This is a genomic window from Erythrobacter sp. (assembly GCF_035194505.1).
Lineage (GTDB): Bacteria > Pseudomonadota > Alphaproteobacteria > Sphingomonadales > Sphingomonadaceae > Erythrobacter.
In genome coordinates this window covers 1,585,244-1,641,023 of the sequence record NZ_CP136573.1, presented here as the reverse complement: position 1 = coordinate 1,641,023, position 55,780 = coordinate 1,585,244, and the positions used below count along the sequence as shown (strand labels likewise).

The following is a 55,780-nucleotide window of genomic DNA, read 5'->3' as shown; positions in this document are numbered from 1 at the left end:
GACAGCGCCTTGGCCCCGACAATCCCCCAGGTCATGCGGTTCAGCAGGATCGGGCCATAGCCCGCGCCATCCGCGCCCGCCGCGGGGGCATCGGCCACCCCGCGCTCGTTCAGCGAGGCGATCCCGCGCGCCAGCCACATCCACGCGAACAGTGACAGGAACCCGCCGATCCCGCCTGCCACCAGCGCCCCGCGCCAACCCACCGCCAGCGCCAGCGCCGGGATGACAAAGGGCATCGCGATCGTCCCCGCCCCTGCCAGCATCGTCGCAAAACCGAAGGCGAAGCTGCGCTTGTCGGGCGGGAACAGGGTGGCGACGGTCTTGATCGTGAGCGGGGTCTGCACCGCCTCGGTCACGCCAAGGCCCATGCGCGCGCCCACCACCTGCCAGGTCGAATAGGCCCAGCCATGCGCCATCGCCGCCAGCGACCAGGCTGACGCGCCGACCTGCATCGAGCGGTTGACCCCGAGCCGGTCCACCAGCCAGCCGGTGAACAGGAAGGCAAAGGCCGCCGAAAACTGGGTGACCGCAGCCAGATCGCCGAAGTCGCTGTCCGTCCAGTTGAACGCCGCCATCATGTCGGGCTTGAGGATGGCGATGATCGGCCGGTCCATCGCGTTGAACACGCCTGCGATGCACAGCACGGTGAACAGCGACCAGCGCAGCCGGTTCGACAGGGCAGGGTGAGTGGCGGCCATCACGGGTTCCTAGAAGGCATGGACGGGGCAGGGCAAGCTGGCCCCCTTATGGCAGGGGCCGCCGGATTGCTCCGGCGGCCCCCAGTTTGCTTTAGGATCGAGCGCCGCTCATCACATCCGGGTGCGCAGCGAAATCCCGAAGTAGCGATCCGCATCACGCGGGATCTGCAGGCGCTGCCCGGCCGACACGTTCAGCAGCACATAGCTGTTGTCGGTGAGGTTGCGGGCGTGGAAGGTCACGCGGAACTTGTCGTCCGGATCGGAGAAGCCGACCGAGGCGTTCCAGATGCCGAAGGCGTCAATCGGACCCTGTTCGCCGAGATCGGAGAACTGGCGGCTGGTGTGACGGTAATCGGTGTTGAGGTAGAGCTGCAGCCCGCCCAGATCGGCAGTGTAATCGCCGCCGATGGTGTAGACGAACTTGGGCGCGAGCGGGAGCTGCGTGCCGTTGCGTGCGTCCGGAGCGTTGGTGGCCGGGTTGGGGTTGAACTCCTTGACCTGCGCATCGGCATAGGCCGCGCTGGCGCGCAGGTTCAGCCCGTCGACCGGTGCGATCACGAGATCGGCTTCGAAGCCTTCGCTCTTCACGGTGCCGGCATTGGTCAGGTTCGAGACCACCGCGCCGTTGAGCAGCACGAAGTTGTTGGCCTGGAAGCCTTCATATTCGACCATGAAGGCCGACAGGTTGAACTGCACCCGGCGATCCCAGAACTGCGACTTGAGGCCGACTTCGAAGCTGTCCGACAGCTCCTCGTCGATCGGAATCGCGTTGGTGGGGGCGGTGTGGTTGAAGAACACGTTGAACGCCGGGCCCTTGTAGCCGCGGGTGTACGAGCCGTAGAGCATGATGTCTTCGGTCGGCTCGAACTGCAGCACCGCACGGCCCGAAAGGTTGCCGGTGTCGGTTGCGCCGGCCGAAGTGTTGGTGCCGTTGCCGCCGCTGGCGAGCGTGCCGCCGGCCGGGTTGCCCGAAACGCCCGGACCGGTCGCCGGCAGGCCATTGAAGGCATTGACGCCCGGCGCGCGGGTGTGGGTGAATTCGAGATCATCCCAGGTGTAGCGCAGGCCGCCGGTCAGCGAGAGCTGCTCGGTGAAGCGATAGGTCGCCTGGGTGAACAGCGCGAAGTTGGTCGAGGTGACATCGCTGAACGAGGTCGCGGTCGGGAAGATCGTGTTGACCGTATCGGCGATGTTGCACGGACGCGCGCCGGTGCGCGGATCGACCGGCAGGGTCGAGCTGGCGCAGGTGATGTTGCGGCGGGTGAAGACCTGGCTGTTCTCCGACTGCCACGCGAAGGCGCCGACCTGGTAGAAGAACGACTTGGTCTGGTCCGAGGCCAGGCGGACTTCGGCCGAGATCTGCTCGGTGCGAACCACGCCGTTGTCATGCAGCTCGCCGGTGCCGACGATGGCGCGCGGCAGGAAGTCGCCGTCGCGGAATTCCTCGTTGAACCAGTTGCGATAGCCCAGGATGACGTTGAGGGTGTGGGTGTCGCCGATGTCGAAATCGCCCGAGCCGGTGATGCTCCACTGGCGATCCTTGGCGCGGGTGACGAGGTTGTGGTTGACGAAGCGCTGGTCCTCGCCCTGCGCCGAGCCGCCGGGCAGGCCGAGTTCGTCATCGAGCACCGCGCCGCGGCTGACCGCGGTGACGTCGGCGCAGCAATTGTCATCGGATTCGAAATAGTCGGCGATCAGGCGCAGATCGGCGCCGCCCGCGTCGTAATCGAGGATCCCGCGCGCGCCGTAGCGCTTGTAGCCGTTGACGTCGCGGCGGCCGCCCTGATTGACGTTGGTGATGTTGCCATCGAAGGTGCCCCAGAAGCCGGTCACCCGCGCGGTGAGATTGTCGGTCAGCGGACCGGCAATCGCGGCCTTCATGCGGACTTCCTCACCTTCGAAATAGTCGAGGCTGGCTTCGGCTTCGAGGGTGTCGCTGCCACCTTCGGAGACGATGTTGACGAGACCGGCGCTGGCGTTCTTGCCGAACAGCGTGCCCTGCGGGCCGCGCAGCACTTCGAGCCGCTCGATGTCGACGAGATCAAGGAAAGCCTGGCCCGAACGCGACAGCACCACGCCGTCGACAACGGTGGACACACTGGGCTCGGCCGCGATCGAGAAGGTGATCGTGCCGACGCCGCGCATCACGATCGCGCTGTTGGCGTTGGTTGTGCCCTTGCGGAAGGTCACCGAAGGAACGATGGTGGCGATGTTCTCGAGGTTGAACACCACCGCCTGTTCGAGCCGGTCGCCCGAGACCGCGGAGATCGCGATCGGCACATCCTGCACATTTTCCTCGACCTTCTGGGCCGTGACGATGATTTCCTCGACCTGCGCCATGGCGGGCGCGGCGTGGGCGAAGGCCAGAGTGCTGGCGGACAGGGCCAGCGTCTTGAGCGCAATTCGGGTGGTGGTAGCCATCGGTAATCTCTCCCCTGCGTGCTGATCAACTCTTTCGGGCGACAAACAAGACCATCGCCCGTGCGGTCGATCTTTCGGGGCTCGGGTTGCGCTTTCTGTCGCTATCTGTCAAGCGGTGTCACATAAGGCCAAGGGACAGGCCGGGAGAGGATTACGGGGCTGGCATGGTGCAGCTTGAGGCGATGGGGGAGGGTGTGATGCTGCGGCTCGCAGGCCGCACGATCCTCAATCACACCCGTGAAAATCAAGCAATTTCCGTTGCTTCCGGCAATCCGCAGGTCACCATGGTGCGCGGCAATTTCCGCCTGCACGACACAAGTGTGGCAGCAGTGCCACTCACCCTGTGCAATCGCGAATCCGCTGGCGGCGTGGTGCTGGCGAGCGGCGACGGGGCGGCGAAAGCGGCTGTCCGGCTGGAAGGCGCGCGGCTCACCGTCACCGCGCTTTCCGGGCATGACCGGGTGACGATCGACCTTGCCCTTGCGCCGGGCGACATCCTGTGGGGCGGGGGCGAGCAGATGAGCTACCTCGCGCTCAACGGTCGCAAGTTTCCGCTGTGGACCAGCGAGCCGGGGGTGGGGCGCGAACCCGGCACCCCGCTGACCGATCAGGCCAGCGCCGACGGGAGCTTCGCGGGCGGGGACTACTGGACCACCAACTACCCCGAACCCACCGTGCTGTGCTCGGGCGGCTGGGCCATCAGCCTTGCCAATGCCGAATATGCGGAAGCTGACGCCTCGGAAGTCGGGCGGCTGCGCATTCACGTCTGGTCGGGCGAAGTCGTCATCGACCTGTTCGAAGGCGCCCCCGCAGACCTCACCCGCCAACTGGGCGAACGCTTCGGCCCGCGCCATGCGCTCCCCGACTGGGCGCTGGGCGGGGCGATTGTCGGGCTCAAGCAGGGCGAGACGAGCTTCGAGCGGCTCGAAGCCCTGATCGACGCGGGTGCGGCGGTGAGCGGCCTGTGGTGCGAGGACTGGGTCGGCATCCGCGAGACCAGCTTCGGCCGCCGCCTGTTCTGGGACTGGCAGTGGAACCCTGCGCGCTACCCCGATCTGCCCGCACGCATCGCGGCACTCAAGGCCCGCGGCATCCGCTTCCTCGGCTATGTGAACCCCTATCTCGCGGTCGACGGCCCGCTTTACCCCGAGGCCGCGGCGCAAGGCTTCTTCGCCCGCCGCCTCGATAGCGACGCGCCCTACCTCGTCGATTTCGGCGAGTTCGACGCGGGCGTGGTCGATTTCACCAACCCGGCCGCCGCCGCATGGTTTGCCGAAGAGGTGATCGGCAAGCGGATGCTCGATTTTGGCCTTGATGGCTGGATGGCGGATTTCGGCGAATATCTCCCCACCGACCTGCGCCTCTTCGATGGCGACCCGATGTGCGAGCACAACCGGTGGCCGGTGCGCTGGGCCGAGGTCAACGCCCGCGCGGTCGCTTCACGCGGGCGAACCGGCGATGTGCTGTGGTTCATGCGCGCAGGCCACAAGGGCGTGCAGGCCCATTGCCCCTTGCTGTGGGCGGGCGACCAGTCGGTCGATTTCTCCCGCCATGACGGTATCGGCACGGTGATCACCGCCGCGCTCTCCTCCGGCCTGGTTGGCAATGCCTTCAGCCATTCCGATGTCGGCGGCTACACCAGCCTGTTCGGCAATGTCCGGACGGAGGAGCTGATCCTGCGCTGGTATGAACTCGGCGCCTTCAGCCCGGTGATGCGCACGCACGAGGGCAACCGCCCGGACGACAACCTCCAGATCGACAGCACGCCTGCACTGATCGCAGGCTTTGCGCGCTGGAGCCGGGTCCACGCCGCGCTCGCCCCCTATGTGCAGCACCTTGTGGCCGAAGCGCAGGCAACCGGCCTGCCCGCCCAGCGCGCGCTGTTCCTCCACTTCCCGCAAGACCCGCAGACCTTCACCATTCAGGACCAGTTCCTCTATGGTGCAGACCTGATGGTGGCACCCGTGATCGAAGCAGGAGCGGCACAGCGCCGCGTCTATCTGCCGCAAGGCGCATGGCGGCATCTGTGGAGCGGCGCGGATTACGCTCCCGGCTGGTATGATGTGCCCGCCCCGATCGGCGCGCCGCCGGTGTTCTACCGCACCGAAAGCGCCTTTGCGCCGCTGTTCGAGGAGCTCGTCCCATGAGCCGCGCGAACATCCGTGATGTCGCGGCCCGCGCGGGGGTCGCCGTCAAGACGGTGAGCCGCGTCCTCAACGCCCACCCCTATGTAAGTGCCGAACTGCGCGCGCGGGTGGAGCAGGCGATGGCCGATCTCGACTACCGGCCTTCGGTCGCCGCCCGCATCCTCTCGGGCGCGAAGTCGAACCAGATCGCGCTGATCTACGACAATCACAGCCCCTATTACATGTTCCAGATACAGAAGGGCTGCTGGGAGGTGTGCCAGCAAAACGGCATCCGCCTGCTGGCCCAGCCGGTCGACGTGGCCGATCCGCGTGTCGGCGATCAGGTGCGCGGGCTGGTGAGCGAGACCCATGTCGACGGCATCATCCTGTCCTCGCCGGTCACCGATTGCGATCCCGTGCTGCGCGCGCTGGAGGCAATGGACGTGCCCTTCATCCGCATCTCGCCCGGCACCAACCATTCGCTGACCTCATCGGTGTTCATGGACGACGCCCAGGCCGCCGACGACATGACCACCCATCTCATCAACGCAGGCCACCGCCGGATCGGCTTCATCAAGGGCCATTCCAACCACATGGCCTCTGATGATCGCCTGTTCGGCTATCGCCGCGCGCTCGACCGGGTGGGGATTCCGTTCGAGCCGCAATTGGTGGTGGACGGCGAATTCGACTTTGATTCCGGCGTCAGCGGCGGGCGCACCCTGCTCGATCAGCCGAACCGCCCGACCGCGATCTTCGCCTCGAACGACGACATGGCCGCCGGCGTGCTCGCCGTGGCGCATGATCGGGGCATCAATGTTCCGGCCGAGCTTTCGGTCGCCGGGTTCGACGACACCACGCTGGCGCGCACGGTCTGGCCGCCGCTGACGACGATCAGCCAGCCGATGGCCGATCTCGCCCGCACGGCGACGCAAATCCTGATCGCAGGCGGGGATATCACCCACAAACGCCTGCCCCACGAACTTGTCGAGCGCGCCTCGGTCGCTCCGCCAATGAGGAACCTGAAATGAGTGAACTGCCCTTGCCCCCCGCCAGTCGCCAGCTCGGCACCAGCGCGATTGCCGTCTCGCCGATCGCCTGGGGCATGTGGCGCCTGGCCGAGGATGGGCGCACCGTGGCGCAAGCGGCGAAGCTGGTGCACGCGGCGCTCGATGCCGGGATCACCTTCCTCGACACCGCCGATATCTACGGCTTTGACGGAAGCGGCGGCTTTGGCGATGCCGAGGCGCTGCTGGGCGAGGTGCTGGCTGCCGAAACCGGTCTGCGAGAGCGGATGGTGCTGGCGACCAAGGGCGGCATCCTGCCCCCGCTGCCCTATGATCAGAGTGCGGATTACCTCAAGAAGGCGATCGAGGCGTCGCTGCGCCGCCTGAAGGTGGACAGCGTTGACCTGTGGCAGATCCACCGCCCCGATATCCTCGCCCACCCGCAGGAAGTCGCCCGCGTGCTCGATGATGCGGTGGCCAGCGGCAAGATCCGCACGCTGGGCGTGTCGAACTTCACCACGGCGCAGACGGCGGCGCTCAATCACTTCCTCGGCAACAAGCTGGTTTCGACCCAGCCCGAGATCAGCCCGCTCAGGATCACCTGTTTCGAGAATGGCGAGCTTGATCAGGCGATGATGCTCGGCCTCACCCCGCTGGCGTGGTCGCCGCTGGGTGGCGGGCGTCTGGCCGCGCCCGAGACTGCGTGCGACAAGGCGGTCGCCGCCGCGCTCGATAGCGTGGCCGAGGCGCAGGGCGTGTCGCGCACCGTCGCGGCTTACAGCTGGCTGATGGCGCACCCCGCCGGGATCATCCCGATCATCGGCTCGCAGAACGCCGCCCGCATCGCGGAAGGTGCGGCGGCGCTGACAGTGCGGTGGACAAGAACGGATTGGTACGCGGTGCTCGTCGCCGCGCGGGGCGTGCCTTTGCCCTAGCACCACCCCGTTCACCCTGAGCTTGTCGAAGGGCCGCACTTTTCTTCGGGTTCAGCGCGAACCTTCAAGAAAGACAGTGCTTCGACAAGCTCAGCACGAACGGGAAGAGGATCGAAACAGAACAGAAATTGGGATGGGAATGAAACCATGACTGACCAGCAACAATGCGAAATCGCGTGGTTCTCCGCGCTGTGTGACGACGATTACGAGTTCCTCGGCGTCCCCGATCCCTATCTGCAATCGAGCTGGGAGCATTGCCGCAACCTCGTGCTGCGCGCCGAGGAAGGCGGGTTCGACAATATCCTGCTGCCTTCGGGCTATCAGCTGGGCGTTGATACCACGATCTTTGCCGCCGCCGTGGCGACGCAGGTCAAGCGCATCAAGCTGCTCTGGGCGACCCGCATGGGCGAGGACTGGCCGCCGCAGCTGGCGCGCCGCATCGCCACGCTTGATCGCATCCTCGGCCCCAATGCGGCTGGCACCGGCGGGCGCCTCAACGTCAACATCATTTCGTCCGACATGCCGGGCGAGAAGATCGAGAGCGCACCCCGCTACCGCCGCGGCACCGAGATCATGAAGATCGTGCGCACGCTCCTCAACGGCGAGCATCTCGATTTCGACGGCGAGTTCTACCAGATGAAGCTCGATCCGCCGCGCATCACCACGCTTTCGGGCAAGTGTCCGCCGTTCTACTTCGGCGGCCTCAGCCACGAGGCGCGCGAATGTGCGGCCGAGGCGGCGGATGTCTACCTGATGTGGCCCGACACGATGGACAAGGTGCGCGAGAACATCGCCGACCTCAAGTCGCGGGCCGCCAATTACGGGCGCACGCTGAAGTTCGGCTACCGCGTCCACGTGATCGTGCGCGAAACCGAGGACGAGGCGCGCCACTATGCCGATCGCCTGCTCTCGAAGCTGGATGACGAGGCCGGCCGCGCGATCCGCGAAAAGAGCCTCGATGCCAAGAACTACGGGGTGCAGCGCCAGCAGGAACTGCGCGGCGCGGCGGACGGTGACGGCTTTGTCGAGGAGAACCTGTGGACCGGCATCGGCCGCGCGCGCTCGGGCTGCGGGGCGGCAATCGTCGGCACGCCCGATCAGGTGCTGGCCAAGCTGCGCGCCTATCAGGCCGAAGGGATCGAGGCTTTCATCCTGTCGGGCTATCCGCACATGCAGGAAGCCGATCTTTTTGCGCGCCACGTGCTGCCGCACATCCAGCACGGGCCGCTCGAAATCTAGCGTAATTGCGGGCAGGCGGGGCGAATCCGGCGATTCCAGCCCCGTTTTGGGTGCCGGTTAGGTGCCAGTTGAGGCCCTGATGGTAGGCAGATGGCGGATGTTTCACGTGAAACATTCGCCTCTGTGCGCCCCTTTGCCGGGCTCTCAGTTTGGAGAGGCCCGGGATTTGATCCAGGTCAACGCCCGCCTGCACCTGTCTCGTTCACAAGGTTCCCGCGCGGTGCGGGATCGCCAGAATGCTCTCCTGCGCCCTCGACACGGCAGGGAGAGAGATGATGGTCGAAACGCTGACAGGCACCAACCGCTCCAAGGGCATCACCTACGACGAATTGCTCGACATGGACACGCACCGCGTGCCCGAGCGTCTGCGCGAGGACAGCCCCATGCCCCCGGGGCCGACGATCGTCGATCCGAGCATCTATTATTCGCGCGATTTCTTTGATCTGGAGGTCGAGCGGCTGTGGAAGAAGGTGTGGCAGATGGCCTGCCACGAGGACGACATTCCCAATGTCGGCGATAGCCATGTCTATGACATTGCACACCTTTCCTTCATCATCGTGCGCACCGCGCCGGACGAGATCAAGGCCTTCCCCAATGCCTGCCTCCACCGCGGCCGCGCTCTCCTCACAGAGGACGCCAAGGGCTTGCGCGAATTCCGCTGCCCGTTCCACGGCTGGGGCTGGAAGATCGACGGCACCCTGAAGGAGGTTCCGTGCCACTGGGATTTCCCGAGCGTGAGCGAACGCACCCATTCTCTCCCGCCGGTCAAGGTCGGGCGCTGGGGCGGGTTTGTCTTCATCAACCCGGACGACAATGCGGAAGCCTTCGCGGACTTCCTCGGCGATATCGACCGCCATTTCGAGCCGATTCCCTTCGAGCGGCGCTACAAGGCGGTCCATGTCGCCAAGAAGCTGCGGTGCAACTGGAAGGTCGCGCAGGAGGCCTTCATGGAAGCCTATCACGTCGTCGCCACCCACCCGACGCTGCTTGATGTGATGGGCGATGCGAACTCGAAATATGACGTGTTCGGCAATCTCAGCCGAGCGATCTCGCCGAACGGGATGCTGAGCCCGCACGTCAATCCGGCGCTGGTGGCAGAGCCGCTCGAAGGCGCCAAGACCTTCGCCAGAGTGCGCCATGCGCTATCGGGCAATATCTACGAAAGGCTGGCCGAGGACCGGGTGAAGGTGACCGCACGCGACGGGCGCACGGGCATCTTCGACCATCAGGCCCGCCATATCGAAGGCGCGCTTGATCACGCCGATATCCAGCTGTGCGACTGGGTTGGCGGGATGCTGCCGGCCGGGTGGGAAACCCTGCCCGATCACACCTCCAGCGGCCCGATCCCCGAGCGGCGCAATGCGATGGCGCACGAAGCCCGCGAGAAATGGCGCGCCAGCCTTGGCGACGAGGTGGATGCGATCTCCGACGCGGAATTCGTCGATACGATCTATTACAACCTCTTCCCCAACATCAGCCCTTGGGGTTGCTTCAACCCGATCTTCTACCGGTTCCGCCCTTACGGCGACAATCCGGAGGAATGCATCCACGAGATCATGTTCATGCTCCCGGTGGCCCAGGGCAAGCCGCGTCCGGCGCCCGCCAAGGTGCACTGGCTCGAATTCGACGATGACTACTGCGACGCTCCCGAGCTCGGCATGCTGGCCAAGGTCTTCAACCAGGACGTGGTGAACCTGCCGCATGTGCAAAAGGGAATGCGGTCGATCAAATCGAAGGAGATCGTCTTCGCCAACTACGGCGAGACCAAGATCCGGCACTTCCACAAGCTGCTGACCGAGCATCTCGGACGATAGGCCGAACAAGCCGCAGAACCGGCTGGCCAAAAGCTGGCCGGTTCGCGGACGGGTTTGAATGAAATGGTGCCCAGAAGAGGACTCGAACCTCCACGCCCTTGCGAGCGCCGCCACCTGAAGACGGTGCGTCTACCAATTCCGCCATCTGGGCACGGAGCCTGCCGGTCATCGCTGCCGGGAGGCTGGGTAGGCGCGGGCCTTTAGCGAGGGGCGGGGGGCGCTGTCAACGCAAACCTCGCGGGATATTTTTGCAGGTACCCTCACGGGCCGTTCGGCGCGGTAATCTGTCGGCTCAAACCATCGCAGACCTTGCCCGCGCGCGCACATTGACGCATGGCGCAGCGCAGAACACCGGACAGCCAGCAAGAGCAACCGAATCCATGCCTACCTCCTCCCCGCTTTCCGGCCAGCTTGTCACGATCTTCGGTGGCAGCGGCTATTTCGGCAATTATGTCGCCCAGAGCCTGCTCGCGCGCGGCGCGCGGGTGCGTCTCGCCAGTCGCAAGCCCGAGAAGGGCTTTGCCCTGAAGCCGCTCGCCAATCTGGGTCAGCTGCAATGCATCCCCTGCGACATCACCCGCGAAAACCATGTCGAGGCCGCGCTCGAAGGGGCGAGCCATGTGGTCAACCTCGTGGGCGTGTTCGGCGGCGACCTCGATGCGGTGATGGGTGAGGCGCCGGGCACCATTGCCCGTGTCGCAGCGGCCAAGGGCGTGCGCGCGCTGGTCCATGTCAGCGCGATCGGTGCCGATGCCGGGTCGAGCGCGGGCTATGCCCGGGCCAAGGCGGCGGGCGAGGCGCGAGTGCTGGCGGGCTTTCCCACGGCGACGATCCTGCGCCCCTCGATCGTGTTCGGCAAGGATGACAACTTCCTCAACCTGTTCGGCGGGATGATCGAGATGCTGCCCGTGCTGCCGGTGTTCGGCCCGCAGGTGAAGCTGCAACTGGTCTGTGTCGACGATGTTGCCGAAGCCGTGACTGTGGCGCTCGAGCATCCCGAAAGCCACGGCGGCAAGACCTACGAACTCGGCGGGCCTGAGCAGCTGTCGATGATGGAAATCCACGAGCGGATCGCCGCGGCGCAGGGTCGCAAGCGGACTTTCATCGCCATGCCGGATGGCCTCTCGGCCACCTTCGCCGCACTGCCGCTCACCCCGATGAGCCGCGATCAATGGACGCTGCTCAAGGCGGGCAATGTCGTGGCCGATGGTGCGCTGGGGCTGGCCGAGCTCGGCATCACCGCCAAGCCGCTTGGCCTGTTCCTCGACAAGTGGATGCTGCGCTATCGCAAGCACGGCCGCTTTGGTGCTGCGAACGAGCGCGCCAAGGCCCGCTAGAAGGAGCTGGCGGGGCGGGGCGCGTATTCGCCCCCGCCCCATCGTCGTCAGAGCGCGGCCTTGTAGAGCGCGAGCAGATCTGCCTCGCCCTGCCCTGCGGCTGCGGCGTTATAGGCTGGGCTGTCGGACACCATCCAGCCGTGATCTCCGGTATAGACCGTGACCTTGGCATCGACGCTGGCCGCCTTGGCCGCATCGGCAAAGGTCACCTTGTCGGTCGGAGCCTTGGCATCATCGTCCTTGGCCACGGCGATGAGCAAGTGGGCGTCAACCTTGTCCAGCAGCGCGTGCGGGCTCATCGGGTTGCCAGTGCGAACCAGCCCGCCGCCATGGAAGCTCGCGGCAGCCTTGACGCGGGCGGGCACCGCAGCCGCGCTCCAAACTGTGAAGGGTCCGCCCATGCAATAGCCCTGGGTGCCGATGCCGCGCTTGGTATCGATCCCTTTCTGCTGATCGAGCCAGTCGACGATCGCGGTGGCATCGCGCATGATCGTCTCGGCATTGAGCTTCCCGCGCCACGGGCCGACCTTCTGGAAGCCGCCGCCCGCGATGAAGGCTGCGAAATCGGCGAACTGCTCGCCCGCGACGTCGCGGTAATAGGGGTTCACGACCAGCACGGAATAGCCTGCGCTGGCCAGCTTGCGGGCAATCATGCGCTTGGATTCGCGGATCGAGGCGATGTCCGGCCACAGGATCACCGCCGGGTGCTTGCCCTTGGCGGGTTGCACCAGAAACCCGTCCATCGTCCCGTCCGGGGTGGCAAAGCTCACGCCCTTCTCGGTGAGGGCAAGTCCTTCTGCGAGAGCTGGGCTGCCAGCCGGGATCCCTGCTGCCAACGCCGCCGTGCCTGTCAGGGCGCCGAACTGGCGGCGGCTGATGGTCTGCGTCGCCCATTCAGCGAGCTTGCTCTCGTCACACATCTTGATCTCCTGTCGGCCCTGCCCGTCTGCGCCAGATAGGCATGGCAGGCGGGCATGGACAAGCGGTGATTGAAGCGGCAACATGCCGCCAAAGAAAACGGGAGAGCGGGATCAATGAACCTTGTGCGGTGGGCCGGCAGCGCGGCCCTTTTGCTGTCGGCAGGCATGCTGGCCAATTGCAGCCAGATCTTCGGGGGCGCAGAGGGTGAGGGCATCACCACCGCCATGCTGGTGGGTGCGGACAGCGACAGCGCCAACTGGATCAGCCACGGGCGCACCTATTCCGAGCAGCGCTATTCCCCGCTCGACGGCGTGAACCGCGAGAACGTGGGCGATCTCGGGCTCACCTGGTTTGCCGATATGGACACCGCGCGCGGGCAGGAAGCGACCCCGCTGGTGATCGACGGCAAGCTCTACCTCACCACCGCATGGAGCAAGGTGAAGGCATTCGACGCGGCGACCGGCAAGGCGCTGTGGGAATATGATCCCAAGGTGCCGGGCGAAACCGGGGTCAAGGCCTGCTGTGATGTCGTCAACCGCGGGCTGGCCGCATGGGGCGACAAGCTGTTCTTCGGCACACTGGACGGGCGGCTGGTCGCGCTTGATCGCGACACCGGCGCGGTGGCGTGGGAAAAGGTCACGGTCGACCAGTCCAAGAGCTACACCATCACCGGCGCGCCGCGCGTGATCGATGGCAAAGTCATCATCGGCAATGGCGGGGCGGAATTCGGCGTGCGCGGCTTTGTTGCGGCCTATGATGCCGAAGACGGCGAGCAGTTGTGGAAGTTCTACACGGTGCCGGAAGGCGGGCAGGGCGAGGATGCGCCTGCCTATCTCCAGAAGGCTGCCGAAACCTGGAACATGGACGTGCTCGGCGCCAATGACGCGATCGGCGGCGGCGGCACGGTGTGGGATTCGATGGCCTATGATCCCGAGCTCGACCTGCTCTACATCGGCGTCGGCAACGGATCTCCGTGGAACCGCGCCTATCGCTCGCCAGGCAAGGACGGAACGGGCGAAGGTGACAACCTCTACCTATCCAGCATCGTCGCGATCCGGCCCAAGACCGGCGAATATGTCTGGCACTACCAGACCACGCCGGGCGAGACCTGGGATTACACCGCCACCCAGCACATCATGCTGGCGGACATGGAAATCGACGGCAAGGTTCGCAAGGTGCTGATGCAGGCGCCCAAGAACGGCTTCTTCTACGTGATCGACCGTGAGACGGGGAAGTTCATCTCCGCCAAGCCCTATGTCACGGTGAACTGGGCCACCGGCATCGATCCCAAGACCGGCCGTCCGATCGAGAACCCGGCGACGCGGGTTGACAAGACCGGCCAGCCCGCGCTCGTCACCCCCGGCGCGCTGGGCGGGCACAACTGGCACCCGATGGCCTTCAGCCCGCAGGAGAAGCTGGTCTACATCCCCGCTTTCGAGGCCGGGATGATGTATGCGCCCGAAACGAACTGGAAGCCCGACCGGGCACGCGGTTTCAATGTCGGCTTCTCGCTGGCCGGCGATCTGCCGCCCGACGGCGGTTTCCGCAAGCAGGTGGCGGGCGCGCTCAAGGGCAGGCTGGTGGCGTGGGACCCGGTGGCGCAGAAGGCGCGCTGGACGGTGGAGCACCCCGGGCCGTGGAACGGCGGCTTGCTGGCCACTGGCGGGGGCCTCGTGTTCCAGGGCACCACGGGCAGCGAGTTCAACGCCTATGACGCGGGCACCGGCAAGAAGCTGTGGAGCTTTGCCGCCCAAACCGGCGTGGTCGCTCCGCCGATCACCTACACCGTGAACGGCGAGCAATATGTCGCGGTGCTGGCCGGCTGGGGCGGGGCCTACGCGCTGACAGTCGACGGCGATCTCATCGACCGCAAGGCGCCGGTGCGCAACATCAGCCGGCTGCTGGTGTTCAAGCTCGGCGGCAAAGCCCAGCTGCCCGCCGTGCCGCCGCTGGCTGACCTGCCGCTCGACCCTCCGCCGAGCAAGGCCGGGCCGGAGACAATCGCCCTGGGGCAGGCCAAGTACGGCCGCTACTGCGCGGTCTGCCATGGCCCGGGTGCGGTCGGATCCACCGTCCTCCCCGATCTGCGCCGCGCCGGCGCGCTCGAAAGCGCGCAGGCCTGGGGTGCCGTGGTGCATGACGGCATCCTCAAGGACAATGGCATGGCAAGCTTCGCCGGCTCCTTGTCGAAGGAGGAGATCGAGGCGATCCGTGCCTATGTCATCCACCGCGCCAACGCAGACAAGGCACTGGAGGCGGGCAAGAAAATCGCCCGCCGCTAACTGGCGAAGAAGTTCAGTTCCAGCAGCACGTTGTTGGGGTCGGCGGTGAAGATCTGCCTCAGGCCGATGGAGCTGAGGTCGTTGACCCGGTAATCGGCGCCACGCGCGTCGAGCCGGGCCTTGACCTCCTCGAACGCGTCGCAGCGCAGTGCGACGTGGTGGATCGCCCCGGTTTCGCTGCCGGGCGCCACCGCGCGGTCAAAGGCGCGCGGGCAATCGACCGAGTTGAGGTGGAGGATGGCGTTGCCGGCGCCGTCATACATCCAGCGCACCTGATGCGGGGGCAGCGGCGGCGGTCCGTCACGCTCTTCGAGATCGAGCAATTCGGCATAGAACCGCGCGGTCTCGGCGAGCCGGTCGGTGATGATGTTCACATGGTCGAGGCGCTGGACGATCATGGGTGCATGAATGCGCCCTGCGCCCTTGGCTGACCACTGCGAAAAGCGATCAGCCCCTGAATACCACCGTCCGGCCGGCATTCATCAGCACGCGGTCGTCTGCAAACAGGCGCACCGCTTCGGCAAGCACGCGGCGCTCGATGTCGCGGCCCTTGCGGACGAGGTCTTCCGGGCTGTCGGCATGAGTGATGCGCTCGACGTCCTGATGGATGATCGGGCCTTCATCGAGATCGGCGGTGACGAAATGCGCCGTCGCGCCGATGATCTTCACGCCGCGCTCGTGCGCCTGATGGTAAGGCCGCGCGCCCTTGAAGCCGGGCAGGAAGCTGTGGTGGATGTTGATGCAGCGCCCCGCGAAATGCGCTGACTGCTCGTCCGAGAAGACCTGCATATAGCGGGCGAGCACGATCAGCTCGGCGCCGGTTTCTTCGGCCAGCGCCCGGAATTGTGCCTCGGCGGCGGGCTTGGTGTCGGGGGTGACGGGGATATGATGGAAGGGGATGTCTCCGATATCCACCCGGATCGCGGCCTCGCGGGGGTGGTTGGAGACGATCGCCACCGGATCGATCGGCAGCTCGCCGGTGCGCCAGCGGTAGATCAGATCGACAAGACAGTGATCGAACTTGCTGACAAGGATGATGGTGCGGCGCGGGCGATCTTCGGCCGCCATCTTCCACTCCATCGCGAATTCGCTCGCCAGCCCTGTGAAATCGCTGTGCAGTCCCTCGGCGGTGGAGCCATCGGGATCGAACACCACGCGCATGAAGAAGCGGTCGGAGCCGCCGGCTTCCGCCCGATCATTGAACTGCTGCGCGTCCAGGATATTGCACCCGCGCTCGAACAGGAAGCCCGTGACCCGCGCGGTGATGCCGGGCCGGTCGGGGCAGGCGAGGGTGAGGACGAGGGACTCGGCCATTGCTATCGGGCGAGCGCCGCCTCGCACTGGCTCATCAGTTCGGCGATGATGTCGGCGGCGGGTTCTTCCTTCGACACCATGCCGACCGATTGCCCGGCCATCACGCTGCCATTCTCGACATCGCCCTCGATCACCGCGCGGCGCAGGGCACCGGCCCAGAAGTGCTCGATCTGGAGCTGGGCTTCAGCCATGTCGACCTCGCCCGCATCGAGCAATGCGGCGACTTCGCGCTGCTTGGCGGTGAATTCCTCGGTGCCCTTGTTCTTGAGTGCGCGCACGGGGATGACGGGCAAGCGCGGGTCAACCTGCACACTGGCGATTGCCTCGCGGGCGCTGGCGCGGAAGAAGGCCTTCTTGAAATCGGGGTGGGCGATGCTCTCGGTGGCGCAGGCGAAGCGGGTGCCGAGCTGCACGCCGGCTGCGCCCATTTCGAGATAGCTCGCGATCGCCTCGCCCCGGCCGATGCCGCCAGCGACGAAGATCAGGTGATCGGCGCTGAGTTCGGGCAGGATTTCCTGCGCCAGCACCGAAGTCGAGACCGGACCGATATGGCCGCCCGCTTCCATGCCCTCGATCACCAGCGCATCAGCGCCCGAGCGCAGCAGCTTCTTGGCGAGCGCGAGGGTGGGCGCGAAGCAGATCACCTTGATGCCAGAGTTGTCCGCCTTGATGGCTTCCACGCTGCCCTTGGGAGGGATGCCGCCTGCCAGCACCACGTGGGTCACGCCATGCTTGCGGCACACCGCGATCAGATCGAACAGCGCGGGGTGCATGGTGATGAGGTTGACGCCGAAGGGCTTGACGGTGAGCGCCTTGGTCGCGGCGATCTCGGTGTCGAGCAATTCGGGGGTCATCGCCCCGCAGGCGATCACGCCGAAGCCGCCCGCGTTGCTGATCGCGGCCACGAGGTTGCGCTCGGACACCCAGCTCATCGCGCCGCACAGGATTGCGGTCTCGCAGCCGAGGAAGTCGGTGCCGCGCTTCATGAGGGCGGCGGTCTTGGGATAGGTGCTCATGGCGCGCGCCCTAGTCGGCTTCGGGCGAATAGACAATGCGCACGGCGGCGGCGGCCTGTTTCGCGAGATCGACTGCGGCTGGCGCGTCAGCTGCGCGGGCGAGGGCCACGCCCATGCGGCGATAAGGTCGGGTCACGGGCTTGCCGAAGATCCGCACATCGGTCTCGCCGAGCGCCAAGGCATCGCCGAGGCCTTCGAAAGCAAAGCTGTCACTGTCTCGGTCGGCGAGGATAACAGCCGATGCGGCAGGCTGGACGGCGATGGTATCAGGCACCGGCAGGCCCAGGATCGCGCGGGCGTGAAGATCGAATTCGGTGAGCTTCTGGCTGACGAGCGTCACCATTCCGGTGTCGTGCGGGCGAGGTGAAAGCTCGGAGAAGATGACTTCGTCGCCGCGCACAAAAAACTCGACACCGTAGAGCCCCCAGCCGCGCCCACCGCCTTGCAGCGCCATCACGACCTTGGCGGCCATGTCCTGTGCCCGCGCCAGCGCGCCTGCAGACATGGCGGTGGGCTGCCAGCTTTCGCGATAGTCGCCGCGCTCCTGCCGGTGGCCGATCGGCGGGCAGAAGCTGATGCCGCCAGCATGGCGGACGGTCAGCAGGGTGATTTCGTAGTCGAAGGCGATGAACTGCTCGGCGATCACCCGCGCCCGGTCACCGCGCATATTGGCGACAGCATAGTCCCAAGCGGCCTCCAGCGCGTCCGGTCCGTCGACCTTGCTCTGGCCCTTGCCCGAGGAGGACATGACCGGCTTCATCACCAGCGGATAGCCGATGCGCTCTGCCACCGCCTGCGCCTCGGCAAAGCTTTCCGCATAGCCATATTGCGAGGTGGTGAGTCCCAGCTCGCCCGCCGCCAGATCGCGGATCGCATCGCGGTTCATGGTCAGCTGCGCTGCACGGGCGGAAGGAACGATGGTGAAGCCTTCCGCTTCCAGATCGGCGAGCATTTCGGTGCGGATCGCTTCGATCTCCGGGACGATAAGGTCGGGCTTATGCTTCTTTGCCGCCGCCCGCAGCGCTGCGCCATCGAGCATCGAGAACACTTCGCGCGCGTCTGCCACCTGCATCGCGGGGGCCTCGTCATAGGAATCGCAGGCAATCACTCTCGCGCCAAGGCGCTTGGCGGCAATGACGAATTCGCGGCCCAGTTCGCCCGAACCGAGCAGCAGGATGGTGGCAATGTGGCTCATGACCGCGGTTTAGCTGCCTAGCGCGCCAAGTCTAGCGGCGCTTCACGCAACCCCGCGATGCCCGGCCAGGCCGATCTGCTTTCCGCCTCCCGCAAGGTCCAGTCGACTGTGCATTCGACCCGCGCGATTCCGGCGCTGGCTGTCAGCTGCGGAGCCTTTGCTGAAGCAGGAGATGCAAGGGCGGAGAAGGTCTGCACCACATCCTCGGCCCATTCGCGCGCGCTGCGCAGGTTCAACGACGGCAGCAGCACACCGAACCGCTCGCCATCGAGCTGGGCCAGTTCGTGATCCGGCAGGGCCATGGTCTCGAGGAACTTGGCAAAGCCCCACAGCACCTCGTCCGCGGTGCGCTGACCGTACTGCAACAGCAGCGCGCGCATGCCATCGACAGCAAAGACCGCAATCATCTGTCCTCCACCGCTCGCCAGATGGCGGCGCAAGCTGGCGCAGAAGGCCTGGCGATTGGCGAGGCCGGTGAGCGGATCGGTGACAGCGCGGTTGTAGAGCTCGCCCTCCAGCAGCCGCAGCCGCTGCACCGAGCGCATCAGGCACAGCGCTCCGTCAGGCGTATCGGACGGATCGGACGTGTCATGCATCGGGCGCAGGCTGATCGCGAACCAGCGGCGCGGTTGCGGAAGCCCACCGGATGGCTCGATACTTTCGGCCGGCATTGCGGCGGGAAACTCGATCCAGCCCGAGCGCGCCTCGCCCGCAAGAACCGCGCCGACATGATCGCCCAGTATCGCTGCATGATCGGCATCGGCCAGATCGGTGATGTGGGGTGGCAGCAGGGTGGTATCGAAATCATACCCCAGATCGGCAACATTTCCTGATGCGTGAATGATGAAGCCGCGCCGGTCGAGCCTGATGACGATATCACCGGAGGCTTCTTCGATCAGGCCGTGCAAAACGCGGCCTTCCACTTCACTCAGACCAATTTTCATGCCGACAGTGCCCCAGCGGTCTAACAAAGAATTCGCCAACTCGCCCTTAGTCAGATTTACTTGGTAACTAACGCAATCTATTCGGGATCGACATTTCCCCTGCATTTCCCGAAATAGACTCGCATACCCGTTAGTTAAGTAAACTTACTTGACTAAAAAACGAATCACCTTCGGGTTTCGTTTACCATATTTTGCACTTGGGCCAGCAATTCCATACGTAGTTGGAACGGTAAGTAGCTGCTTCTAGTTGCGGGAACTTGGGCGGATCGAACGCTAGAGTTCGATCATGATCCGGACAGCGGCAGGGCTGGTGCCGCAGGCATCGGCAATCCGGGTCCGGCAGTCATCCACCAGCGCGGCGATGTCGGTTTCGAGACCGACCGCTTCGGCCAGATCTTCCGGGCCTGCACCCAGCGCCAGCGCAATCGCTCCCATGCGTTCGGGCAGCGGCCGGGCCTTGCCCTTTTCCCATGCCCAGACGGTCGGCTTGCTGACACCTAGCGTTGCGGCGACATCTGCGAGCGTTAGCCCGGCTTCGCGCCGCAGCCGGTTGATCCGGACCCCTAGCGTCTCGCTGGTTCCGGTGCGCGGTGCGATAGGAGGCTTCGGGGCAGGGGCAGGCGCAACCGGCTCTCCGATCGGCAGGCCCTGCAGCTGCGCAGCTGCGATGGCCGCATGGCTCAGCGGCTCGGCAAAGGCGCAGCCGTAGAGCTGCTGGCTGCGCCACACGATCCGTGCCTCGACCGCACCGGCTTCGGGAAGATCGAGGGTGAGCGTCTCTCCCGCCGCCAGATCGACGCTGGTTTCCAGCAACAGGCCGGAGACGGAGATGTTGTGCACCGTGACATTGGCATCGATGCCGCCCGGCAACGTGCCGCTGGTCTCGAGCCGCAGGGCGTGGCGGAAACCGTTGCGCTGGGCCTGCCAGGGGGCTGGCTGATCGATGTGGGCCTTGATGGCCATGAGGTGCGACTCCGTTATCCGCTCGTTAGGGAGCGGGCAGAGTCCGGGGCAAATCGTTAAACAGGCGTCACCGAAGACGGTTAACGTCGATAAATCGGGCTACCTGTCAGCTAACGGCATCCAGACCATAGGCCGTGTGCAGCACGCGAACCGCCAGTTCGGTCTCGTCCTCGTCGATCATCACGCTGATCTTGATCTCGGAGGTGGAGATCGCCTGGATGTTGATCCCGCGTTCCGAAAGCGCGCGGAACATGGTGCTGGCGACCCCGGCGTGGCTCTTCATGCCGACGCCCACGACGCTGATCTTGGCGATCTTGCTGTCGGTGATGATCCGGTTGAAGCCGATTTCGGTGCGGCGGTCCTCCAGCAGCGCCTGCGCGCGGGCGAGATCGGACTGCGGCACGGTGAAAGTCACGTCGGTCTCGCCCTTGTCGCGGCCGACGTTCTGGATGATCATGTCGACGTTGATCGAAGCCTTGGCGAGCGGTTCGAAGATATTGGCCACCGCGCCCGGACGATCGGGCACGCGGGTGAGGATCACCTTCGCTTCGTTCTTGTCATGCGCGATGCCGGTCACAAGCTGGCGTTCCATCAGGCCATTCTCCACCAATTCGTCCATTTCCTCGTCCGAGACGATCATTGTCCCGGGCAGATCATCGGCCGGCGGGGCGCCTTCGCCGATGAAGCTCGAAAGCACCTGCACCCGCACCTTTTCCTTCATGGCAAGGCCGACCGAGCGGGTCTGGAGCACCTTGGCGCCCACGCTCGCGAGTTCGAGCATTTCCTCGTAGGTCACCGCCTTCTGCTTCTTCGCCTTGGCGACGATGCGCGGGTCGGTGGTGTAGACGCCATCGACGTCGGTATAGATGTCGCAGCGGTCCGCCTTGATCGCGGCGGCAACCGCGACCGCCGAGGTGTCCGATCCGCCGCGCCCCAGCGTGGTGACGCGATTGTCGGCGGAAAGGCCCTGAAAGCCGGGGATCACGGCGATTTCGCCCGCTTCCATCGAAGCGATCAGGGCTTCGGCGTCGATCGATTCGACGCGTGCCTTGGCGTGCGCCTCGATAGTGTGGATCGGCAACTGCCAGCCGAGCCAGCTCCGCGACTTGCAGCCCAGTGCCTGAAGCGTCAGCGCCAGCAGTCCGCTGGTCACCTGCTCGCCGCTGGCGACGACCACGTCATACTCGGCAGGATCATACAGCGGATTGGCTTCGCGGCAGAAATTGACCAGCCTGTCGGTCTCGCCCGCCATGGCGCTGACGACCACCGCGACCTGATCGCCCTTGGCGGCCTGCGCACGCACAATATTGGCCACCCGGCGGATGCGCTCCGTCCCGGCCATCGAGGTGCCGCCGAATTTCATCACGATGCGGGCCAAGAAGAAGCTCCTGCTGGTGAGTGTTCGCGCGCGCTGTTAAGGTGCGTTCATGGGAAACGCAAACGTATCGAATGTAACTATCCGGCCCGAGGAGGCCGATTTCTTCGCCAAGCTGGCCCGCGACTGGTGGAACCCCAAGGGGCCGATGGCGAGCTTGCATCAGGTGAACCCGGTGCGGCTGGCGTTTATCCGGCAGGCGATTGATGCGCATTGGCCCGAGGCGCAGGCCTCGCCGAAGCCGCTGGCGGGCAAGTCCGCACTCGACATAGGCTGCGGGGCGGGGCTGGTGTGCGAGCCGCTTGCCCGACTGGGCGCGGCGGTGACGGGCGTCGATGCGGCGGCCGAGAATGTCTCTGCTGCAGCGGCCCATGCCGAGGGCGTCGGCCTCGACATCCGCTACATGGCGGGCGAGGTGGGTGCCCTCGATATCGGCGCCTTCGATCTGGTCACTTGCGTCGAAGTGATCGAGCACGTGGCCGACAAGCCCGCGTTCCTGCGCGATGTCGCGGCGCGGCTGGCACCTGACGGTCTGCTCGTCATGTCCACCCCCAACCGCACGGCCGCCAGCCGCGTGCTGCTTGTCGGCGCGGCGGAGGCGGTGGGCTACGTCCCCAAGGGCACGCACCACTGGGAGGACTTCATCACTCCGGAAGAGTTCGAGGCGTTGTTGGATGACGCGGGACTGGTGGTCACCGCGCGGCAGGGGATCGCGTGGCGCCCCGGCAAGGGCCTGCATCTCGCCGAGGACATGTCGCTCAACTACATTCTTAGCGCACGGCGGGGTTAGGGGCAGCTTCGTCCTTTGAGCGGCCCGTCGCTGAAGGCGCCTGCAACTCCGGCAGCCTTGAGCAACGCGGCCAGTTTCACATCCCCGCAGCCCTTGCCTTTCGGATCATCGCCGGTCCGTAGCATCGCTGGAAGAAACTCGTTTTCAGGGCGAATCGTCCATGCGTGGACCGCAAGGCCAGCCGCGTTTGCGTCGGTCACCAGCGCCGTCGGTGAGCCATCGGGATTGAGGGTCATGCCGATATGTGCGCCCACGACATCGGCATATTTCGCGACCTCTGCGAGCCCGGTGGGCGACACCATCTCGGCATAGCGCATCGCCGGCTCGTCCGCCGGACCGCCCAGCGGCTCGACCAGTTGCACCAGCTTGAAGCCCGGCCCGCGCTTCTTCAGCCGCTGCAGGGGGGCGACCTCGAAGCTCTGGATGAACACCGGATCAGCCGGCGTGATGCCGAGTTCGCGCAGGTCCCGCAGCAGCAGATCGACCAAGTCGATCCCCGCGTTCTGGAGCAGGAATGTGGGATGCTTCAATTCGGGATAAAGCCCGATGCGGCGGCCGGTCTCGGCCTCCTTGGCGCGCACCAGCTTCACAATGTCTGCGAAGGTCGGAACCTGATACAGCCCGTCAAACCGTGCATTGGCCGGACGCAGCGAAGGGATGCGCTCCTTCGCGCGCAGGGTGCGCAATTCGGCAAGCGTGAAGTCCTCCGCGAACCAGCCCGCCACCAGCCGGCCATCAATCGTCTTTTCGCGCCTGCGGTCCTCGAACTCCTCGCGAGAGGCGACGTCTGTGGTGCCCGACAGCTCGTTCTCGTGGCGCGAGACCAGCACCAGATCCTTGGTCGCGACCAGATCGGGCTCGATATAATCGGCCCCCTGATCGATCGCACGCTCGTAGGCCGCGAGGGTGTGTTCGGGCCGCTCGGCGCTAGATCCGCGGTGGGCGATGATCAGCATCTCGTCCTGCGCCATGGCGGGCACGGGCATCAGCAGCAGCGCGGCGATTATCAGGCGCAGGTCAGTCATTCATTGCTCCTATTGCAGCCTGCGCTGCCTCAAGCCGCGCTGCGCCCTCTCCGCCGATCCGCATGAAGGCCACGCCCGCATCGCGCAGCACCTGCTCCACGATGGTTGCGAACCTGTTACGGTCGGCGGCGTCACTGAAGAAGCGGGTGCCATCGTCGACCCACGGCAGATCGGGTTCGAGCAGCAGGTAGAGATCGGACTTGGGGGCCTGCATCAGTTCGGCAGGACGCGCGCCCAGCAGCATTTCGCACCACGCGGCGGTCATCAGCGCATCGGTGTCGGCTATCATCAGCGGTCCGGCCCATTCTGCCGTTGCGGCGATCATGGCTTGCTGCGCCCGCCCGATCAGGAGCAGGTCATCAAGCGTGAGCAGCTCCTTGTGCACCTCGCAGTGACTGCGGCCATATTCGCCCACCGTCAGCGCTCCAGTCACGTTGGCGAGGGCTGCGGCGAGGGTGGTCTTGCCGGTGCTTTCCGCCCCGTGGAGGCAGACCGTGCGCCGGTAATGCGCCTGCACGGGGGCGGGGAGATAGGGCCAGTGTGCCGCAGGATCGCTGCGCACGGCGCTCGCCGAAAGGCCCGATACGGGATCGTCAATCAGCCCGAGCACGCGCCCTCCGAGTGGTACGAAGAGCCCGCCCACCTGCCGCGCCAGCTCCGCACCGTATTCCTCGCCTGCGAAAAGAAAGTCGATGGGTTCAGGGTGCGCCTCGCCAACGATACCGCGCCAGATCGGCCAGAAGTCGGCGCTATCCTCGGGGGCTTGGGGCGCCACCGCGCCATGGCCTACCACCCGGCAATCGGGCGCAAGCGTGCCCATCCATGCAAGGCGCGTCTCGCCTGCAATCGGATCGTCCGGCAGCCAGCAAACCAGCAGGGTGAGTTCGTCCACCAGCGCGCGAGCGGCGCGGATCAATGCCATGTGCCCGGCATGCGGGGGCATGAACTTGCCGAGCAGGAAGCCGCGTTTCGTCACGCCGCGATCGCCTCGCCCTCGCGCGCGGCCTTGGCCCAGGCCATGAGGCCTGCGATCGCGAGGCCAAGAAACACGACATAAAGCCCGGCAGTCAGATAGAGTGCGCGGTTGATGTAGACCCAGATCGACAGCACATCGATCGCGATCCACAGCGCCCAGTTCTCGGTCCGGCGCATCGCCAGCAGCACCTGCGCCACCACGCTCGCGCCCGCGATGGCAGCATCGGCGTAGGGCAGGGCGGCATCGGTGTAGCGGGCCATGGCCCAGCCGATCCCGAGGCTCGATCCCGCCACCAGCACCAGCCCGCCGATCCGCGCGGGCCAACCCATCCAGCTGACGCTCACCATCCGGGCAAGGCCGCCCGCGCGCGCCCACAGCCACCAGCCCCAGCCCTGCACGACGAAGAAGAACACCTGCAAGCCGGCCTCGCCATAAAGCCGCGCCTCGCGGAAGATGACGAAGTAGAGCGCAACCATCGCCATGCCGAAGGGGTAGTTCCAGATCGAGCGGCGCACTAGCAGGCCGACATTGGCAATGCCGAGCGCGACGGCGATGATTTCGAGCGGGTTCATGGGCGGTGGTTTCAGCCGAGCGCGGCGGCCCAGTCCTCGGGTTTGAAGCCCACCAGCAGGCCGCCCGCGTGCTCGACGATCGGCCGCTTGATGACCGAAGGATTGGCGGCAAGCAGCGCAGGTGCGGTGGCGGCATCGGCAGCTTTGGCCTTGTCCGCGTCCGACAGTGCGCGGAAGGTCGTGCCCTTGCGATTCACGACGATGTCGAGACCAGCCGCAGCGATCCAGTCCGCAATCCGCGCAGGATCGGCGCCTTCCTTCTTGTAGTCGTGAAAGGTGTAGTCCTTGCCCTGAGCCTCAAGCCAGACGCGCGCCTTCTTGACCGTGTCGCAGTTGGGGATGCCATAGAGGTGGATTGTCATGCCTGTCTCGTCATTGCGAGCAGCCGCAAGGCTGCGCGGCAATCCATGATCCGATGCTGGATTGCTTCGTCGCTAACGCTCCTCGCAATGACGAGGGAGAGGGTCAAGTGCGGCGCGAGAGATGCGCATCGGCAATCGCCACGGCCAGCGCGTCCGCCGCATCGCTTCCGGCGATGGTCACCGCGGGCAGCAGCACCTTCACCATCGCCGCCACCTGCGTCTTTTCCGCAGCCCCGGTGCCGGTGACGGCTTTCTTCACCAGTCGCGCGGCGTGTTCGTTCACCGCCAGCCCGGCCCCTCCGCAAGCCGCCAGCACGCTGCCGCGCGCCTGTGCCAGCTTGAGCGTCGATTGCGGGTTCTTGTTGACGAAGATTTCCTCCGCCGCCGCGCGATCCGGGCGGTGTTCGGCGATCACCGCCGCCAGCCCCGCCTGCAAAGCGGCGAGCCTCTCCGCTATTGGGGCAGCCGCATCGGTCTTGATCTGACCATTGGCGATATGCGCAATCCGCGCGCCTTCGGACCGGATCACGCCCCAGCCGGTGGAGGAAAGTGACGGATCAAGGCCGAGGATGATCAGCCCAGCTTCTCCATCACCTCGTCGGAGATTTCGTAATTGCCCCAGACGGTCTGCACGTCGTCATCATCTTCGAGCGTGTCGATCAGCTTCATCAGCGTGCCGGCGGTGGCCTCGTCGACATCGACGCTGAGCACCGGCTTCCACGCCAGCTTGACGTTGTCGGCTGCGCCCAGCGCCTTTTCGAGCTCGCCTGCGACCCCGTGGAGCGCGTCGGCGGCGGTCCAGATAGTGTGGCCGTCTTCCGAGCTTTCGACATCATCCGCGCCCGCTTCAATCGCGGCTTCGAGCACGGTTTCCTCGTCGCCCACCTCGGCCTTGTATTCGATCAGCCCGCGGCGCTCGAAGCCGTGGCTCACCGAGCCTTCGCTGCCGAGGTTGCCGCCGTTCTTGGAGAAGGCGGTGCGGACATTGGTGGCTGTGCGGTTGCGGTTGTCGGTCAACGCCTCGACGATCAGCGCGACGCCGCCCGGGCCGTAGCCTTCGTAGCGCATCTCGATATAGTCTTCGCCGCCGGCCTGCGCGGCCTTGTCGATGGCGCGCTGGATGTTGTCCTTGGGCATCGACTGCGCCTTGGCCGCGTTGACCGCGAGGCGCAGGCGCGGGTTCATGTCAGGATCGGGCATGCCCATCTTGGCCGCCACGGTGATTTCGCGGCTGAGCTTGGAGAACATCGCCGCGCGTTTCTTGTCCTGCGCACCCTTGCGGTGCATGATGTTCTTGAACTTGGAATGGCCTGCCATTGGACGACTTCACCGGAAATGTTGGAAATGGTGGGCCGCGCCTTACTCCGGCAGGCGCGCCGGATGCAAGGGTGGGCGTGACAGGCAGTTTGACCCTGCGCGAGTGGCTGGCCGATGTTGGGCGCTTTGTGGTGCGCCCGCGCTTTCAGGCGCAGCCGATGGCATGGGGGCGCACCGCGATGCTGGCGCTGATGGTGGTTCTTGCGCTCGATGTGGCGCTCGATGCGCTGGTTTCTGCTGTTTTGGGCATTTGGGATGAAAGTGCCGGGTTTCTGCCGGCTCCGATCGAGCTGGATATCTCGTTCGGGGAGGACCTGTTCACCGCGCTGCTGATCGCTCCGCTGCTTGAGGAGATGCTGTTTCGCGGCTGGATGAGGGGGCAGGCGGCTGCTTTGCGCTTTGCCATTTTCGGCTTTGCGGTCCTTGCGCTGTTTGCGGCGAGTCTGTTCGTTTCACCCTATTTAGCCATGCCGGTTGCCCTTGCGGGTGTGGCGTTGGTGTTTGTCGGACTGCTCCATTGGTCCCGCACCCGGCATTACGACACCGCTGTGCCCGCGTGGTTCGAGCGTCACTTCGGCTGGCTGGTATGGGGCAGCACTGTGTTGTTCGGCCTGGTCCATCTTGGCAATTACGAGCCGCTCACCCATCCGTTGGGTGTTCTGGTGGTGCTGCCGCAGACCATCGGCGGCTTGCTGCTTGCCTATACCCGCACACGGCTGGGACTGCGTGCAGCGATAGCGCACCATGCGGCCTATAATGCGGTGTTCCTCGCCAGCGACTATGGTTGGTGGTGAGGCGCGATCAGACCCGGACTGCGGTGCCGCTGGCGCTGACCATCAGCATCGACCCGCTGGGGCCGATCACCTCGTAATCGAGGTCGATCGCAACCACTGCATTGGCGCCGAGCGCTGCGGCTTCGGCCTGGAGTTCCTGGATCGCCTGATTGCGCGCATCGGCGAGGATGCGCTCGTAGCTGCCCGAACGACCGCCGACGATGTCGCGGATATTGGCAAACAGATCGCGGAACAGGTTTGCACCGACGATCACCTCGCCCGTAACGATGCCGCAATATTCCTGGATCGGGCGGCCTTCAAGCGTCGGGGTGGTGCTGACGATAACGCCGCGTGCGTCTTTCCAAGGGGATGCCATGACCGTGTCTCCTCAAGGGTGTATTAATTAGATAACACGGCCAAGGCCATTTTCAAGCCATCAAGCAGCAGAGCAGCGTTACGCCATTCCGAGTGCGGCCTTGTAGGTTTCGAGCACCATTTCCTGCTCGCTGCGATCATCGGGCTTCATCTTCCTGAGGCGCACGATCTGGCGCATGATCTTGGGATCGTACCCCACTGCCTTGGCCTCGGCATAGACGTCGCGGATGTCGTCGGCGATGCCCTTCTTTTCTTCTTCAAGGCGTTCGATGCGCTCGATCAGCAGGCGCAGGCGGTCGTCGGATGCGGTAGCGTTGTCGGCCATGGGGGTCTCCATCGGAATGAGAATCGGTTGGCAAGGCGATAGCCAGCCCGCTGCCCCGATTGAACCGCCCCGGCGAATTATTCCTGTGCGTTCTTGGCGACACTTGCAGCCATGCGAGCCAACTGTTCCTCGGTAGCGGGGGTCTGGCGGGTCGCCTTCCACTCTGCACTCGTTATTCCGTGGATCAGAGTGCGCGCTGCTTCCTTGTCGCCGGGATAGCCAGCCTCGCGGATCCAGTCGGCAAGGCAGTTGCGGCAGAAGCCGGCCAGCCCCATCAGATCAATGTTCTGCGCATCATGGCGGTGGCGCAGATGACGCACCAGGCGACGAAAGGCGGCAGCGGCCTGTGCATCGTCCAGCGCATCGAGAGGATCGGCATTGCTATTCATCGCGGCTTTTCCTTGAGTTGAAAACCGGCTGTGCCATAGGCCAGTCTCAAGAGGGATAGCAAAAAATGTCACGACGCGATCAGTCTCGGATCGACCCGCGCGGCCGCAAGGTCAAGATTCTCGCCACCATCGGCCCGGCGAGCCGCTCGCCCGAAATGCTTGAAAAGCTGGTGCGCGCCGGCGCGGATGCCTTCCGCCTCAATATGAGCCATGGCGAGCATGCCGATCACGAGGCCGCGATCATCGCGATCCGCGCGCTGGAAAAGCAGTATGCGCGTCCCATAGCGATCCTTGCGGACCTGCAGGGCCCCAAGCTGCGGGTCGGCAGTTTCAAGGACGGTCAGGCGGTGATCCGCCATTCGGGCCACTTTGTGCTCGATCGCGACGAGACCCCCGGCGATGAAAACCGCGTTTGCCTGCCCCACCCCGAACTCTTCGGCATCATGGACCGCGGGCAGCGGCTACTGATCAACGACGGCAAGATCCGGCTCAAAGTGCTCGAGGCGGACGAAAGCCGCATTCTGTGCAGTGCAGAGGTGGGTGGAGTGATCTCCGACCGCAAAGGTGTCAACGTGCCAGATGCCGAGGTGCCGATCCCCGCGCTGACCGAAAAGGACCGCCGCGATCTCGCCTTCGCGACTGAACATGGCGCGGACTGGATCGCCCTGAGCTTTGTTCAGCGTCCCGAGGATATTGCCGAAGCGCGAAAGCTCATTGGCACGCGGGGGACTGCGATCTGCGCCAAGATCGAAAAGCCCAGAGCGGTCGATCGGCTCGATGCGATCATCGAAATGGCAGACGGCATCATGGTCGCCCGCGGTGATCTCGGCGTCGAACTCGAACCTTATGAGGTGCCGCCGCTCCAGAAGAAGATCGTCAGCATGGCGCGCCGGGCGGGCAAGCCGGTGATCGTCGCAACCCAAATGCTCGAAAGCATGATCGAAAGCCCCTCGCCCACTCGCGCGGAAGTCTCGGACGTCGCCAATGCCGTCTATGACGGGGCTGATGCCGTGATGCTTTCGGCGGAAAGTGCAGCTGGCGCATGGCCCGAGGAATCGGTCGCCATGATGGACCGTATCGCGGTGCAGGTAGAAAACGACGAAGGCTACAAGGAGCGGGTGCGCTTCCTCGACACGCCGCCCGATGCGACGACCTCCGATGCGCTGGCCCATGCCTGCATGACCATCGCCGATACCGTGCCGATCAGCGCGATCACAGTCTTCACGTCGTCGGGCTCGACCGCGCGGCGCGTGGCGCGCGAACGGCCCGCGACCCCGGTGCTCGTGCTCACGCCCTCGATCCGGACCGCGCGCCGTGTCGCGCTGCTGTGGGGCGCGCACGCCGTGGCGACCAAGGATATCGGCAGCTTTGAAGAGATGATCGGCAAGGGTAAGCGCATGGCCTTGCGGCATGGCTTTGCCGAGGCGGGAGCCAAGCTGATCGTTCTTGCAGGGGTGCCTTTCGGGACCCCCGGGGCGACCAATCTGCTCCATGTTGTCACGGTCTCGGGCGACGAACTCGATAAGCACGCGGGCTGATCCGGGCGGCGGAGTGCAGGGGCGCTTCAAATTGCTGCATGTGCCTGATATTGTCCTGTCAGAGCCGAGAAAGCCCGCTCTTTATTGGGAAGGAACAGGGTCGATGAAGCAGTCCGCATCACGCTTGGTGATCATCGGTGCCATGGCGCTGGGCCTATCGGCCTGTGTGATCAATATCGGCGATGAAGCGCCCGATCGGGCTGAGGCCGTTCCGCCCCCACCGCCGGTAGAAGAGGCGCGGATGACCTGCAATGCGCCCCCCGCCCAGTATCACATCGGGCACAGCGCCACCCAGTCGATGGGCGAGGCGATCCTCAAGGATGCCGGCGCACGGACCCTGCGCTGGGGACCGCCCAATGGTGCCTGGACCAAGGATTACCGCCCGGACCGCGTCATCGTGCGCTACGACGAGAACATGAAGATCGTCCAGATCACCTGCGGATGATTACCCGGCACCGGGTGAGCTCCGGCTCTCCTTACGAGACGACCTTCGGTTTTGCCCGCGCCGTGCGTGTCGGGGAACGCATCATCGTGGCGGGAACCGGCCCGGTCGAGCCGGACGGATCGACCACCAGCGGCGATGCTGCTGCGCAGGCGGAGCGGTGCTGCGCAATCATTCTGGCCGCGATTGAAGAGCTGGGCGGGACGGCGAGCGATGTGGTGCGAACAAGAATGCTGTTGACCCACGCCGAGGATCAGGACGCCGTTGGCGCAGTGCATGCGCGGTTTTTCGGCAAGGCCCGTCCCGCGGCAACCATGGCCGGTGTGGCTTGGTTGTGCCGCCCCGAATGGCGGGTGGAGATCGAAGCGGAGGCGGTGGTCAGCCAATGATCCGGCGACTTCTTGCCTATCTGATTGCGGTTGCTGCCGGGTGCGCTCTGGGCGGTGGCAGTGCCTTGTGGATGGCGGGACTGCTGCCCGGCGCCAATACCCTCGCGTTTGGCGATGTCGATGTCGCAGGCTGGCGCAGCGACTTTGCGATTGGCTCGGAGGCAGCCGATCCCTACACCCGCGCCCGGGTGGCTCGCCACGGGCTGCTGGCGCTCGCCAGAACCGAGGCGGTCTATTTCACCCGCAACACCGATGGCGAGGGCAGGCCGCTTTCCGAGGCCTGCACCTATCGCCTGTCGGGCGGAGCCATGCCAGCGGCATGGTGGTCGGTCACTCTATACGATGCAGCCAGCATGCTCCCCGGCAATACCGATGCGGCGCTCAGCATCGATGCCAGCCGTGCCGGAACTGGAGCGTGGCAAGCATTGATTTCGGCAGATCGTCCGGCTGGCGGAGGTCTTTGGATTTCGAGCCGCAAGGCCGGGAACTTCGATCTGACATTGCGGCTATACGTGCCTGCCAGCGCGGTGATCGAAGCCCCCGAGCGCTCGCTCACCCCTCCGCGCATCGAACGGCTGGCCTGCGCCGGAAAGGGGGCGGCATGAAACGCTGGGCGGGCCCGATCGTCGTGCTGCTTGTGTGTGCGGCGGCCGCACATCTCGCTGTGCTGTATCTGGCTCCGGGGGTCATCATGGCGCAGGCCATGGCGCTGCTGGAAGCGCGCGGGGTCGAGCTTCACCGCTTCAGCGTTCCCGAGCGCGTGACGCCGCAGACCCAGCGCGTGGTGCGCTCCTCGCCGGACGTGTTCTATGCGCTATGCCGCTACGATCTTGCCAATCCGGGGCAGCAATTGTCGCTGCGAATGGGTGCGTGGCCAGACTATCAATCGCTCTCGCTGTTTTCCGCCCAGACCGATAACTTCGCGACCTTCCGCGGCACCGGCAAGGCTGTGGCTGTCAGGCTGCTCCCGCCCGGAAGCAAGCCGGAGGAAGGTGCCGTCGTCAGTCCCACCACCAAAGGGGTGATCCTCGTCAGGCGTCTCGCTCCCGATCCTGCGCGCTTTGCCGCAGCGTTGGAGGCCAGCAAGGGCGATGCCTGCCGCATCGAGTGGCGCGGGCGGATCGGTGCGCCAACTCCCTCGCCCTGACCTGCGACTAGCAAAAATCCTCACCTCGCAGGTCTGCCCCAGCCTTTTCCAACGTGGCAAAGCCCGTTAGAGCACCTCGCTATGCACGGACAGTTTCAACTCACCGACGATCAGCTGGCGATCCGCGAGGTCGCGCAGCGTTTCACCGCCGACAACATCACGCCCCACGCGGCCGAGTGGGACGAGAAGCACATCTTCCCGCGTGACGTGATCCAGCGGAGTGCCGAGCTGGGCTTCGGTGCGATCTACGTATCCGAGGAAGCGGGCGGCATTGGCCTTGGCCGCCTTGAAGCCGCGCTCATCATGGAAGCGATGGCCTATGGCTGCCCCTCGACCAGCGCTTTCATCTCGATCCACAACATGGCCGCATGGATGATCGACCGCTTCGGCGGGGAAGCGGTCAAGGCGAAGTATCTGCCCAGCCTCGTCACGATGGAGAAAATTGCCAGCTACTGCCTGACGGAGCCCGGATCGGGATCGGACGCAGCGGCGCTCAAGACCACTGCGCGCAGGGACGGTGACCATTACGTCCTCAACGGCACCAAGCAGTTCATCTCGGGCGCAGGCGCAAACGAGATCTATGTCGCGATGGTCCGCACTGGCGAGGATGGGCCCAAGGGCATTTCCTGCATCGTGATCGAGAAGGACATGCCCGGCGTCAGCTTCGGTGCGCAGGAGAAGAAGCTCGGCTGGCATTCGCAGCCGACCGCCCAGCTGATCCTCGAGGATGTGCGGGTGCCGGCCGAAAATCTGGTCGGCGCGGAGGGCGAGGGCTTCCGCATCGCGATGATGGGGCTCGATGGCGGGCGGCTGAATATCGGGGCCTGTTCGCTGGGCGGCGCGCAGCGGTGCCTTGATGAAGCAATCCGCTATACCAAGGACCGCAAGCAGTTTGGCCAGGCGGTCGCGGACTTCCAGAACACCCAGTTCATGCTCGCCGACATGGCGACCGATCTGGAAGCGTCGCGGGCGCTGCTTTATCTCGCCGCCGCCAAGGTGACCGACAACGCGCCCGACAAGACGCGCTTTTCGGCGATGGCCAAACGGCTGGCGACCGACAACGGCAGCGCCATCGTCGACCGTGCGCTCCAGCTGTTTGGCGGCTACGGCTACTTGCAGGACTATCCGATCGAACGCTTCTGGCGCGACCTGCGCGTCCATTCGATCCTTGAGGGCACCAATCAGGTGATGCGCATGGTCGTAGGCCGGGACCTGCTGCGGCAGTGATGGGCACAAGCCTTGCCCTTACGACATTGATTGTGCCCGATTACGATGCGGGAATTGCTTTCTGTGTCGACGCGCTGGGCTTCGACCTTGTCGAGGACTCCGACATGGGCGGCGGCAAGCGTTGGGTGGTGGTTGGCGGCAAGGGCGGAGGGCGCCTGCTGATTGCTCGGGCCGCGACCGAGGCGCAGATCGCTGCCATCGGCAACCAGTCCGGTGGCCGCGTGGGCTTTTTTGTCCATACCGACAACTTCGCGGGCACCCATGCACGGCTCGTCGAATCCGGCGTGAATTTTCATGAAGAACCGCGCCGCGAAAGCTATGGCACGGTAGCGGTGTTCAGCGATCCTTTCGGCAATCGCTGGGACCTTATTGAACCGAAAGAACCGGGGCAATGACTGACGACGTTCTGATCCGCACCAATGGCCCTGTCGGCCACATCAGCCTCAATCGCCCCAAGGCGATCCATGCGCTGACCTTGCCTATGTGCCACGCGATAAGCACCGCGCTGACCGAATGGGCAGCCGATGACAGCATCAAGGCGGTGATTCTTGATCACCACGAAGGCCGCGGCTTCTGTGCTGGCGGGGACATCGCCTTCCTGCGCGATTCGGCTCTGAACGATGGCGGTGCGAGCGGGCGCAAGTTCTTCCACGATGAATATCAGCTCAACCACCAGATGTTCACCTACGCCAAGCCGATCATTGCCTTCATGGACGGCATTACCATGGGTGGGGGCGTGGGCATCTCGCAGCCTGCCAAGTTCCGCGTGGCGACCGAGAATACCCGTTTCGCCATGCCCGAGACCGGGATCGGCCTGTTCCCCGATGTTGGCGGCGGCTGGTATCTTGCGCGCCTCGGCCAGCGGCTTGGCCAGTTCCTTGCGCTCACCGGTGCGCGGCTTGACGGGTCGGAGTGCCTGTGGACGGGGCTGGCGACCCACTATGCACCGCATGGCATGCTCGAAGATTTGAAGGCGCGCATCCACGACCACCCCGACCGGATCGCGGGCGTGCTGAGCGAACCGGTCGGCACTCCTCCCAAGGCGCGGATCGAGGCCAACGCCGACAAGATCGCCAAGCACTTTGCCTCGGAGCGCTACGAGGAGATCCTTGCCAGCCTCGAGGCGGCGGCCGAAGCCGGGGACGACTGGGCGGTGAAGGAACGCGACACGCTCGGCACCAAGAGCCCGCAGACCTGCAAGGTCGCGCTGCGCCAGCTGGCGCTGAGCGCACAGCTTACGGACTTCGCCGAGAACATGCGGATGGAATACCGCATTGCCAGCCGCGTGCTCACCCGCCCCGACTTTGCCGAAGGCGTGCGGGCGGTGATTATCGACAAGACGGGCGACCCCAAGTGGAACCCGGCCACTCCCGAAGAGGTCACCGAAGATCTGCTCGATGCGATCTTCGCGCCCTTGCCCGAGGGCGAAGAATGGACGCCGCTGCCTAACTAAACCGTCATTCCCGCCAAGGCGGGAAACCCGCTAGGCAATCGTGCAAAGCCGCAATGATACACAAGCCCCTGCGAGCGCAGGGGTGATGAGGGTAACAGAATGACCTACGAAACCATCACCGCCGAGGCCAACGCCCATGGCACCAAGGGTGTCACGCTGCTGACGATCAACCGACCGCAGGCGCTGAACGCGCTCAATTCCAAGGTGCTCGAAGAACTGATCCACGCGTTCGGCGTCTATTCTGCCGACAGCACGCAGCTCTGCGCGATCCTCACCGGCAGCGGCGACAAGGCCTTTGCCGCAGGCGCCGACATCAAGGAAATGAGCGAAAAGGCCGCAGCCGATTTCTACCTCGACGATTTCTTTGGCCCCTGGACCAGCGAAATCGTGAAGAAGACCCGCAAGCCGTGGATCGCGGCGGTCAACGGCTTTGCGCTCGGCGGCGGCTGCGAGCTTGCCATGATGGCGGATTTCATCATCGCGTCCGACAAGGCTAAGTTCGGTCAGCCCGAAATCAAGCTGGGCGTCGCCCCCGGCATGGGCGGCTCTCAGCGGCTGACCCGTGCGATCGGCAAGTCGAAATCGATGGAAATGTGCCTGACCGGCCGGATGATGGGCGCCGAAGAGGCCGAGCGCAGCAACCTTGTCGCGCGCGTGGTGCCGCATGAGGAGTTGGTCGCCGAGAGCCTCAAAACGGCTGCCACCATCGCCGCCATGCCGCCGATGGCGACCATCGCCAACAAGGAAATGGTCAACTCGGCCTTCGAGATGACCCTCGATCAGGGCCTGATCGTCGAGCGCCGGATCTTCCAGATCCTCACCGCCTCCGAGGACAAGGCCGAAGGCATGGCCGCCTTCATCGAGAAGCGCGAAGGGCAGTGGAAGGGGCGGTAGGCCTGCCAAAACTCGTCATTGCGAGGAGCGCAGCGACGAAGCAATCCATGGACCGACAGAACGGCAAGGTTGCGCCATGGATTGCCGCGCGACCTTCGGTCGCTCGCAATGACGAAGGGAGAGGCATCTCATGAAAATCGCCTTTATCGGCCTCGGCAATATGGGCGGCGGGATGGCTGCAAACCTTGTGAAGGCGGGACACGAGGTCCGCGCCTTTGACCTCAGCGAAGCCGCGCTCGCCGCCGCGCGCGAGGCAGGGTGCGCGACCTTGGGCACGGCGAAGGAAGCCTGCGAAGGGGCCGAGGCGGTCGTCTCGATGCTCCCCAACGGCGCGATTGTGAAACAGGTCTACTGGGATGACGTGATCGGCCACGCCCCCGAAGGCGCGATCCTGCTGGATTGCTCGACCATCGATGTCGCCACCGCGCGCGAGGTGATTTCCGTCACCGAGGCCCACGGCTACCAGATGGTCGATGCACCGGTCTCGGGCGGGATCGCGGCGGCGGCGGGCGGCACGCTCACCTTCATGGTCGGCGGCAGCGACGAGGCTTTCGCCCGCGCCAAGCCGATCCTCGATGCGATGGGCAAGGCGGTGATCCACGCTGGGACGGCTGGGAACGGTCAGGCGGCCAAGATCTGCAACAACATGCTGCTCGCGATCCACATGATCGGCACCTGCGAGGCCTTTGCCATGGCGCAGAAGCTCGGGCTCGATCCGCAGACCTTCTACGACATTTCCAGCGTCTCCTCGGGCCAGAACTGGTCGATGACCTCTTACTGCCCCGTCCCCGGCGTCGGCCCCAAGACCCCGGCGGACAACGACTATCAGGGCGGGTTCGCGGCCGGTCTGATGCTCAAGGATCTCAAGCTGGCGATGGAAGCGGCGCAGGCGGCGGGCGCGAAGGTCGAACTGGGCGATCATGCCCGCGCGATCTACGAGGCCTTTGCCAAGGATAACGCGGCGACCGACTTCTCGGGCATCATCCGCACTTTGTGATCGCGGCAGCGTTCCTCGGCATGGATCTTCGGTGCAATCTGCCCTGCCGAAGGCAAAGCTGCTGGGATCGTCATGCCCTGTTGCAACAGTGAAGCAATGAGCATGCATCTCGAAGAAATCGCCTTCCACGGAGCGCCCGGCGCTCGTACCGTGGTCATACTTGATCAGGCTGGATGGCACGGTTCTGCCGAGCTGGTCGTGCCGTCTAACATTACCCTGTTGCCGCGGCCGCCGCGATGCCCAGAGCTCAACCCGGTCGAGAACGTCTGGCAGTCCATGCGCGATAACTGGCTGTCGAACAGCATCTTCAAATTCTACGATGACATCGTAGACCACTGCTGCTTCGCTTGGAACAACCTCGTCAATCAGCCATGGCGCATCATGTCCATCGGCATGCGGCAGTGGGCACATGGGTCATGATCAATACGCCTTGGCATGAGTTTGCCAGCATTATCGGGGGCGATCGCGTTGTGTGGAAGGGCTATCAGAAAGTTCGTGTGCGGGCGAGCGATTCAACGCTACGCTGCCATGGCCTTGATCAAGCGCTTGCTATGATGCCGCCGCCGCGCGCGTGGTAAACAAGCGGCAAGCCTAACGCGTTTTTAAGGGCTTTGCCGCCATGGTCCCGCTCGCAAACGCGGGACCGTGACACAATGAATGCTCCTTTCAAGACTGCCGCCGCGCTCGGCATCGAGGCTGGCCTTCATCCGGCACCCGACCATCAGGTCGCGGTGATCGGGCTGGGCTACATCGGCCTGCCGACGGCGGCGCTGCTCGCCAGCTATGGCTGGAATGTCTGCGGGGTCGACGTCTCCGAGCGCGTGGTCGAGACCGTCAATGCCGGCGGCGTGCATATCGAGGAGCGCGATCTCGACAAGCTGGTGCATGACGCCATCACCGCGCGGACCCTGGTCGCTTCGACCGAGGTGCCGACCGCTAGCTTCTACATGATCGCCGTCCCCACCCCGCTGGGTGAAGGCAATGCGCCCGACATTTCCTACGTCGAGGCCGCCGCCCGGGCGATCGCACCCAAGATCCTCCCCGGGGCCTGCGTGATCGTCGAGAGCACCTCGCCGGTCGGCACCACCGAGCGCGTGGCGGCGATAATCAGCGAATTGCGGCCCGATCTGGTCGTCCCGCGGGACGGCTCCACCGACGAAGCCGACATTGCGCTAGCCTATTGCCCCGAGCGCGTCCTGCCGGGCCGGATCGTTAACGAGCTGGTGCACAATGACCGCGTGATCGGCGGCGTCACCCCGGCCTGCGCCGAGCGGGCGGCGGTGCTCTATACCAGCTTCGTCAAGGGCGACTGCCTCTACACCACCGCGCGCGTGGCCGAGACGGTGAAGCTGGTCGAAAACTCGTTCCGCGACGTCAACATCGCCTTCGCCAACGAGCTGTCGATGATTGCCGACGTGATCGGGGTGGATGTGTGGGACGTGATCCGTCTCGCCAACCGCCACCCGCGCGTCAACATCCTCCAGCCCGGCCCCGGCGTGGGCGGGCACTGCATCGCGGTCGACCCGTGGTTCCTCGTCGCCGGCGCGCCGCAAGCCGCGCGGCTGGTGCGCACCGCGCGCGAGGTCAATGATCACAAGGCGGTGCACACCGAAGCCCGTATCCGCGCGCTGCTCGACGCGGCTCCGCAAGGCAAGGTCGCGCTTCTGGGCCTCGCCTTCAAGCCCGACATCGACGACTTCCGCGAAAGCCCGGCGCTCGAAATCGCCGAGGCGCTGGCGCATTTCCACGGGAACCGCATCCTTGTGGTCGAACCCTTCACCGAGGATATGCCGGCCGGTCTGGCGGGAACCGGCGCCGAGCTGGTGACGCTTGACGCGGCCCTTCGGACGGCGGAGATTGTGGTGGTGTTGGTCGATCACACCGCCTTCAAGCATCTTTGCCCCGATGATCTCGCGGGCAAGCTGGTGTTCGACACGAGGGGCATGCTGCGGCGATGAGCGGTGCCGGCGGGAAGCCCCGCATCCTCGTCACCTTCGGCACCCGTCCCGAAGCGATCAAGATGTTTCCGGTGGTCTTCGCGCTGCGCGAAACGGGGCAATTCGATGTGCGGGTCGCAGTGACAGCGCAGCATCGAGAGATGCTCGATTCGGTGCTGGCGATGGCGGGGATCACGCCCGATATCGATCTCGATCTGATGCAGCCGGGGCAAAGCCTCGATGCCCTGTCCGCCGGAATCGTCACCCGCTTCGGTCAAGCGCTGGATGCGCTGAAGCCCGATCGCGTGCTGGTCCACGGTGACACGCTCACCACCATGATGGCGACGCTGGCCTGCTATTTCCGCCGCATTCCGGTGGGCCATATCGAGGCCGGCCTCAGGAGCGGCGACATCTATTCACCCTGGCCCGAGGAGGTGAACCGCAAGGTGACAGGCGCCGTGGCCGATCTCCACTTCGCCCCGACCGAGACCGCCGCCGCCGCGTTGCGGGCCGAGAACGTGCCGGACAGCGCGATCCACATCACCGGCAACACCGTGATCGACGCCCTGCTGTTCGCCCGCGCGCGGATCGCGACCGATCCGGCTCTGGCTTCAGTGGTGGCACCGTTGAGGGAGCGCTTCAAGGGCAAGCGCATCATCGCTGTCACGGCCCACCGGCGCGAGAATTTTGGCACGGGCATGCACGAAATTGCCGCCGCGCTACGCGCTCTGGCCGCGCGGGAGGATGTAGCGATCATCTATCCGCTGCACCCCAATCCCAATGTCGTTGAAGTCATGCGCCCAGCCTTGTCAGCTTCGCCCAATATCGCGCTCATCGAGCCATTGGACTACCTCGATTTCGTGGCGATGATGACCGCATGCGACATCATGCTGACCGATTCCGGCGGCATCCAGGAGGAAGCCCCCAGCCTCGGCAAGCCGGTGCTGGTGATGCGAGACACTACCGAGCGGTCCGAAGGGGTTGCCGCCGGTACCGCACGCCTGGTCGGGGCTGATTCGGGACGGATCTTCGCTGAAACCGCGCGGCTGCTCGATGACCGGCAGGCTTACGAGAACATGGCGAGAGGGCACAATCCCTATGGCGATGGAACCGCCAGCCGAAGGATCGCCGCGATCCTCGCAGGTGTCTGAGCTCAGCGCTGCCGGTTCATCAGGGGCATGCAATAGACCGCCGCACTCAGCAAGGTACGGCTAGCGCCGAGTTCGATCAACCTGACGTGATGGGGTGGACGGCCCCGGCACGGAGGGAGGTGTATAAGATGCGGCTGTCGCAAGCCGTGTGTGGACGGCCCCCGCGGTGCAAGAGGTTTGCGGTGCCCGTGCGGGAAGCCCATGCGCAGCCGCTCGCCCTTCGGACAGCGGCCATGGCTGCGGGTCATGTTGGTAGCGGTCCACGTCTCATCGATGAAAACGAGGCGCTCGGGATCGAGATTGAGCTGACTGTCGAACCAGCGCTGCCGCTGCCTCAGGACGTCGGGGCGGTCCTGCTCGATAGCATGGCCAGTCTTTTTTTGCGCGTCATGCCCCGGCGCGCAAAGAAGCGGTGAAGCCCGGCGACGGAGACGGCCAGACCCATTTCAGCGAGCGCCGACCGCAGTTCGACAAGCGTGGTATCCTTTTGCGCTTCCCAAACGGCCAGGATGTCCGACGCCCGCTCCTCAACCCGATGCGACCGCATATCGCCACCCTGGGGCTTGGCAGCAAAGTCACCCGCCTCACGCCGCAGGGCGTGCCAGCGGATCGCCGTCGAAGGTGCAACGCCAAAACGGGCTGCCGCAGCTCGGCAACTCATCCCATCATCAACCGCTGCCAGCAGACGGACACGCAAATCTAAAGAGAGAGGCTGACCCATCCATGCTGGCCTCCTTCACCAGCATAGATCCTGAATCAGAATTCGCGGAGAAGGGGAATCCCTCTGCGATTCAGAACGGTCGAAAACCGCTCTAGACGTGGCTTCCTACAGCCGCGTCTTACACAACTACCTCGGTGCCGGGCCCGACCACCCCATCACGTCACAGGCCAAGATTGGAGGAAACTTTCATGACAAGGCGCAACTTTCGTGTCGGGACTGCATGAGCGGTCGCCACCAGTCCTTATGATCAAGGTACCAACGCAGCGTCTGGCGCAGACCCTCCTCGAAACCCCATTGCGGCCTGAATCCGAGTTCGAGGCGTGCCTTTGTGGCCTCGATCGCATAGCGACGATCATGACCAGGCCGGTCTGGCACGACAACCTTCAATTCCTCGCTTCTGCGTCCTTTGGCCGCCGCCGCATCCGGAAAGCGCTCGGCCAGCCCTTCAACATCGGCAAAGGCGCGGTCAATTGCGGCGCATATAGCGTCGATGACGGCGAGGTTGGGCAGTTCCGCCCCTCCGCCGATATTATAGGTCTCCCCAAGCTTGCCGCGCAGTAGACACGCCTCGATGCCGCGGCAGTGATCCTCGACATGCAGCCAGTCGCGCACATTCATGCCGTCGCCATAGATCGGCAGGTCTCGCCCATGCAGCGCATTGAGCACGAACAGCGGGATCAGCTTCTCAGGGTACTGGTAAGGCCCGTAGTTGTTGGAGCAATTGCTGGTCGTAACCTGCAAGCCAAAGGTATGATGATAGGCGCGCAAGAGGTGATTGGAGGCCGCTTTGGAAGCCGAATAGGGCGAGTTCGGCGCGTAGGGCGTCGTCTCGCTGAATGCAGGATCCTCAGGACCCAATGAGCCGAACACCTCGTCGGTCGAAATGTGGTGGAAGCGGTGCGGCATGCCCGAGCCCTTGAGCCACACAGAACGGGCCGCCTTCAGAAGACTGTGGGTGCCGAGGATATTGGTGTCGATGAAAGCGTCGGGTCCGCTGATCGAGCGATCGACATGGCTCTCGGCGGCGAAGTGTACGATCGTGGCAATGTCATGCTCGCGGAGCAATCGTTCGACCAAGGCCGTGTCGATGATATTGCCGATGACCAACTCGGCATTGGTCGCGCCCTTCAGCGTCGCGCGGTTGCCGGCATAGGTCAGCGCGTCGAGCACGATAACCCTGTCGTCGGGGTGATGCGCATTCCAGTAGTGGACGAAGTTGCCGCCGATAAAGCCGGCCCCGCCGGTAACGAGCAGATTAGCCAAGCTGCGCTTCCGCTTGCAGCATAAGGCGCAGGTTGGTGCGCCACTCGCCAGCCTCGTCGCCAAGGAAAGCCCGTGTGGCACCGCAGTCAAGGGGTGAAAAGCGTGAACTACGCGGGGATGCCTGTGCGTCCTCAGCAGGGATCGGCCTGATCGTAGGGCCCCGGTCGAGTAGTCCCAAGGCCAAAGCCTCCTCGGCAAGAGCGCAAGCGAAGTCGTATCTGCTGACAATATCTACATCGCTGTGATGGAATATCCCGGCTGCCTGCCGCTCGATCAGTGCCCAAATCGTGCGCGCTAGGCCCGTCGCCCAAGTCGGTGAGCACATCTGGTCTGAGGCCGCCGCAACTTCGTCGCGTTCGCGCATCTGCGCGATCATAGCGCGGACGAAATTCGTGCCGCCTGCCTCGTAGAGCCAGGATGTGCGGACCAGAAGGTCTTGTGGCCGCAAATGGGCCTCGCCGGCGGCCTTGGTCCGACCGAGGGCTGACAGAGGATTGGGGGCATCATCGGGTAGATAGGCACGCGTGGCGGCCCCATCGAACACGCAATCGCACGAGACATGAACGAGCTTGCCGCCGGTCTCCGCCATCCCCGCTACCAGAACAGCGACGGCGTCGGCGTTGACCTCGCGCGCGAGGCCCTCGTCGCGCTGCGCCGCATCGAAATTGGTGCAGGCAGCGGCATTGATGATGACCTCGGGCGCCTCGACCACGAGCCGGGCTCGCAGCATGCCCAGATCGGTGAAATCAACATCATCGACATCGATGGCATTAAGATCGGCATGGCTGGGCGCATTGCGCAATAACGCGCCGCCGAGCTGTCCGTCTGCGCCAGTAATCAGAACTCTCATGCAAATGCCTTCGCGCTATCGGGACTGGGATCCTGCGCGGGCCATTCGCAGATCGCTAACCAGGATCCTATCCAATTCAGGGGGCAGCGACAATGCCAGATGCTCGGCGAAGAGGCGCACCTCAAAGTTAGAAGATTGCAGATCGGTTGAATTCGCACCACGCTGGGCCCTTGTGCTTCGCAACCGTTTCCAAGGTGCGGATCGTGTTTTGGAACATACAATTGCCCGCTGGGTGTGAACCATTAACGTGATAGGGCCGCGCTCCATGATGTCTCAGCCAAAACCTGGCGTGCTTGTGACCGGCGGTGCGGGCTATATCGGCAGCCATGCAGTGCTGGCTCTTGTAGACGCTGGCTGGCCGGTAGCTGTGATTGACAACCTGTCGACTGGCTTCCGCTTCGCCATTCCCGATGGCGTGCCGCTTTATGAGGGCGATATCGCGGATGCGGATCTGCTGTCGCGGATTTTCGCCGAGCAGGGCACGCAAGCGATTATGCATTTCGCAGGCTCGATAGTGGTGCCCGAAAGCGTCACCGACCCCCTCAAGTACTACCACAACAACACTGCCAAGAGCCGCGCGCTGATCGCAGCTGCGGTCGATGCGGGCGTACCGCACTTCATCTTCTCTTCTACTGCAGCGACCTACGGCATTCCTGATGTCGCCGCAGTCAGCGAGGACACCCCGCAGCGCCCGATCAATCCCTATGGCTGGTCGAAGCTGATGACCGAGCAGATGCTGACTGATGTCGCCGCAGCTCATCCACTGAATTACGGCGTGCTGCGGTATTTCAATGTCGCCGGGGCTGATCCTCAGGCGCGCAGTGGGCAATCGACTGATGGCGCCACCCATCTCATCAAGGTGGCGATCGAGGCAGCGCTAGGCCTGCGTGAAGCTATCAGCGTGTTCGGCACAGACTACGCCACGCCCGACGGAACGGGCGTTCGCGACTATATCCATGTCAGCGATTTGGCGGCGGCGCATGTGCTGACGCTCGAGGCGCTGATGGCCGAGCCCACACGCTCGCTCACCATGAACTGCGGCTATGGCCGGGGCTTCTCGGTGACGGAGGTGCTCGACGCGGTCGACCGTGTGACGAATCGCTGGCTGGTGCGCCGGATCGAGGGGCGCCGCGCGGGCGATCCCGATGCGCTGATTTCCGACCCTTCACTGCTCAAAGTGACCCTCGGTTGGGAGCCTGCTCATGCCGATCTCGACACGATTATCGTCCACGCGCTGGCGTGGGAGCGCAAATTGGTCGGACTGCGCGGGGGACAGACATAGTCTTTCTGCGCCCGCGCATTTTGCGTACGCGCTACCGCCGGGACTAATTGCGAGCACCATAGGCCCATTGGGCGAGGGGACGAGAGATGCGAACTCATACCAATGCCCGATGAGTCAAGCTCATTGGGCATTGGTATTACATCATTCAATGGAGCCAGCGGGGGCATCCGTTTGACGCAGATCAATGCGCGCTGGCACCTGCCATGCAAATCAGGAGTGCGACCCGAGGAGCTCCTGGCTCCTAACTGACCCCGAGCCTCCTATGGGAAGTTCGGGGTCATTTTTTATTGGGATCTGCTCTGGTTCCGTTGCAGCGCCTCTTCTGCTTTCAACTGCGCACCAGTCGCCCCGGCCGCGCGCCAGTGTCCGCGTCGTTCTCGCGGATCATCACGCCGTTGCAGAAGGTGGCGGCATAGCCCTTCACCGGCTGCATCAGGCGCGTGCCGCCTGCGGGGAGATCGTGGTGCGCCACGTGGGGGGAGGCGGTGAGGCCGGCGTAGTCGATGACATTGATGTCAGCCCGCTTGCCGGCTTGCAGCAGGCCGCGATCGCTGAAGCCGTAGAGTGCGGCATTGCGCGCGGTCTGCTTATGGACGAGGAATTCCAGCGGCAGGGTGGGCCCGCTTTTGCGGTCGCGCGTCCAGTAGCTGAGCTGGGTGGTCGGCATAGTTGCATCGCAGATCAGTGTGACATGCGCGCCCGCATCGCTCAGGCCAGTGACGGTATCGGGATGGCGCAGCATCTCTTCCAACACGGCAAGGCTTTTCTGCTGATCACCTTGCGTCAGGGCCTGGAACGTGCGGCCTTCGTCCTCCAGCATCACATCGTAAAGATATTCGAGCGCATCGCGCCCCTCTGCCCTGGCCCGCGCGCCGATGGAGGCGGACTTGTCGGCTTCGAGGTTGATCGGTTCGGAGAGTGGATAGAGGCTGTTAGCGCCGCGCCGGAATAGGCCGTAGACGTTCTGCATTGACCCCGGCGCTTCATGCGGCACATCCCGTTCCGACAGGATCTGGCGCTTGATTTCGGGATCGCGCATTGCCGTGACGCGCTCAGCAAGAGGCAGGTGCGCGATCTTTGCGAGATAAGTCGGGCGACGCATAAAGACGTGGTAGCTTGAAAGGCCGTGGATAAAGCCGATGATGCGCGAGGGTACCTGCGGGAAGAGGTGCGCGCCACTTTCGTTCGCTTCACGGCAACGGTCCAGCATCTGCCGCCAAAGATCAGGCGCATATTCGCGGATTTCGACCAGCGTGAAGGTGAGCGGGCGGCCGCTTTCCTCCGATATGCGGCGGAACAGTTCGAGCTCCGCCAGCGGTTCGCTGCGTTCACCGCCGAGCGCTTCGAGCTTGCCCACGGTGCCCGCCGGGATTGCCTCGATTACACCCTTGCCCAGCTTCCTGAAGCGGCGCGCGATGGCGAGAAGTTCTTCCTCTGGTGCAAATGTGCCCGGCACCGGTTCGCCCCACAGCGCGCGGTGACCGATGGTGCGTGAGGTGGAAAAGCCCACCGCGCCTGCGGCGATAGCTTCCTCGACGAGATCGGCCATATGCTCGATCTCCTCAGGCGTCGCGTCCTCGTTCGTGCGGCCACGCTCGCCCATCGCATAATAGCGCACCGCGCCGTGGGCGATCTGCGCGCCGACATCGATCGCGTAAGTGCGCGAGGCGATATAATCCATGTATTCGGGGAAGCTCTCCCAGCGGCCCCATTCGATCCCTTCATAGAGCGCAGTACCGGGGATGTCCTCCACCCCCTCCATCAGCTCGATCAGTTCCTTTTCCTGCCCCGGACGCACAGGTGCAAAGCCGACGCCGCAATTACCCATAACCACGGTGGTGACGCCATTGTGGGAGGAGGGCGCGAGTTCGTCGTCCCAACTGACTTGGCCGTCATAATGCGTGTGGATGTCGATCCAGCCAGGGGTGACGATGTGTCCCTCGGCATTGATCTCGCGGCGCGCCGCGCCGGAAATCTTCGGGGCCACCCCGGTGATCACCCCGTCCTTGAACGCCACGTCGCCAATGAACGGCGTGCCGCCCGAGCCATCGACGATCCTGCCGCCCCGAATAATCACGTCATGCATCAGGATCACCTCTCCCTGTTCTTTTGCGGAAGGCTAAGTGACTTTGCGACGGTGCGCCCCCGGTAAAAATGCTCAGCGCACGACTTCACTGCCCTTCAGCAAGTGTGACACGCGCTCAAGTACCCGCATGTCAGCGGCGGGAGCTACCATGTGCTCGGTCAGCACGAATGGCACAGATTTGAGGTTATGATTTGAGAAGGGCTGGGACTTCAGGGCGCTACGAGCGCAAGCCAGTCGGCCGCCGGGCGCGACGGCAAGTGCTGCCCTCGCGCGCGGCTGAGCGTTTCCGCGGAGCGCCGTGTGATCGAGGCCAGCGAGACCGGCGCGCGGCGCCTCGATCGGCGGGGGCGGGAGGGGCTAGGCCGCCGCGGCCTGCTCTTGAGGATCGAACAGCTGGTAGCCTCGGCCCCACACTGTCTGGATGTAGCTATCACCGTCGCAGGCCAGCCTCAGCTTCTGCCGCAGCTTGCAGATGAACACGTCGATGATCTTGAGTTCCGGCTCATCCACCCCGCCATATAGGTGGTTGAGGAACATTTCCTTGGTAAGCGTGGTGCCCTTGCGAAGCGAGAGGAGCTCCAGCATCGCATACTCCTTGCCGGTGAGGTGCACGCGCGCGTCATCAACTTCGACCGTCTTGGAATCGAGATTGACCGCCAGCTTGCCGGTGCGGATGACCGACTGCGAATGGCCCTTCGAACGGCGCACCACGGCGTGGATGCGGGCAATCAGTTCTTCGCGGTGGAACGGCTTAGTGACGTAGTCGTCAGCGCCAAAGCTGAAGCTGCGCAACTTTGCGTCCATCTCCGAATTGCCCGAAAGGACCAGCACAGGCGTCTGCACCTTGGCGATACGCAGCTTCTTGAGTACGTCGTAGCCGTGCATGTCGGGCAGGCTCAGGTCGAGCAGGATGATGTCGTAATCATACATCTTGCCCAGATCGAGGCCCTCTTCTCCCAGGTCGGTCGAGTAGACATTGAAGCCGTCGCTCGTGAGCATCAGTTCGATCGCCCGAGTGGTCGCCTGATCATCTTCGATTAGCAGAATACGCATTATTGCCCCTCATTTCTCTCACCGGCATTCCCGCTAACGGGGAGGCTTCCGGCCGTTAACCACACTCTATTACTGAAGATGGTTAACAATGCGTTTCGAGGGCGAAGATTGATGCGCGAGCCTGGCATCGAGCGAGGGCACACCCTGCCAGCCCACCGGACCTGAGCAAGGCGGAAAACTCCAGACCCGAGCGGTCCAAGGTTGGGTAGCAGTGCACTTGACGTCGGACTCTACCAGAAATCGGGCACATTTCAGGGGGGGGGCACGTCAATGTCAAGTCGGACATGGGCTCAGTCTGGAGCGATCCCTTCCCCGAACCAAATCGTATTTGAAGGGCTAAATTGGAGGGAGCAGGTGACGTTGAGCGCCTGCCGTAATGGGATTTTCTCGCCGATCAGTGTGGGCGATGATGTCGCCAACATCTGCCGCAAGCGGATGGCACTCGCTTGGGATTGCGTTGGCGCAATCGGTAACGGCGTGAGCCTCGGCTTGAAGCAGCGCCCATCGTCTCGTTGTAACATAGATTTGAGGAGCATCTGGGAGAGGGCGCGCCGGCTGGGCGAACCGGTGTATTGGCGTCGACCCGAGCGTCGCGCGCGCGCGAATGGCAATACCTGTACAAGACCGAGCTGCTGAAGCCTCGTTGTCGCGTGGCTAAAGCGGCCTCCTCGTACCCATGAGCCCTGCGCAGAGAGTTAAACATTGGGTTTGATGTAAAAAAGGGGCGGGGCCTTGCGGCGCCGCCCCTTTTCGGAGGATATCTTTAGGTGGGTCTAGCGGCTGACAGCATCGTCATCGTCGCCACCAGAGATGGCAACAAGACCGCCAATTACTGCCGCTGCACCGAGGAGTGCCAAGACGATAGTGCCGCCACCAGCAGCCTCGCTGCCCTCTTCAACCGGAGCAATCGCGCGCTGGGCGGCAACGGCAGACATACCAATCGGCGCCACGAGGGTAGCAGCAGCCGCAAGACCAAGGACAATTGACTTCGTTTTCATTCCGAATTCCTCAAACTGCTGCCCGCGAAGTGCAGGCAGTTTCGAATCGCAGAATGATCCTAGAGGCTCTGCCGCTGTAACGCAACTAAATTTTCCGCCTCGGACACGGCCGGGCGCGCCGCCAGAAAGGTGTGAATCGCCGGTTCGCGATTGGAGAGGCGGCGTGGCATCAAACGAGATGATATCTATGCGCCGCTAGACTTCCTTGACCCCAAAAACAGCCCGTGACACTAGGCGCGTACGCGAGTGGCGCCATCACGAGAAATAGACATTCGGAACTTATGATGCAAACAGGCGCAGGGAAGTCAACCGAGCGGCTCGTAATCCTGAAGCCAAGCGATTGGAGCCCCCAGCTCGTCGTCCTGTGCGTGTTTTTTGCGGTCCTGTTCATCACAGGCGGAAGTTCACGGTATGACGTCCCACATCTTGTGGTGCTTCGCCCCTTGGCCATCTGCGTTCTCGGATTTGCCCTAGCGACAATCAATGCCGGCGCCTGGCGCACCTACAGGCCCGCCATCTTGCTGTTTGCGTCGGCCTTTGCCCTGACTGCCCTGCACCTCATTCCGCTTCCGCCGCACATTTGGCAGGCGCTGCCGGGCCGCCAAATCATTGCTGACATTGATGCCATGGCGGGCCTGAAAGACATTTGGCGTCCCCTGACCATGTTCCCGGAGGGCACTTGGAACGCATTTTACGCCCTGACTGTGCCTCTTGCGGCCCTGCTCCTTGCGGCGCAGTTAAACCAGCGCGACGTCGTGCGTCTTCTGGTTTGGGTGACCGCCCTGTCGTTGGTGACGGGCTTAGTCGGCGTTTTGCAGGCCGCGGGCTCTGGCATAGGTTTGTATCACCTCGATCCGGGAAATGCGGGCCTGTTCGCAAATCGCAATCACCAGGCGGTAATGCTCGCGTGCCTCTTCCCCATGCTTGGTGCCCTGGCCATGTCTGCGTCTCGCTTTAGTATTTCGGCCAGGGCAGTGCTGATCGTGTCTGCCGCTGTCACAATCATGCTTATACCCCTCATCCTCGTAACGGGGTCCAGAATGGGCATGGTCATCGCGGTACTCGCGTTCATCTACACCGGAACAATCAGTTTGTGGCAGGTGGTGGGCCAGAGGCGGCATGCCTACTACTCACTGACGCTGCTGGCGGCAGGACTAGCCACAGCGGTCGCAATGGTTCTGGTGACAATTTATACCGCGCGGGACGAGGCTATTGATCGCCTAGACACAGCCGATGAAGATTTGCGTTGGCAATTTTGGGAAAGCGTTGTTGCCTTCCTGCCGCAATACCTGCCCTGGGGGTCGGGTGTGGGGTCCTTTGTGCCAGTCTATCAAATTCATGAGCCGGACGGCATGCTTATGCCGCAATATGTCAATCAGGCGCACAATGACTGGCTGGATCTTGCACTCACGTCAGGCGTACCCGGGATGATCCTGGCCGCTATAGCTGTGGCGGCCTTTGCGCGCGCCATGGGTGCGGCCCTTGTCGCACCGGGCGTCACGGGCCACATCCGCCGTGCCGGCATAGGTACAATTCTTGTGCTAGCCTTTGCCAGCCTGAGCGACTACCCGCTGCGCACGCCGATTCTTGCGGCAGTCTTGGCTGTGGCAGTGATTTGGGCTTGGGCCCCGCTGCGTCCAAATGAAAACGAAGAAAGTAAAGGGCCCTATGCTCAGGCTTGATTTTACCACAATCCTTCTCTTTGGCGTGGCTCTATGTGTTAGTGGCTGCGCATCGACTGGTGCAAAGATTGGCGGGGCGCCGGGCCTCGAAGTCGTGGAAGGCAACACGCTTCCCCAACCTACGGTGGCCGACTTGGCGGCGAATGAGCGCCCCTTCCGTGTTGGCCCCTTCGACATCCTCAATGTCGACGTCTTCGGCAGTGAAGAGCTGTCGAAGAAGGAAATCCAGGTCGACGCAAGCGGACGCATCACCTTTCCCCTGATCGGCACGCTCGAAGTTGCGGGCAAGACGCCGGGCGAAGTGAGCGATATGATGGCAAGCCGTTTCCGCGGACGCTTCATCCGCGACCCGCAGGTGACCGTAAATCTTAAGGAAATCTTCAGCCAAACTGTAACCATAAGTGGCGAGGTGAAAAAAGCTGGCGTCTACCCAATTGTCGGACGCATGACGCTCCTGACGGCTATCGCCTCCGCAGAAGGGTGGACCCAGTTCTCGAAAAAGGGTGAAGTAGTCGTCATTCGCACTGTCAACGGGAAAAACTACGCGGCCCTGTACGACGTCCGCGCCATAGAAAAGGGGCGCTACGAGGATCCCGAGATTTTTGCGAGCGACAAGGTGGTTGTGGGAGACTCCCAGAGCCGACGGATGTTCAACGACTTCCTGACCGCTTCGCCGCTCCTCGCTCCCGTTATCTTCCTCCTTGATAACAACTAAGGGGGAACCAGCATGGCCAGCCAAGCAATGAATTCGATCAACTACGACCCGTCGCATGGCGCGCGACGCGACAACCAGCCCCCGCTGGACGACGAGCGCTTTAATCTGCCCCCCATCCTCATCCAGTACTGGCACACAGTGGTGCGATGGCGCTGGCTCATGGTGGGGATCGTTACGGCCTGCGTCCTGATCGGCATCACCATAACACTGCTCATGGCACCGCTTTACACGGCCAAATCTCAGCTGCAGATTGACCGCCAGCAAAAGCAAATCACGAAAGTCGAGGGCATTGAGGCTGAGCTGCCCGGCCAGGATCTGGAGTTCTACGCCACACAGTATGAGTTGCTTAAGGCGCGGCCCCTCGCCGAGCGTGTGGCGTCTGAATTGAAGCTTTACGATAGCGATGCCTTCCTCGAAGCGCACGGCGTTGACCCGAACATTTTCGAGCAGGAGGGCGGCTCCAAAACCGCCGCTGAACTGAAGGCAGATCGCGAGCGCCTGGTCGTAAACACGCTCCTCGACTCGGTCGAAGTTGCACCCATTCGCATGTCGAAACTCGTCGACATCAATTACACCAGCCGCAACGCAGAATTGTCCTCGCGCATCGCAAACCAGTGGGCAGCGGCCTTTATTGCCCTCAGCATGGAGCGGCAATTTGCGTCCACCGCGGACGCTCGCACCTTCCTCGAAGGGCGTCTCGAAACCCTACGCGACCGCCTCGAGGAGTCGGAACGGCAGGTTGTCCTTTACGCCGCCAACACTGGTATTGTTGCCCTAGACGAAATCCGCGACCCCAACGGGCGCGCTATCGGCAATCGGACGCTGACAGGCGCGACGCTCGAGCAGCTGGCAAACGAACTGAACCAGGCTACGGCGGCGAAAATTGCCGCAGAGGCTCGTACAGGTTCGGCAGGCGGAAATACCGCGGAGGCGGTTATGCGCAGTGCAATGCAGGCATCGTGGCATTGGATCCAAGGCACAAGTCGCACAACGTCCCCGGTAAGTTCCTGACTTACATTCAGAGTGGTTTGCCTGTGCTGGCCAATGTGAATGCTGGCAACGATTTGGCCCAGATGATTCGGGACGAGCAGATGGGACAGGTTGTGCCAAATGGTCTGACGACGGACACCTCGACCGACATACCCACAAAAACGGCTTCAGCCCCCCACCATGATCCTACCGGCGTCAGCCGGTCAGTAGTTCAGCCCGAGTCAGCCGAAGGATTCGGCACCGTGGGCGCCTGATGAAGGCTCGGAAGTGGCTCAAGGCTATTTATTGAGGCTGGCTGAGCTGGCCCACAAGTTCACTGGGACAGAGATTGCGGCCGTTTGAACCGTCCTCGGGCGCACGACCAGATTTCGTCGTCCCTTCTTTTCTTCACCTTACCGGTGCCGTGCCGCAGGCGCTGCAAATGGCGGTATGAAGGCGCAAGCTGAAACACCTGGTGCTGAGTCACTCGGACCAGGGCTCGCAGTTCACCAGTATGGACTGGGATGCGTTCATCCGGGCTCACAATCTTGGGCACTCGATGAGCCGGCACGGCAATTGCCATGACAACGCTAAAGCAAATATCGACGCCGACCTTATCCAGCGATGTGCCGATCGTTTGAGCTAACGAGATCTCAAAGCCCTCAAAAAGGCTCAATCTGCAATGCCTGGGTGGATGACCATGGCTCTCAAACCCTTACCTTCGATGCCGCTGACGCCCTCGACACGCCCGAGGCGCAGGCAGAACTCCTCGCCGATGCCCTGGCCAGCGGCGACGCCAAGGTTGTCAATGCAGTGCTGGGCATGATCGCCCGCGCCACTGGCCCCGACGGTAATCCGACGCTTTCCACACTGATGGCGATCGTACGTTCGGCGGGCCTCAAGCTCTCGGCAGCGGCCTAAGAGCCGGACCCCTCCACGGCGACCAATGAAGGTGGCTGCCCGGCCCAAAATTCGGCGAAATGCCGGCGTGACAGCTTCACTGCAGACTTGACCTGGCCCGCCACCGACCCGTTTGCGGTTTTGGACAGTAGGATCAGCGCATCAAAGGCGAGGGTTTTTCGAGCTGCCCAACCGGATGAGGTTCTGGCTGCGACTTGATGCGATCAGTCCGCAGCCAGAACCTCATCAACGATGATGTCGTCAGCATGAGCCCGGGCCTGGGCCATGTCATAGGCGGTCTGCATCCGCATCATCGTATCGGCCTTAATGCCGAAGGCCTTCTCGAAACGGATGGCCATCTCGGCAGACAGGGCCGCGCGCCCATTGAACAGGTTGCTGAGCGCCTGCCTCGACACGTGGAAGCTAGCCGCCAGTCGGTTGATGCTGACGCCATGCGGCTCGACAACTTCACTCTTCAGCCAGTCGCCCGGGTGAACCGCCAGCGAGGGGTGCATGGTCAGGGCCATCAGTGTTAGTCCTCCAGGTCCAGTTCGGCGATACTGTATTCATTGAGCTTGGTGAAAGTCAGGCGCCAGTTTCGGGTTACGGTCATTGCCCAACGCCCGGCCTTGTCGCCGACCAACTCGTGCGACCCGTAATTGGGCGGCACAGTTAGTTCATCAAAGCTGGTGGCAGCATCCATAAACGCCAGCATTTTGCGGAGACGGTTCACATCGCCCACCAAGCCTTTGGCGTTCCCGGTCTCGAAAAACCGGCGCAGGCCCTTATGGGAAATGCTTTCGATTTCCATGCCCCTATATGTCAAGCATCGCTTGACATGTCAAGTGGCACTTGACGCCTCCTTCCCGCCCGACAGCAATGGGCAAGCCAACTTTGACCTTGGCCCGCAGCCGAGCGGCAAATTCAGCTGAACCTCGGCGGCGGTGGCGGCCCCGTCCCACTGAGGCCAAACCCGTGTCCCGCCTGTGGCGGTGGGCAGGGTACAAGAGGCGCGCGCGGGTCGCGCCGCGCGGCGGGCTGGGACGGCGCGTGAGCCGCAGGGACCGCCGCCGCCCCTGGCGATACCGCCGCGGTGGCAACTTCTGCCGGTTCTGCCGGCGAGGTGCGCGGCGACAAGTCTGGTTTAGGCCCAGACGGCCGGCGCCTCCAGGGGTCTTCGTAGAGGCGCGCATCCTCACCAGTTGCGGCATCGTCTTCACCGGTGTCGGACAGACTGTCGTCGCGCGCGGCCTTTTCCTCGCCGCCCGGAGCGCCGTCGCGCTCCGAGACTATGTCTTCAGACGCCGCCATGGCCTCAAGGGCGGCGCGCAACTGTGCTGCCTCCGCTGCCGCCTTCTCCCCTGCCACCTTCTCCGCGCGCCTCTGTCGCCTATCTTCCCTGGCGCGCAGCTCCGCCTCCTCGCGGCGAAATTCCTCATCAATTTCGCGCTGTCGGCGGAGCTCCTCCTCCCGCTCCATCTCCCTGCGAAGGGCCATCTGCATGCGGTGCGCCTCCCGGAGCGCTGGAAGGAGAGGCCTGCCAAGGTCCGTCAGAAGGACCGCGATGCGCGCTGGACGGTCAAGTACTCGAAGGCCAAGGTGAAGGAGGGCGGCGACCCCAAGGGCTTCAAGCCGGTCGATCTTGCCATCCCGATGTTCGGCTACAAAATCCCAGACCGTGAGTCATCCACTGCGATCATTGGTGTAACAATCAACACGGACCACTCAGTGGGGGCCGGTCAAGCCTCAACGCGAGGGGTTTTTGCGGGTGCCCAGCTGCTCCGGCAAACGCCTGCGCCTAGTTTTGTTATCATGCCACGCGCCTTGATCGCGACTTTGCTGGCAGTGCAAGGCCTGCTGTTCTATGATACGAGCATGCGCCTCAGAAGCTTCCTCTACCAAGTGCGTTCCGCCTTTGCTTTGCTGCTCGGGATATCAAGCGAGAACGCCAGAAATGGTGACTGGTGGGAGATCGATCTCATGCTGGTCGTGCTGGCAGGTGCGTTTGTGCTGGGCGCTATCGCCTGGACGCAGATCTAGAGCACTCTCAAGCACAGTAGCCCCATTATGCAACCCCAACTCTCCGGTCATGACGGTGAGCTATGGTTTGATCCGGCATGAAGTGTTTATGAAGAGCTTGCGGTAAAGACGCACCTTGTTAGCGCCAGCAAAAGCAATGTGAACGCGGTAGCATGCATGCCGGCGAGCCGGCCGGTTGAGATTGGCAATTTGCCCGAGCTCCATCACGACCTGAGCCAGCTCGCCTATAGGTGGCGGCATTGAGTAGCCAAGCTTAGTGCCGGTATCATGGCAAGTAATGCTGCGCGCCATGATGCACGTTATCGGGCATTTACAGAAACGGCTGAAATTCTCTATTTTCGCAGCATTGCGTGCGTGCGCGCACGCGCGCGCGAAAGTCGGGTCTCCTGCCGATTTTTTGCCCCACATACCACTGAAATAAAATGATTAATTGGCAAGTTCCCTGAAGCCTGTGCTCAGGGAATTTGTAACCGGAGTTCAGGGAACCTCCTCGCACCGCTGAGGGAATGGGGCGGCCTCCCATCGGGCCCCGCCGGCGGCGCCATCGCGCGGTGCATTGCCTCTCACGCGAATTGGTGCTATGTACCCGTCACTACGCAAGGTTTGCGCCCCCACGGTGACGTGGAGAGTGTTCGCGAGCCGGCTGGCATCCCCACAATTTGAAGCGAGGCCCGTCATGGCTAAGAAGAGAGGCACGCGCCCGCCGCGTGGCGATTACGAGGTGGGATACAAGAAGCCGCCGAGGGATGGTCAGTTTCCACCAGGCAAGTCGCCCAATCCCGGAGGGAAGCGCAAGAGTGACACCGCCAAGGCACCTGACCCCGGGCCGCCGCTTGGCGACCCCATGAAAGACGCCGTCCTGAAAGTCATGGGCGAGATGGTCTCCCACGAGGTGAGACCGGGCAAGCGGCGGCGCATGCCCCGCGCCGAGGCGATGGTGCGCGAGTTGGCCAGTCGCGCCGACTACGACGTGCGCGCCTTCAAGCAAATCACCGAAATGCACGCCGATCTTGCCCTGCTTGATCGCGGCCTTCTCGTCCTCGGTGTTCCGCTGCTTGGGCGCCGGCACCACGGTCGCATCGATGATCTGCCCGCCCATCGCGAGGTAGCCCCGATCGGTCAACGCCGCATCGAAGCGCGCGAAGAGCTTGTCGATCGCCTTGGCCTGTACGAGCCGCTCGCGGAACAGCCACACCGTGGTCGCATCGGGCACCCGGCCATCGAGCCCCAGTCCGAGGAACCGCTGGAACGACAGCCGGTCCTTGATCTGGAACTCGGTCGCCTCGTCTGACAGAGAGTAGAGCGCCTGAAGCACCAGGATTTTGAACATCATCACCGGATCGAACGGCGGCCGGCCGCCTTTGCCCAGATCGCTCCGCCTGAGCGCCACGATCAATGGCCCGCGGAACACCTCGAAATCGACCACCGCCGTCAACCGCTCCAGCGGATCACCCGCCGCACTCAGCGCCGCATACCGGTCCGACAGATCAAAGAAACCAGGCTGGCCAATCATCTTCGCCTCCGATCATCCGCAAAGGCAGTGAATCAGATCAACGCC

52 protein-coding genes, 1 tRNA gene and 6 pseudogenes (1 of these 59 only partly in view) are annotated in these 55,780 nt (G+C 63.9%); 30 read left to right on the top strand and 29 right to left on the bottom strand.

Annotation, left to right across the window (positions count from 1 at the left end; genetic code table 11):
• A protein-coding gene (locus RSE14_RS08170; RefSeq protein ID WP_324072580.1) for an MFS transporter crosses the window boundary here: on the bottom strand, window positions 1-698 show its 5' portion. The gene continues 565 nt to the left of window position 1, outside the view; only the first 698 of its 1,263 coding nucleotides appear in the window; the start codon lies at window positions 696-698; its stop codon lies beyond the left edge, outside the window.
• Window positions 699-809: 111 nt separating this feature from the next.
• Window positions 810-3,119, bottom strand: coding sequence for a TonB-dependent receptor (locus RSE14_RS08165; RefSeq protein ID WP_324072578.1), 2,310 nt, complete (start codon window positions 3,117-3,119; stop codon window positions 810-812).
• Window positions 3,120-3,283: 164 nt separating this feature from the next.
• On the opposite strand from RSE14_RS08165, the gene RSE14_RS08160 reads away from it, so the two are divergent.
• The 5 genes from RSE14_RS08160 (at window position 3,284) to RSE14_RS08140 (ending at window position 10,237) form a co-directional block, all read left to right on the top strand.
• A complete protein-coding gene (locus RSE14_RS08160) occupies window positions 3,284-5,266 on the top strand; it encodes an alpha-glucosidase (RefSeq protein WP_324072575.1) in 1,983 nt (660 codons plus the stop codon).
• Window positions 5,263-6,273 (top strand): LacI family DNA-binding transcriptional regulator, encoded by a 1,011-nt coding sequence (locus tag RSE14_RS08155; RefSeq protein WP_324072574.1) that lies wholly within the window; start codon window positions 5,263-5,265, stop codon window positions 6,271-6,273. Before RSE14_RS08160 ends, RSE14_RS08155 begins: the two co-directional genes overlap by 4 nt.
• Entirely contained in the window at window positions 6,270-7,184 is a 915-nt protein-coding gene (locus RSE14_RS08150) for an aldo/keto reductase (protein ID WP_324072572.1), read from the top strand. The genes RSE14_RS08155 and RSE14_RS08150 overlap by 4 nt, the downstream gene beginning before the upstream one ends.
• 147 nt (window positions 7,185-7,331) lie before the next feature.
• A complete protein-coding gene (locus RSE14_RS08145) occupies window positions 7,332-8,423 on the top strand; it encodes an LLM class flavin-dependent oxidoreductase (protein ID WP_324072570.1) in 1,092 nt (363 codons plus the stop codon).
• A gap of 236 nt (window positions 8,424-8,659) precedes the next feature.
• Window positions 8,660-10,237 carry an aromatic ring-hydroxylating oxygenase subunit alpha gene (locus RSE14_RS08140; RefSeq protein ID WP_324072568.1) on the top strand — a complete coding sequence of 526 codons (1,578 nt, stop codon included), beginning with the start codon at window positions 8,660-8,662 and terminating at the stop codon, window positions 10,235-10,237.
• Between the two features lie 64 nt (window positions 10,238-10,301).
• On the opposite strand, the gene RSE14_RS08135 is transcribed toward RSE14_RS08140, so the two are convergent.
• Window positions 10,302-10,388, bottom strand: a tRNA-Leu gene (locus RSE14_RS08135).
• A 229-nt stretch (window positions 10,389-10,617) separates the two neighbouring features.
• Here RSE14_RS08135 and RSE14_RS08130 point away from each other — a divergent pair.
• On the top strand, window positions 10,618-11,574 hold the full coding sequence (locus RSE14_RS08130; RefSeq protein WP_324072566.1) for a complex I NDUFA9 subunit family protein: 957 nt from the start codon (window positions 10,618-10,620) through the stop codon (window positions 11,572-11,574).
• 47 nt (window positions 11,575-11,621) lie between these two features.
• Here RSE14_RS08130 and RSE14_RS08125 read toward each other — a convergent pair whose 3' ends face one another.
• Complete coding sequence (locus RSE14_RS08125) at window positions 11,622-12,494, bottom strand: dienelactone hydrolase family protein (RefSeq protein WP_324072564.1); 873 nt, start codon at window positions 12,492-12,494, stop codon at window positions 11,622-11,624.
• 114 nt (window positions 12,495-12,608) lie between these two features.
• Between RSE14_RS08125 and RSE14_RS08120 the strand changes: the two genes are divergently transcribed.
• Entirely contained in the window at window positions 12,609-14,777 is a 2,169-nt protein-coding gene (locus tag RSE14_RS08120) for a PQQ-dependent dehydrogenase, methanol/ethanol family (RefSeq protein ID WP_324072562.1), read from the top strand.
• On the opposite strand, the gene RSE14_RS08115 is transcribed toward RSE14_RS08120, so the two are convergent.
• The 7 genes from RSE14_RS08115 to RSE14_RS08085 form a co-directional block, all read right to left on the bottom strand.
• Window positions 14,774-15,175: a VOC family protein gene (locus RSE14_RS08115; RefSeq protein ID WP_324072560.1), complete on the bottom strand. Its 402-nt coding sequence runs from the start codon at window positions 15,173-15,175 to the stop codon at window positions 14,774-14,776. The genes RSE14_RS08120 and RSE14_RS08115 overlap by 4 nt on opposite strands.
• A gap of 49 nt (window positions 15,176-15,224) precedes the next feature.
• Window positions 15,225-16,091: a formyltetrahydrofolate deformylase gene (gene purU, locus RSE14_RS08110; RefSeq protein ID WP_324072558.1), complete on the bottom strand. Its 867-nt coding sequence runs from the start codon at window positions 16,089-16,091 to the stop codon at window positions 15,225-15,227.
• A gap of 2 nt (window positions 16,092-16,093) precedes the next feature.
• On the bottom strand, window positions 16,094-17,107 hold the full coding sequence (locus RSE14_RS08105) for an NAD(P)H-dependent flavin oxidoreductase (RefSeq protein WP_324072556.1): 1,014 nt from the start codon (window positions 17,105-17,107) through the stop codon (window positions 16,094-16,096).
• A 10-nt stretch (window positions 17,108-17,117) separates the two neighbouring features.
• Window positions 17,118-18,302: a formate-dependent phosphoribosylglycinamide formyltransferase gene (gene purT / locus RSE14_RS08100; protein ID WP_324072554.1), complete on the bottom strand. Its 1,185-nt coding sequence runs from the start codon at window positions 18,300-18,302 to the stop codon at window positions 17,118-17,120.
• Window positions 18,303-18,319: 17 nt separating this feature from the next.
• Complete coding sequence (locus RSE14_RS08095; protein WP_324072552.1) at window positions 18,320-19,246, bottom strand: GGDEF domain-containing protein; 927 nt, start codon at window positions 19,244-19,246, stop codon at window positions 18,320-18,322.
• A 273-nt stretch (window positions 19,247-19,519) separates the two neighbouring features.
• Window positions 19,520-20,209, bottom strand: a complete 690-nt coding sequence (locus tag RSE14_RS08090; RefSeq protein ID WP_324072551.1) for a helix-turn-helix domain-containing protein — start codon at window positions 20,207-20,209, stop codon at window positions 19,520-19,522.
• A gap of 106 nt (window positions 20,210-20,315) precedes the next feature.
• Window positions 20,316-21,587 carry an aspartate kinase gene (locus RSE14_RS08085; RefSeq protein ID WP_324072550.1) on the bottom strand — a complete coding sequence of 424 codons (1,272 nt, stop codon included), beginning with the start codon at window positions 21,585-21,587 and terminating at the stop codon, window positions 20,316-20,318.
• A 49-nt stretch (window positions 21,588-21,636) separates the two neighbouring features.
• Here RSE14_RS08085 and ubiG point away from each other — a divergent pair, with 49 nt between their 5' ends.
• Complete coding sequence (gene ubiG / locus RSE14_RS08080; RefSeq protein ID WP_324072548.1) at window positions 21,637-22,374, top strand: bifunctional 2-polyprenyl-6-hydroxyphenol methylase/3-demethylubiquinol 3-O-methyltransferase UbiG; 738 nt, start codon at window positions 21,637-21,639, stop codon at window positions 22,372-22,374.
• On the opposite strand, the gene RSE14_RS08075 is transcribed toward ubiG, so the two are convergent.
• From RSE14_RS08075 to RSE14_RS08050, 6 genes are all read right to left on the bottom strand, one after another.
• Entirely contained in the window at window positions 22,371-23,399 is a 1,029-nt protein-coding gene (locus RSE14_RS08075) for a glycerophosphodiester phosphodiesterase family protein (RefSeq protein ID WP_324072546.1), read from the bottom strand. The genes ubiG and RSE14_RS08075 overlap by 4 nt on opposite strands.
• A complete protein-coding gene (locus RSE14_RS08070; protein ID WP_324072543.1) occupies window positions 23,392-24,375 on the bottom strand; it encodes an AAA family ATPase in 984 nt (327 codons plus the stop codon). Before RSE14_RS08070 ends, RSE14_RS08075 begins: the two co-directional genes overlap by 8 nt.
• Entirely contained in the window at window positions 24,372-24,947 is a 576-nt protein-coding gene (pnuC, locus tag RSE14_RS08065) for a nicotinamide riboside transporter PnuC (protein ID WP_324072541.1), read from the bottom strand. The genes RSE14_RS08070 and pnuC overlap by 4 nt, the downstream gene beginning before the upstream one ends.
• Before the next feature lie 11 nt (window positions 24,948-24,958).
• Window positions 24,959-25,309, bottom strand: coding sequence for a Spx/MgsR family RNA polymerase-binding regulatory protein (locus RSE14_RS08060; RefSeq protein WP_324072539.1), 351 nt, complete (start codon window positions 25,307-25,309; stop codon window positions 24,959-24,961).
• Between the two features lie 103 nt (window positions 25,310-25,412).
• Window positions 25,413-25,886 carry a crossover junction endodeoxyribonuclease RuvC gene (gene ruvC, locus RSE14_RS08055; protein WP_324076874.1) on the bottom strand — a complete coding sequence of 158 codons (474 nt, stop codon included), beginning with the start codon at window positions 25,884-25,886 and terminating at the stop codon, window positions 25,413-25,415.
• Complete coding sequence (locus tag RSE14_RS08050; RefSeq protein ID WP_324072537.1) at window positions 25,883-26,626, bottom strand: YebC/PmpR family DNA-binding transcriptional regulator; 744 nt, start codon at window positions 26,624-26,626, stop codon at window positions 25,883-25,885. Before RSE14_RS08050 ends, ruvC begins: the two co-directional genes overlap by 4 nt.
• Window positions 26,627-26,703: 77 nt before the next feature.
• Here RSE14_RS08050 and RSE14_RS08045 point away from each other — a divergent pair, with 77 nt between their 5' ends.
• The gene (locus tag RSE14_RS08045) at window positions 26,704-27,420 is read left to right on the top strand and encodes a CPBP family glutamic-type intramembrane protease (protein WP_324072535.1); all 717 of its coding nucleotides are present in this window, start codon (window positions 26,704-26,706) and stop codon (window positions 27,418-27,420) included.
• 7 nt (window positions 27,421-27,427) lie between these two features.
• Here the strand turns inward: RSE14_RS08045 and RSE14_RS08040 are convergent, their stop codons facing one another.
• The 3 genes from RSE14_RS08040 to RSE14_RS08030 form a co-directional block, all read right to left on the bottom strand.
• On the bottom strand, window positions 27,428-27,775 hold the full coding sequence (locus RSE14_RS08040; protein ID WP_324072533.1) for a heavy metal-binding domain-containing protein: 348 nt from the start codon (window positions 27,773-27,775) through the stop codon (window positions 27,428-27,430).
• A 78-nt stretch (window positions 27,776-27,853) separates the two neighbouring features.
• On the bottom strand, window positions 27,854-28,099 hold the full coding sequence (locus RSE14_RS08035) for a DUF2312 domain-containing protein (protein ID WP_324072531.1): 246 nt from the start codon (window positions 28,097-28,099) through the stop codon (window positions 27,854-27,856).
• Between the two features lie 77 nt (window positions 28,100-28,176).
• Window positions 28,177-28,488, bottom strand: a complete 312-nt coding sequence (locus RSE14_RS08030; RefSeq protein ID WP_324072529.1) for a DUF1244 domain-containing protein — start codon at window positions 28,486-28,488, stop codon at window positions 28,177-28,179.
• A 65-nt stretch (window positions 28,489-28,553) separates the two neighbouring features.
• Here RSE14_RS08030 and pyk point away from each other — a divergent pair, with 65 nt between their 5' ends.
• From pyk to wecB, 13 genes and pseudogenes are all read left to right on the top strand, one after another.
• A complete protein-coding gene (gene pyk / locus RSE14_RS08025) occupies window positions 28,554-30,026 on the top strand; it encodes a pyruvate kinase (RefSeq protein ID WP_324072527.1) in 1,473 nt (490 codons plus the stop codon).
• A 103-nt stretch (window positions 30,027-30,129) separates the two neighbouring features.
• Window positions 30,130-30,471 (top strand): I78 family peptidase inhibitor, encoded by a 342-nt coding sequence (locus RSE14_RS08020; RefSeq protein WP_324072525.1) that lies wholly within the window; start codon window positions 30,130-30,132, stop codon window positions 30,469-30,471.
• Window positions 30,468-30,857, top strand: coding sequence for a RidA family protein (locus RSE14_RS08015; RefSeq protein ID WP_324072523.1), 390 nt, complete (start codon window positions 30,468-30,470; stop codon window positions 30,855-30,857). Before RSE14_RS08020 ends, RSE14_RS08015 begins: the two co-directional genes overlap by 4 nt.
• Entirely contained in the window at window positions 30,854-31,462 is a 609-nt protein-coding gene (locus tag RSE14_RS08010) for a DUF1214 domain-containing protein (RefSeq protein ID WP_324072521.1), read from the top strand. Before RSE14_RS08015 ends, RSE14_RS08010 begins: the two co-directional genes overlap by 4 nt.
• A complete protein-coding gene (locus RSE14_RS08005; RefSeq protein WP_324072519.1) occupies window positions 31,459-32,004 on the top strand; it encodes a DUF1254 domain-containing protein in 546 nt (181 codons plus the stop codon). Before RSE14_RS08010 ends, RSE14_RS08005 begins: the two co-directional genes overlap by 4 nt.
• 81 nt (window positions 32,005-32,085) lie before the next feature.
• Window positions 32,086-33,231 (top strand): acyl-CoA dehydrogenase family protein, encoded by a 1,146-nt coding sequence (locus RSE14_RS08000; protein ID WP_324072517.1) that lies wholly within the window; start codon window positions 32,086-32,088, stop codon window positions 33,229-33,231.
• The gene (locus RSE14_RS07995) at window positions 33,231-33,626 is read left to right on the top strand and encodes a VOC family protein (RefSeq protein WP_324072515.1); all 396 of its coding nucleotides are present in this window, start codon (window positions 33,231-33,233) and stop codon (window positions 33,624-33,626) included. The genes RSE14_RS08000 and RSE14_RS07995 overlap by 1 nt, the downstream gene beginning before the upstream one ends.
• The gene (locus RSE14_RS07990) at window positions 33,623-34,684 is read left to right on the top strand and encodes an enoyl-CoA hydratase/isomerase family protein (protein ID WP_324072513.1); all 1,062 of its coding nucleotides are present in this window, start codon (window positions 33,623-33,625) and stop codon (window positions 34,682-34,684) included. The genes RSE14_RS07995 and RSE14_RS07990 overlap by 4 nt, the downstream gene beginning before the upstream one ends.
• Window positions 34,685-34,783: 99 nt before the next feature.
• On the top strand, window positions 34,784-35,578 hold the full coding sequence (locus RSE14_RS07985) for an enoyl-CoA hydratase-related protein (protein ID WP_324072511.1): 795 nt from the start codon (window positions 34,784-34,786) through the stop codon (window positions 35,576-35,578).
• Between the two features lie 130 nt (window positions 35,579-35,708).
• A complete protein-coding gene (gene mmsB, locus RSE14_RS07980) occupies window positions 35,709-36,575 on the top strand; it encodes a 3-hydroxyisobutyrate dehydrogenase (RefSeq protein WP_324072509.1) in 867 nt (288 codons plus the stop codon).
• A gap of 15 nt (window positions 36,576-36,590) precedes the next feature.
• Window positions 36,591-36,995 (top strand): annotated as a pseudogene (locus tag RSE14_RS07975) (transposase); the annotation flags it as partial.
• Window positions 36,996-37,228: 233 nt separating this feature from the next.
• Window positions 37,229-38,533 (top strand): UDP-N-acetyl-D-mannosamine dehydrogenase, encoded by a 1,305-nt coding sequence (wecC, locus tag RSE14_RS07970; RefSeq protein WP_324072508.1) that lies wholly within the window; start codon window positions 37,229-37,231, stop codon window positions 38,531-38,533.
• Window positions 38,530-39,663 (top strand): non-hydrolyzing UDP-N-acetylglucosamine 2-epimerase, encoded by a 1,134-nt coding sequence (wecB, locus tag RSE14_RS07965; protein WP_324072506.1) that lies wholly within the window; start codon window positions 38,530-38,532, stop codon window positions 39,661-39,663. The genes wecC and wecB overlap by 4 nt, the downstream gene beginning before the upstream one ends.
• Window positions 39,664-39,839: 176 nt before the next feature.
• Here wecB and RSE14_RS07960 read toward each other — a convergent pair.
• The 3 genes and pseudogenes from RSE14_RS07960 to rfbD form a co-directional block, all read right to left on the bottom strand.
• Window positions 39,840-40,384: pseudogene (locus RSE14_RS07960) on the bottom strand (helix-turn-helix domain-containing protein); the annotation flags it as partial.
• 186 nt (window positions 40,385-40,570) lie between these two features.
• Window positions 40,571-41,647: a dTDP-glucose 4,6-dehydratase gene (gene rfbB / locus RSE14_RS07955; protein ID WP_324072505.1), complete on the bottom strand. Its 1,077-nt coding sequence runs from the start codon at window positions 41,645-41,647 to the stop codon at window positions 40,571-40,573.
• Window positions 41,640-42,497 (bottom strand): dTDP-4-dehydrorhamnose reductase, encoded by an 858-nt coding sequence (rfbD, locus tag RSE14_RS07950; protein WP_324072501.1) that lies wholly within the window; start codon window positions 42,495-42,497, stop codon window positions 41,640-41,642. The genes rfbB and rfbD overlap by 8 nt, the downstream gene beginning before the upstream one ends.
• A gap of 268 nt (window positions 42,498-42,765) precedes the next feature.
• Between rfbD and galE the strand changes: the two genes are divergently transcribed.
• A complete protein-coding gene (galE, locus tag RSE14_RS07945) occupies window positions 42,766-43,779 on the top strand; it encodes a UDP-glucose 4-epimerase GalE (protein ID WP_324076873.1) in 1,014 nt (337 codons plus the stop codon).
• A gap of 328 nt (window positions 43,780-44,107) precedes the next feature.
• On the opposite strand, the gene RSE14_RS07940 is transcribed toward galE, so the two are convergent.
• The 3 genes from RSE14_RS07940 to RSE14_RS07930 all read right to left on the bottom strand — a co-directional run bounded on the left by RSE14_RS07940 (window position 44,108) and on the right by RSE14_RS07930 (window position 47,916).
• Entirely contained in the window at window positions 44,108-45,865 is a 1,758-nt protein-coding gene (locus tag RSE14_RS07940) for an N-acyl-D-amino-acid deacylase family protein (RefSeq protein WP_324072499.1), read from the bottom strand.
• Window positions 45,866-46,222: 357 nt separating this feature from the next.
• Window positions 46,223-46,918, bottom strand: a complete 696-nt coding sequence (gene ctrA, locus RSE14_RS07935) for a response regulator transcription factor CtrA (protein ID WP_324072497.1) — start codon at window positions 46,916-46,918, stop codon at window positions 46,223-46,225.
• 773 nt (window positions 46,919-47,691) lie between these two features.
• Entirely contained in the window at window positions 47,692-47,916 is a 225-nt protein-coding gene (locus tag RSE14_RS07930) for a hypothetical protein (RefSeq protein WP_324072495.1), read from the bottom strand.
• 281 nt (window positions 47,917-48,197) lie between these two features.
• On the opposite strand from RSE14_RS07930, the gene RSE14_RS07925 reads away from it, so the two are divergent.
• The 5 genes and pseudogenes from RSE14_RS07925 to RSE14_RS07905 all read left to right on the top strand — a co-directional run bounded on the left by RSE14_RS07925 (window position 48,198) and on the right by RSE14_RS07905 (window position 52,203).
• The gene (locus RSE14_RS07925) at window positions 48,198-49,598 is read left to right on the top strand and encodes an O-antigen ligase family protein (RefSeq protein WP_324072492.1); all 1,401 of its coding nucleotides are present in this window, start codon (window positions 48,198-48,200) and stop codon (window positions 49,596-49,598) included.
• Window positions 49,585-50,313: a polysaccharide biosynthesis/export family protein gene (locus tag RSE14_RS07920; RefSeq protein WP_324072490.1), complete on the top strand. Its 729-nt coding sequence runs from the start codon at window positions 49,585-49,587 to the stop codon at window positions 50,311-50,313. The genes RSE14_RS07925 and RSE14_RS07920 overlap by 14 nt, the downstream gene beginning before the upstream one ends.
• Window positions 50,314-50,325: 12 nt before the next feature.
• A complete protein-coding gene (locus RSE14_RS07915) occupies window positions 50,326-51,324 on the top strand; it encodes a GumC family protein (protein ID WP_324072488.1) in 999 nt (332 codons plus the stop codon).
• Window positions 51,325-51,697: 373 nt separating this feature from the next.
• Window positions 51,698-51,907, top strand: a pseudogene (locus RSE14_RS07910) (DDE-type integrase/transposase/recombinase); the annotation flags it as partial.
• A 65-nt stretch (window positions 51,908-51,972) separates the two neighbouring features.
• The gene (locus RSE14_RS07905) at window positions 51,973-52,203 is read left to right on the top strand and encodes a helix-turn-helix domain-containing transcriptional regulator (protein ID WP_324072486.1); all 231 of its coding nucleotides are present in this window, start codon (window positions 51,973-51,975) and stop codon (window positions 52,201-52,203) included.
• Window positions 52,204-52,406: 203 nt separating this feature from the next.
• On the opposite strand, the gene RSE14_RS07900 is transcribed toward RSE14_RS07905, so the two are convergent.
• Window positions 52,407-52,709 carry a HigA family addiction module antitoxin gene (locus tag RSE14_RS07900; RefSeq protein ID WP_324072484.1) on the bottom strand — a complete coding sequence of 101 codons (303 nt, stop codon included), beginning with the start codon at window positions 52,707-52,709 and terminating at the stop codon, window positions 52,407-52,409.
• Between the two features lie 5 nt (window positions 52,710-52,714).
• The gene (locus RSE14_RS07895) at window positions 52,715-52,993 is read right to left on the bottom strand and encodes a type II toxin-antitoxin system RelE/ParE family toxin (protein ID WP_324072482.1); all 279 of its coding nucleotides are present in this window, start codon (window positions 52,991-52,993) and stop codon (window positions 52,715-52,717) included.
• Between the two features lie 722 nt (window positions 52,994-53,715).
• Here RSE14_RS07895 and RSE14_RS07890 point away from each other — a divergent pair.
• Window positions 53,716-53,850: pseudogene (locus RSE14_RS07890) on the top strand (IS5/IS1182 family transposase); the annotation flags it as partial.
• Window positions 53,851-54,802: 952 nt separating this feature from the next.
• Window positions 54,803-55,165 (top strand): annotated as a pseudogene (locus RSE14_RS14845) (DUF5681 domain-containing protein); the annotation flags it as partial.
• A 63-nt stretch (window positions 55,166-55,228) separates the two neighbouring features.
• Here RSE14_RS14845 and RSE14_RS07885 read toward each other — a convergent pair.
• Window positions 55,229-55,735 (bottom strand): annotated as a pseudogene (locus tag RSE14_RS07885) (transposase); the annotation flags it as partial.
• Window positions 55,736-55,780 lie beyond the last annotated feature (45 nt).

Coding starts and splice junctions, on each gene's coding strand:
- RSE14_RS08005 (WP_324072519.1), top strand. CDS start 31,459: ATGAAACGCTGGGCGGGCCCGATCGTCGTGCTGCTTGTGTGTGCGGCG.
- wecB (WP_324072506.1), top strand. CDS start 38,530: ATGAGCGGTGCCGGCGGGAAGCCCCGCATCCTCGTCACCTTCGGCACC.
- RSE14_RS08115 (WP_324072560.1), bottom strand. CDS start 15,175: ATGATCGTCCAGCGCCTCGACCATGTGAACATCATCACCGACCGGCTC.
- RSE14_RS08140 (WP_324072568.1), top strand. CDS start 8,660: ATGCTCTCCTGCGCCCTCGACACGGCAGGGAGAGAGATGATGGTCGAA.
- wecC (WP_324072508.1), top strand. CDS start 37,229: ATGAATGCTCCTTTCAAGACTGCCGCCGCGCTCGGCATCGAGGCTGGC.
- RSE14_RS08060 (WP_324072539.1), bottom strand. CDS start 25,309: ATGACAATCCACCTCTATGGCATCCCCAACTGCGACACGGTCAAGAAG.
- RSE14_RS08050 (WP_324072537.1), bottom strand. CDS start 26,626: ATGGCAGGCCATTCCAAGTTCAAGAACATCATGCACCGCAAGGGTGCG.
- RSE14_RS08030 (WP_324072529.1), bottom strand. CDS start 28,488: ATGAATAGCAATGCCGATCCTCTCGATGCGCTGGACGATGCACAGGCC.
- mmsB (WP_324072509.1), top strand. CDS start 35,709: ATGAAAATCGCCTTTATCGGCCTCGGCAATATGGGCGGCGGGATGGCT.
- RSE14_RS07995 (WP_324072515.1), top strand. CDS start 33,231: ATGGGCACAAGCCTTGCCCTTACGACATTGATTGTGCCCGATTACGAT.
- RSE14_RS08015 (WP_324072523.1), top strand. CDS start 30,468: ATGATTACCCGGCACCGGGTGAGCTCCGGCTCTCCTTACGAGACGACC.
- RSE14_RS07895 (WP_324072482.1), bottom strand. CDS start 52,993: ATGGAAATCGAAAGCATTTCCCATAAGGGCCTGCGCCGGTTTTTCGAG.
- rfbD (WP_324072501.1), bottom strand. CDS start 42,497: ATGAGAGTTCTGATTACTGGCGCAGACGGACAGCTCGGCGGCGCGTTA.
- RSE14_RS08155 (WP_324072574.1), top strand. CDS start 5,263: ATGAGCCGCGCGAACATCCGTGATGTCGCGGCCCGCGCGGGGGTCGCC.
- purU (WP_324072558.1), bottom strand. CDS start 16,091: ATGGCCGAGTCCCTCGTCCTCACCCTCGCCTGCCCCGACCGGCCCGGC.
- RSE14_RS08095 (WP_324072552.1), bottom strand. CDS start 19,246: ATGAAAATTGGTCTGAGTGAAGTGGAAGGCCGCGTTTTGCACGGCCTG.
- ctrA (WP_324072497.1), bottom strand. CDS start 46,918: ATGCGTATTCTGCTAATCGAAGATGATCAGGCGACCACTCGGGCGATC.
- RSE14_RS08000 (WP_324072517.1), top strand. CDS start 32,086: ATGCACGGACAGTTTCAACTCACCGACGATCAGCTGGCGATCCGCGAG.
- RSE14_RS08150 (WP_324072572.1), top strand. CDS start 6,270: ATGAGTGAACTGCCCTTGCCCCCCGCCAGTCGCCAGCTCGGCACCAGC.
- RSE14_RS08165 (WP_324072578.1), bottom strand. CDS start 3,119: ATGGCTACCACCACCCGAATTGCGCTCAAGACGCTGGCCCTGTCCGCC.
- RSE14_RS08160 (WP_324072575.1), top strand. CDS start 3,284: ATGGTGCAGCTTGAGGCGATGGGGGAGGGTGTGATGCTGCGGCTCGCA.
- RSE14_RS08125 (WP_324072564.1), bottom strand. CDS start 12,494: ATGTGTGACGAGAGCAAGCTCGCTGAATGGGCGACGCAGACCATCAGC.
- RSE14_RS08010 (WP_324072521.1), top strand. CDS start 30,854: ATGATCCGGCGACTTCTTGCCTATCTGATTGCGGTTGCTGCCGGGTGC.
- RSE14_RS08130 (WP_324072566.1), top strand. CDS start 10,618: ATGCCTACCTCCTCCCCGCTTTCCGGCCAGCTTGTCACGATCTTCGGT.
- RSE14_RS07990 (WP_324072513.1), top strand. CDS start 33,623: ATGACTGACGACGTTCTGATCCGCACCAATGGCCCTGTCGGCCACATC.
- galE (WP_324076873.1), top strand. CDS start 42,766: ATGTCTCAGCCAAAACCTGGCGTGCTTGTGACCGGCGGTGCGGGCTAT.
- purT (WP_324072554.1), bottom strand. CDS start 18,302: ATGAGCCACATTGCCACCATCCTGCTGCTCGGTTCGGGCGAACTGGGC.
- RSE14_RS08120 (WP_324072562.1), top strand. CDS start 12,609: ATGAACCTTGTGCGGTGGGCCGGCAGCGCGGCCCTTTTGCTGTCGGCA.
- pnuC (WP_324072541.1), bottom strand. CDS start 24,947: ATGAACCCGCTCGAAATCATCGCCGTCGCGCTCGGCATTGCCAATGTC.
- RSE14_RS08145 (WP_324072570.1), top strand. CDS start 7,332: ATGACTGACCAGCAACAATGCGAAATCGCGTGGTTCTCCGCGCTGTGT.
- RSE14_RS07925 (WP_324072492.1), top strand. CDS start 48,198: ATGATGCAAACAGGCGCAGGGAAGTCAACCGAGCGGCTCGTAATCCTG.
- RSE14_RS07985 (WP_324072511.1), top strand. CDS start 34,784: ATGACCTACGAAACCATCACCGCCGAGGCCAACGCCCATGGCACCAAG.
- RSE14_RS07920 (WP_324072490.1), top strand. CDS start 49,585: ATGCTCAGGCTTGATTTTACCACAATCCTTCTCTTTGGCGTGGCTCTA.
- ubiG (WP_324072548.1), top strand. CDS start 21,637: ATGGGAAACGCAAACGTATCGAATGTAACTATCCGGCCCGAGGAGGCC.
- RSE14_RS07930 (WP_324072495.1), bottom strand. CDS start 47,916: ATGAAAACGAAGTCAATTGTCCTTGGTCTTGCGGCTGCTGCTACCCTC.
- RSE14_RS07940 (WP_324072499.1), bottom strand. CDS start 45,865: ATGCATGACGTGATTATTCGGGGCGGCAGGATCGTCGATGGCTCGGGC.
- RSE14_RS07900 (WP_324072484.1), bottom strand. CDS start 52,709: ATGGCCCTGACCATGCACCCCTCGCTGGCGGTTCACCCGGGCGACTGG.
- RSE14_RS08020 (WP_324072525.1), top strand. CDS start 30,130: ATGAAGCAGTCCGCATCACGCTTGGTGATCATCGGTGCCATGGCGCTG.
- RSE14_RS08040 (WP_324072533.1), bottom strand. CDS start 27,775: ATGGCATCCCCTTGGAAAGACGCACGCGGCGTTATCGTCAGCACCACC.
- RSE14_RS07915 (WP_324072488.1), top strand. CDS start 50,326: ATGGCCAGCCAAGCAATGAATTCGATCAACTACGACCCGTCGCATGGC.
- RSE14_RS08035 (WP_324072531.1), bottom strand. CDS start 28,099: ATGGCCGACAACGCTACCGCATCCGACGACCGCCTGCGCCTGCTGATC.
- RSE14_RS08090 (WP_324072551.1), bottom strand. CDS start 20,209: ATGGCCATCAAGGCCCACATCGATCAGCCAGCCCCCTGGCAGGCCCAG.
- pyk (WP_324072527.1), top strand. CDS start 28,554: ATGTCACGACGCGATCAGTCTCGGATCGACCCGCGCGGCCGCAAGGTC.
- RSE14_RS08105 (WP_324072556.1), bottom strand. CDS start 17,107: ATGAGCACCTATCCCAAGACCGCCGCCCTCATGAAGCGCGGCACCGAC.
- RSE14_RS08075 (WP_324072546.1), bottom strand. CDS start 23,399: ATGACTGACCTGCGCCTGATAATCGCCGCGCTGCTGCTGATGCCCGTG.